Annotated in this window: 54 protein-coding genes (2 of these 54 cut by a window edge); 30 read left to right on the top strand and 24 right to left on the bottom strand. The window is 70.1% G+C overall.

The window, feature by feature from the left end; translation table 11 throughout:
• Window positions 1-936 carry the 3' portion of a proline dehydrogenase family protein gene (locus tag ABIA36_RS07000; RefSeq protein WP_369961562.1) on the top strand. It extends 2817 nt beyond the left edge of the window, so the window shows 936 of its 3753 coding nt (coding positions 2818-3753); its start codon lies beyond the left edge, outside the window; it ends in the stop codon at window positions 934-936.
• 26 nt (window positions 937-962) lie between these two features.
• Here the strand turns inward: ABIA36_RS07000 and ABIA36_RS06995 are convergent, their stop codons facing one another.
• Window positions 963-1310, bottom strand: a complete 348-nt coding sequence (locus ABIA36_RS06995; protein ID WP_369961561.1) for a hypothetical protein — start codon at window positions 1308-1310, stop codon at window positions 963-965.
• Between the two features lie 49 nt (window positions 1311-1359).
• Between ABIA36_RS06995 and ABIA36_RS06990 the strand changes: the two genes are divergently transcribed.
• The gene (locus ABIA36_RS06990; RefSeq protein WP_369961560.1) at window positions 1360-2208 is read left to right on the top strand and encodes an aldo/keto reductase; all 849 of its coding nucleotides are present in this window, start codon (window positions 1360-1362) and stop codon (window positions 2206-2208) included.
• A gap of 83 nt (window positions 2209-2291) precedes the next feature.
• Here ABIA36_RS06990 and ABIA36_RS06985 read toward each other — a convergent pair whose 3' ends face one another.
• From ABIA36_RS06985 to ABIA36_RS06975, 3 genes are all read right to left on the bottom strand, one after another.
• Window positions 2292-3821, bottom strand: coding sequence for a sensor histidine kinase (locus ABIA36_RS06985; protein WP_369961559.1), 1530 nt, complete (start codon window positions 3819-3821; stop codon window positions 2292-2294).
• The gene (locus ABIA36_RS06980) at window positions 3818-4552 is read right to left on the bottom strand and encodes a response regulator transcription factor (protein WP_369961558.1); all 735 of its coding nucleotides are present in this window, start codon (window positions 4550-4552) and stop codon (window positions 3818-3820) included. Before ABIA36_RS06980 ends, ABIA36_RS06985 begins: the two co-directional genes overlap by 4 nt.
• Window positions 4553-4686: 134 nt before the next feature.
• Window positions 4687-5124: an Lrp/AsnC family transcriptional regulator gene (locus ABIA36_RS06975; RefSeq protein ID WP_055921605.1), complete on the bottom strand. Its 438-nt coding sequence runs from the start codon at window positions 5122-5124 to the stop codon at window positions 4687-4689.
• Window positions 5125-5286: 162 nt separating this feature from the next.
• On the opposite strand from ABIA36_RS06975, the gene ABIA36_RS06970 reads away from it, so the two are divergent.
• On the top strand, window positions 5287-6795 hold the full coding sequence (locus ABIA36_RS06970) for a peptide MFS transporter (protein ID WP_369961557.1): 1509 nt from the start codon (window positions 5287-5289) through the stop codon (window positions 6793-6795).
• Between the two features lie 31 nt (window positions 6796-6826).
• Window positions 6827-7489 carry an MOSC domain-containing protein gene (locus ABIA36_RS06965; protein WP_369961556.1) on the top strand — a complete coding sequence of 221 codons (663 nt, stop codon included), beginning with the start codon at window positions 6827-6829 and terminating at the stop codon, window positions 7487-7489.
• A gap of 6 nt (window positions 7490-7495) precedes the next feature.
• Here ABIA36_RS06965 and ABIA36_RS06960 read toward each other — a convergent pair whose 3' ends face one another.
• Window positions 7496-8380 carry a hypothetical protein gene (locus tag ABIA36_RS06960; protein ID WP_369961555.1) on the bottom strand — a complete coding sequence of 295 codons (885 nt, stop codon included), beginning with the start codon at window positions 8378-8380 and terminating at the stop codon, window positions 7496-7498.
• Window positions 8381-8470: 90 nt separating this feature from the next.
• Here ABIA36_RS06960 and panD point away from each other — a divergent pair, with 90 nt between their 5' ends.
• The 3 genes from panD to ABIA36_RS06945 all read left to right on the top strand — a co-directional run bounded on the left by panD (window position 8471) and on the right by ABIA36_RS06945 (window position 10467).
• Window positions 8471-8908 carry an aspartate 1-decarboxylase gene (gene panD / locus ABIA36_RS06955; RefSeq protein WP_369961554.1) on the top strand — a complete coding sequence of 146 codons (438 nt, stop codon included), beginning with the start codon at window positions 8471-8473 and terminating at the stop codon, window positions 8906-8908.
• Window positions 8905-9435, top strand: coding sequence for a hypothetical protein (locus ABIA36_RS06950; protein ID WP_369961553.1), 531 nt, complete (start codon window positions 8905-8907; stop codon window positions 9433-9435). The genes panD and ABIA36_RS06950 overlap by 4 nt, the downstream gene beginning before the upstream one ends.
• Window positions 9436-9534: 99 nt before the next feature.
• Window positions 9535-10467 carry a LysR family transcriptional regulator gene (locus ABIA36_RS06945; protein WP_369961552.1) on the top strand — a complete coding sequence of 311 codons (933 nt, stop codon included), beginning with the start codon at window positions 9535-9537 and terminating at the stop codon, window positions 10465-10467.
• Between the two features lie 34 nt (window positions 10468-10501).
• On the opposite strand, the gene ABIA36_RS06940 is transcribed toward ABIA36_RS06945, so the two are convergent.
• Together ABIA36_RS06940 and ABIA36_RS06935 are read right to left on the bottom strand one after the other, a co-directional pair.
• Entirely contained in the window at window positions 10502-11362 is an 861-nt protein-coding gene (locus ABIA36_RS06940) for an aldo/keto reductase (protein WP_369961551.1), read from the bottom strand.
• A 46-nt stretch (window positions 11363-11408) separates the two neighbouring features.
• Window positions 11409-12380, bottom strand: a complete 972-nt coding sequence (locus ABIA36_RS06935) for an aldo/keto reductase (RefSeq protein ID WP_369962090.1) — start codon at window positions 12378-12380, stop codon at window positions 11409-11411.
• A gap of 191 nt (window positions 12381-12571) precedes the next feature.
• Between ABIA36_RS06935 and ABIA36_RS06930 the strand changes: the two genes are divergently transcribed.
• Complete coding sequence (locus ABIA36_RS06930; protein WP_369961550.1) at window positions 12572-13096, top strand: hypothetical protein; 525 nt, start codon at window positions 12572-12574, stop codon at window positions 13094-13096.
• Between the two features lie 93 nt (window positions 13097-13189).
• Window positions 13190-15259, top strand: coding sequence for an RNA polymerase recycling motor ATPase HelR (gene helR / locus ABIA36_RS06925; RefSeq protein WP_369961549.1), 2070 nt, complete (start codon window positions 13190-13192; stop codon window positions 15257-15259).
• Between the two features lie 84 nt (window positions 15260-15343).
• Here the strand turns inward: helR and ABIA36_RS06920 are convergent, their stop codons facing one another.
• From ABIA36_RS06920 to ABIA36_RS06910, 3 genes are all read right to left on the bottom strand, one after another.
• Window positions 15344-15592, bottom strand: a complete 249-nt coding sequence (locus ABIA36_RS06920) for a glutaredoxin family protein (protein ID WP_369961548.1) — start codon at window positions 15590-15592, stop codon at window positions 15344-15346.
• Between the two features lie 9 nt (window positions 15593-15601).
• On the bottom strand, window positions 15602-16270 hold the full coding sequence (locus ABIA36_RS06915) for a nucleoside/nucleotide kinase family protein (RefSeq protein WP_369961547.1): 669 nt from the start codon (window positions 16268-16270) through the stop codon (window positions 15602-15604).
• A 117-nt stretch (window positions 16271-16387) separates the two neighbouring features.
• Window positions 16388-17398, bottom strand: coding sequence for a LacI family DNA-binding transcriptional regulator (locus ABIA36_RS06910; protein ID WP_369961546.1), 1011 nt, complete (start codon window positions 17396-17398; stop codon window positions 16388-16390).
• Window positions 17399-17713: 315 nt separating this feature from the next.
• Here ABIA36_RS06910 and ABIA36_RS06905 point away from each other — a divergent pair, with 315 nt between their 5' ends.
• From ABIA36_RS06905 to ABIA36_RS06855, 11 genes are all read left to right on the top strand, one after another.
• Window positions 17714-19036, top strand: coding sequence for an ABC transporter substrate-binding protein (locus tag ABIA36_RS06905; protein WP_369961544.1), 1323 nt, complete (start codon window positions 17714-17716; stop codon window positions 19034-19036).
• A gap of 71 nt (window positions 19037-19107) precedes the next feature.
• Window positions 19108-20055 (top strand): carbohydrate ABC transporter permease, encoded by a 948-nt coding sequence (locus ABIA36_RS06900; RefSeq protein WP_369961543.1) that lies wholly within the window; start codon window positions 19108-19110, stop codon window positions 20053-20055.
• Entirely contained in the window at window positions 20052-20885 is an 834-nt protein-coding gene (locus ABIA36_RS06895) for a carbohydrate ABC transporter permease (protein WP_369961542.1), read from the top strand. Before ABIA36_RS06900 ends, ABIA36_RS06895 begins: the two co-directional genes overlap by 4 nt.
• 61 nt (window positions 20886-20946) lie before the next feature.
• Window positions 20947-23232, top strand: a complete 2286-nt coding sequence (locus tag ABIA36_RS06890; protein ID WP_369961541.1) for a family 78 glycoside hydrolase catalytic domain — start codon at window positions 20947-20949, stop codon at window positions 23230-23232.
• A 251-nt stretch (window positions 23233-23483) separates the two neighbouring features.
• Window positions 23484-23801: an L-rhamnose mutarotase gene (locus ABIA36_RS06885; RefSeq protein ID WP_369961540.1), complete on the top strand. Its 318-nt coding sequence runs from the start codon at window positions 23484-23486 to the stop codon at window positions 23799-23801.
• A gap of 81 nt (window positions 23802-23882) precedes the next feature.
• Window positions 23883-25166: an MFS transporter gene (locus tag ABIA36_RS06880; RefSeq protein ID WP_369961539.1), complete on the top strand. Its 1284-nt coding sequence runs from the start codon at window positions 23883-23885 to the stop codon at window positions 25164-25166.
• A 23-nt stretch (window positions 25167-25189) separates the two neighbouring features.
• Window positions 25190-26353, top strand: a complete 1164-nt coding sequence (gene rhaI, locus ABIA36_RS06875) for an L-rhamnose isomerase (RefSeq protein WP_369961538.1) — start codon at window positions 25190-25192, stop codon at window positions 26351-26353.
• Between the two features lie 57 nt (window positions 26354-26410).
• A complete protein-coding gene (locus ABIA36_RS06870; RefSeq protein ID WP_369961537.1) occupies window positions 26411-28447 on the top strand; it encodes a bifunctional aldolase/short-chain dehydrogenase in 2037 nt (678 codons plus the stop codon).
• 30 nt (window positions 28448-28477) lie between these two features.
• A complete protein-coding gene (locus ABIA36_RS06865) occupies window positions 28478-29923 on the top strand; it encodes a rhamnulokinase family protein (protein ID WP_369961536.1) in 1446 nt (481 codons plus the stop codon).
• Window positions 29923-30708 carry a nucleotidyltransferase domain-containing protein gene (locus ABIA36_RS06860; RefSeq protein WP_369961535.1) on the top strand — a complete coding sequence of 262 codons (786 nt, stop codon included), beginning with the start codon at window positions 29923-29925 and terminating at the stop codon, window positions 30706-30708. Before ABIA36_RS06865 ends, ABIA36_RS06860 begins: the two co-directional genes overlap by 1 nt.
• Window positions 30709-30868: 160 nt before the next feature.
• Complete coding sequence (locus ABIA36_RS06855; RefSeq protein ID WP_369961534.1) at window positions 30869-31483, top strand: GNAT family N-acetyltransferase; 615 nt, start codon at window positions 30869-30871, stop codon at window positions 31481-31483.
• Between the two features lie 95 nt (window positions 31484-31578).
• On the opposite strand, the gene ABIA36_RS06850 is transcribed toward ABIA36_RS06855, so the two are convergent.
• Complete coding sequence (locus ABIA36_RS06850) at window positions 31579-32877, bottom strand: MFS transporter (protein WP_369961533.1); 1299 nt, start codon at window positions 32875-32877, stop codon at window positions 31579-31581.
• A gap of 5 nt (window positions 32878-32882) precedes the next feature.
• Window positions 32883-33311, bottom strand: coding sequence for a MarR family winged helix-turn-helix transcriptional regulator (locus ABIA36_RS06845; RefSeq protein WP_369961532.1), 429 nt, complete (start codon window positions 33309-33311; stop codon window positions 32883-32885).
• Between the two features lie 58 nt (window positions 33312-33369).
• Between ABIA36_RS06845 and ABIA36_RS06840 the strand changes: the two genes are divergently transcribed.
• Genes ABIA36_RS06840 through ABIA36_RS06830 form a run of 3 tightly spaced genes read left to right on the top strand, consistent with a single transcriptional unit; the run spans window position 33370 to window position 35763 of the window.
• On the top strand, window positions 33370-34221 hold the full coding sequence (locus ABIA36_RS06840; protein ID WP_369961531.1) for an alpha/beta fold hydrolase: 852 nt from the start codon (window positions 33370-33372) through the stop codon (window positions 34219-34221).
• Between the two features lie 29 nt (window positions 34222-34250).
• Window positions 34251-35300, top strand: coding sequence for a biotin/lipoate A/B protein ligase family protein (locus ABIA36_RS06835; RefSeq protein WP_369961530.1), 1050 nt, complete (start codon window positions 34251-34253; stop codon window positions 35298-35300).
• 49 nt (window positions 35301-35349) lie between these two features.
• Window positions 35350-35763, top strand: a complete 414-nt coding sequence (locus ABIA36_RS06830; protein ID WP_369961529.1) for a hypothetical protein — start codon at window positions 35350-35352, stop codon at window positions 35761-35763.
• 166 nt (window positions 35764-35929) lie between these two features.
• Here ABIA36_RS06830 and ABIA36_RS06825 read toward each other — a convergent pair whose 3' ends face one another.
• The 4 genes from ABIA36_RS06825 to ABIA36_RS06810 form a co-directional block, all read right to left on the bottom strand.
• Entirely contained in the window at window positions 35930-36847 is a 918-nt protein-coding gene (locus tag ABIA36_RS06825) for a hypothetical protein (protein ID WP_369961528.1), read from the bottom strand.
• 169 nt (window positions 36848-37016) lie between these two features.
• Entirely contained in the window at window positions 37017-38057 is a 1041-nt protein-coding gene (locus ABIA36_RS06820; RefSeq protein WP_369961527.1) for an ABC transporter permease, read from the bottom strand.
• Window positions 38054-38986: an ABC transporter ATP-binding protein gene (locus tag ABIA36_RS06815; protein ID WP_369961526.1), complete on the bottom strand. Its 933-nt coding sequence runs from the start codon at window positions 38984-38986 to the stop codon at window positions 38054-38056. The genes ABIA36_RS06820 and ABIA36_RS06815 overlap by 4 nt, the downstream gene beginning before the upstream one ends.
• A gap of 85 nt (window positions 38987-39071) precedes the next feature.
• Window positions 39072-39356: a GNAT family N-acetyltransferase gene (locus ABIA36_RS06810; RefSeq protein WP_369961525.1), complete on the bottom strand. Its 285-nt coding sequence runs from the start codon at window positions 39354-39356 to the stop codon at window positions 39072-39074.
• Between the two features lie 57 nt (window positions 39357-39413).
• On the opposite strand from ABIA36_RS06810, the gene ABIA36_RS06805 reads away from it, so the two are divergent.
• Window positions 39414-40298: a site-specific DNA-methyltransferase gene (locus ABIA36_RS06805; RefSeq protein ID WP_369961524.1), complete on the top strand. Its 885-nt coding sequence runs from the start codon at window positions 39414-39416 to the stop codon at window positions 40296-40298.
• Between the two features lie 6 nt (window positions 40299-40304).
• Here ABIA36_RS06805 and ABIA36_RS06800 read toward each other — a convergent pair whose 3' ends face one another.
• Window positions 40305-40766 (bottom strand): SRPBCC family protein, encoded by a 462-nt coding sequence (locus ABIA36_RS06800; RefSeq protein ID WP_369961523.1) that lies wholly within the window; start codon window positions 40764-40766, stop codon window positions 40305-40307.
• A gap of 108 nt (window positions 40767-40874) precedes the next feature.
• Between ABIA36_RS06800 and ABIA36_RS06795 the strand changes: the two genes are divergently transcribed.
• On the top strand, window positions 40875-41702 hold the full coding sequence (locus ABIA36_RS06795) for a phosphatase PAP2 family protein (RefSeq protein WP_369961522.1): 828 nt from the start codon (window positions 40875-40877) through the stop codon (window positions 41700-41702).
• Between the two features lie 80 nt (window positions 41703-41782).
• Here ABIA36_RS06795 and ABIA36_RS06790 read toward each other — a convergent pair whose 3' ends face one another.
• The 5 genes from ABIA36_RS06790 to ABIA36_RS06770 all read right to left on the bottom strand — a co-directional run bounded on the left by ABIA36_RS06790 (window position 41783) and on the right by ABIA36_RS06770 (window position 47770).
• Window positions 41783-42805: a LacI family DNA-binding transcriptional regulator gene (locus tag ABIA36_RS06790; RefSeq protein ID WP_369961521.1), complete on the bottom strand. Its 1023-nt coding sequence runs from the start codon at window positions 42803-42805 to the stop codon at window positions 41783-41785.
• A gap of 54 nt (window positions 42806-42859) precedes the next feature.
• Complete coding sequence (locus ABIA36_RS06785; RefSeq protein ID WP_369961520.1) at window positions 42860-44374, bottom strand: GH1 family beta-glucosidase; 1515 nt, start codon at window positions 44372-44374, stop codon at window positions 42860-42862.
• A gap of 3 nt (window positions 44375-44377) precedes the next feature.
• Window positions 44378-45268: a carbohydrate ABC transporter permease gene (locus ABIA36_RS06780; protein ID WP_369961519.1), complete on the bottom strand. Its 891-nt coding sequence runs from the start codon at window positions 45266-45268 to the stop codon at window positions 44378-44380.
• On the bottom strand, window positions 45265-46350 hold the full coding sequence (locus ABIA36_RS06775) for a carbohydrate ABC transporter permease (RefSeq protein WP_369961518.1): 1086 nt from the start codon (window positions 46348-46350) through the stop codon (window positions 45265-45267). Before ABIA36_RS06775 ends, ABIA36_RS06780 begins: the two co-directional genes overlap by 4 nt.
• 94 nt (window positions 46351-46444) lie before the next feature.
• Window positions 46445-47770, bottom strand: a complete 1326-nt coding sequence (locus ABIA36_RS06770) for an ABC transporter substrate-binding protein (RefSeq protein WP_369961517.1) — start codon at window positions 47768-47770, stop codon at window positions 46445-46447.
• Window positions 47771-48062: 292 nt separating this feature from the next.
• Between ABIA36_RS06770 and ABIA36_RS06765 the strand changes: the two genes are divergently transcribed.
• Complete coding sequence (locus ABIA36_RS06765) at window positions 48063-48656, top strand: TetR/AcrR family transcriptional regulator (protein ID WP_369961516.1); 594 nt, start codon at window positions 48063-48065, stop codon at window positions 48654-48656.
• Between the two features lie 85 nt (window positions 48657-48741).
• Entirely contained in the window at window positions 48742-50088 is a 1347-nt protein-coding gene (locus tag ABIA36_RS06760) for a cation:proton antiporter (RefSeq protein ID WP_369961515.1), read from the top strand.
• 12 nt (window positions 50089-50100) lie between these two features.
• Here ABIA36_RS06760 and ABIA36_RS06755 read toward each other — a convergent pair whose 3' ends face one another.
• Window positions 50101-52251 carry an MDR family MFS transporter gene (locus ABIA36_RS06755; RefSeq protein ID WP_369961514.1) on the bottom strand — a complete coding sequence of 717 codons (2151 nt, stop codon included), beginning with the start codon at window positions 52249-52251 and terminating at the stop codon, window positions 50101-50103.
• A 457-nt stretch (window positions 52252-52708) separates the two neighbouring features.
• On the opposite strand from ABIA36_RS06755, the gene ABIA36_RS06750 reads away from it, so the two are divergent.
• Together ABIA36_RS06750 and ABIA36_RS06745 are read left to right on the top strand one after the other, a co-directional pair.
• Window positions 52709-53503: an amidase domain-containing protein gene (locus tag ABIA36_RS06750; protein WP_369962089.1), complete on the top strand. Its 795-nt coding sequence runs from the start codon at window positions 52709-52711 to the stop codon at window positions 53501-53503.
• A gap of 68 nt (window positions 53504-53571) precedes the next feature.
• The gene (locus ABIA36_RS06745) at window positions 53572-54372 is read left to right on the top strand and encodes a M15 family metallopeptidase (RefSeq protein WP_369961513.1); all 801 of its coding nucleotides are present in this window, start codon (window positions 53572-53574) and stop codon (window positions 54370-54372) included.
• Window positions 54373-54381: 9 nt separating this feature from the next.
• Here the strand turns inward: ABIA36_RS06745 and ABIA36_RS06740 are convergent, their stop codons facing one another.
• The gene (locus ABIA36_RS06740; protein ID WP_369961512.1) at window positions 54382-55626 is read right to left on the bottom strand and encodes an LCP family protein; all 1245 of its coding nucleotides are present in this window, start codon (window positions 55624-55626) and stop codon (window positions 54382-54384) included.
• 103 nt (window positions 55627-55729) lie between these two features.
• Here ABIA36_RS06740 and ABIA36_RS06735 point away from each other — a divergent pair, with 103 nt between their 5' ends.
• Window positions 55730-56066: the beginning of a PP2C family protein-serine/threonine phosphatase gene (locus ABIA36_RS06735; protein ID WP_369961511.1), read on the top strand. The gene runs 839 nt beyond the window's last position; the window shows 337 of its 1176 coding nt (coding positions 1-337); its start codon is at window positions 55730-55732; its stop codon lies off the right edge, out of view.

Below are 56066 nucleotides of genomic sequence, written 5' to 3'. Positions count from 1 at the left end.
TACTTCCACCTCACCGAGTTCTTCGGGCCGGTGCTCGGCATCATGACCGCGCGGAACCTCGAAGAGGCCATCCGGTTCCAGAACGCGATCGACTACGGGCTCACCGCCGGCCTCCACTCGCTCGACTCGGACGAGCTGGCGCAGTGGCTCGACACGGTCGAGGCCGGCAACCTCTACGTCAACCGCGGCATCACAGGAGCCATCGTGCGGCGGCAGCCGTTCGGCGGCTGGAAGCGCTCGTCGGTCGGCGCCGGCACCAAGGCGGGCGGCCCGAACTACCTGCTCGGCCTCGGCTCCTGGCAGCCGGAGTCGGGTTCGTCCAGCTCCAGCCTCCACCTGCGCGGCCTGGAGCCTCGGGTCCAGGACCTGATCGAGTCGGGCCAGTCGGCCATGGACTACCCGGCGTTCGACCTCGTCCGCCGGTCGGCGCTCAGCGACGCGATCGCGGTGGCCACCGAGTACCACCAGGCGAAGGACGTCTCCGGCCTCGGCGTGGAGCGGAACATCTTCCGCTACCGGCCGGTCCCGGTCGCCATCCGGCTCTCAGAGGGCAGCGGCCTCCCCGAACTGCTCCGCGTCATGGCGGCGGCGACGGTCGCCCGATCCGCGTTCACCGTGAGCACGAGCATCGCGCTGCCCCGCGCCACGCAGCAGCTCCTGAAGGCCCGCGAGGTGGAGGTCGTGGTCGAGAGCGACGAGCACTGGCTGTCGCGCGTGCGCAGCCGCCGCATCGCGGCCCACCGCATCCGCCTCATCGGCGGCGACCCGGTGGCGCTCGCGGCCGCCCTCGGCGGGACGCCGGACGTCGCCGTCTACAGCGGTGCGGTCACGCCGTCCGGGCGGATCGAGGTGCTGCCGTTCCTCCACGAGCAGGCCATCTCGATCACCAACCATCGCTTCGGCAACCCGACGACGTTCTCGGAAGGGGTGATCTAGGGGGGGCGAGGAGGCCGTCCAGGCGGCTACTCCTCTTCCTCCTCGAGCTCCAGGAGTTCGTCGGCGGCGTCCGTGTTGCCGAGGGCGGCGAGGCGGCGAAGTTCGGCGATGTCGCCGCGTTCGGCGGCGGACTCGACCAGGGCGTCCTCGGCGTCCGAGTTGCCGGCGTCGGCGAGGCGGCGCAACTCGGCGGTGTCGCCGCGCTCGGCGGCTGACTCGACCAGGGCGTCCTCTGCGTCCGAACTGCCGGCGTCCGCGAGGCGGCGCAGTTCTGGAAGGTCATCGCGCTCGATCGCGGCCTCCACGGCGAGGGCGACGGCATCGGGGTCCGACGGGATCGACGGCTCCGACGGGTCCGGGGGTGTGGCGGGCATGGCACTCCTTCCGATGAGCGCCACCTTACCCGGGGCTACGCTGTGACGCATGACCGAGAACCCGCCCACCGCCGCCGTGCCCGCGATCGCTCTCAACTCCGGGACGAGCATCCCACAGCTCGGCCTCGGGACCTGGCCGCTCGACGACGCCGAGGTCGAACGGGCCGTCGTCGCCGCGGCGGAACTCGGCTACCGCCACGTCGACACCGCAGCCAAGTACGGCAACGAGACCGGCGTCGGCCGTGGCCTCCACGGCAGCGGACTCGCCCGCGAGGACTGGTTCGTCACGACGAAGCTCGACGGCGGCTACCAGGGCGACGACCGTGCCGTCGCCGGGCTCGACGCCAGCCTCGAACGGCTCGGGCTCGACTATGTCGACCTCCTGCTCATCCACTGGCCGCTGCCCGGGCGCGACCAGTACGTCTCCACCTGGGAGACCTTCATCCGCCTCCAGCAGAGCGGCAAGACGCGTGCGATCGGCGTCTCCAACTTCAAGCCGGCCCACATCGACCGCCTGATCGCCGAGACCGGAGTGACGCCGGCGGTCAACCAGATCCAGCTCAGCCCGGCCATCCAGCGCCGCGAACAGCGTGCCTACGGGGCCGAGCACGGCATCGTCACCGAGTCGTGGAGCCCGATCGGCGGCTCGGGCGACCTGCTCGCGGCGCCGGTGCTCGCGGAGGTCGCGGCGAAGTACGGGCGCAGTGTGGGGCAGATCGTGCTCCGCTGGCACGTTCAGAACGGCCTCGTCGCCATCCCGAAGTCGCGCAACCCCGAGCGGATGGCGGAGAACCTCGCGGTCTTCGACTTCGAGCTCGACGCGGACGACCTCGCCGCGATCGACAGTCTGGACGAGGGGCCCGACGCGGGAGTGGACTCCGACCACACCGGGCATTGACCGCGCTGAGCACTGACACGCCGGGGCACGGACGGCGCCGCCCACTGACCGCGCCGAGCACTGACACGCAGCGTCGGGCGGCGTCACACCCGCACGAGCGGCAGCCGAACCGTCACCACGAGGCCGCCGGTCGGCGCGTTCGCGAGGTGGACCGAGCCTCCCGCCGCGCCCGCCAGCGCCGCCACGATCGCCAGGCCGAGGCCGCCGCCACCTCCGGCGCGCGAGGTGGTGCGAGCACCATCCGCGCGGGTAAAGCGGTCCAGGGCCACCGGGATAAACTCCTCCGGCATCCCCGGGCCCGAGTCGTGCACGGTGAGCACCACCCACTCCTGCTCGACGCGCAGTGCGGCGCTCACGACGTCCTCCACCGCCGCCGCGCGACCGTCGATCGGTTCGGACTCGACCGGCGCCGTCTCCACCGGGGCGCCCTCCACCGCGTCGCCCAGCCGAGGCACCGGCCCGGTGCTGGTACCCGCTGCCCGGCTGCGGATCGCCGTGATCGCATTGCCGAGGAGGTTGTCGAGGATACGTCCGAAGTCCGTCGGCGAGAGCGCCACGCGGGCGTCCGCGCTCGGGCGCCGCTTGGGGTCGTACTCGAAGTCCACCGAGATCGAACCGTCGTCCTCGGCGCTGCTGACCAGGAGGCGGGCGCGGTCGATCGCGTCGGTCAGCTCGTCCACCAGTGTGCGCCAGTCGATCCGGCCGCCGGACGGGCCGGCCTCGATCCGCGAGAGCTCCAGCAGGTTGTTGGCGAGCGTGCCCAGCCGCAGGGCCGTCGAGTGGGAGGAGCGGATGTCGTCGAGCAACGCGTCCGCATCGCCCGCGTCCAGTTCTGCCAGTTCCAGCTGTCCACGCAGCACGGCCAGTGGCGTGCGCAGCTCGTGGCTGGCGTCCGACACCATCTGCCGCTCGCGGTCCGCGGACGCCCTGAGCCGGCGGATCAGGTCGTTGAGCGTCGTCGCCAGCTCGGAGAGCTCGTCCTGGGCAGGGCCGACGGTCAGCAGCCCCGCGGCTTCGTCGGTCCCTGTCGGCTCCCCGCCGGCGATCCGGTCGGCCTGCTCGCGCATCCGGCTGACCGGTCTCAGCGCCGTGCGCGCCAGCAGCCACGACGCCGCGCCGAAGCCGAAGATGAGCACACCGGCGCCGATCAGCAACGCGAGGGTGAGGCGGTCGAGGATGAGCGAGGTCGTCTCGTCGTTGCGGGCGGCGACCACGTGCATCGTGCCGCGCTTGGTGACCACGGGCTTCACGAGCACCTCGTAGGTGTCGTCCGCGATCTGCACGGTCGTCGCCGAGGGCGGCAAGGACAGCAGGTGGTCGATCCGGTTCTCGAGCGCCGTCGGCAGCGTGGAGTCGAGGATGACACCGTTCGTGTCGACGATGGCGAGCTCCTGGCCGCCGCCGGGCAGGTCGAACGGACCGGACGGGTTCGCCAGCACCGACGCTGCGGGTGCGGTGACGTCGTTGTTGAGGAGCGTGACGGTGGCGTTGTGGAGGATGGAGGACACCCCCACCCGGATGACCACCACCGCGACCAGGCCGAACAGGGTGGCGACGATGAGGCTGCCGATCGTGATGCGCGCGGTGATCGACAGGCGCCGCAGCCAGGTCACGGCGCCGGCGTCTCCGTCGCCGTCTTCGCGTCGGCCTTGTCGGCCTTCGACTCCAGCGCGTTCTTCGCGTCCAGCCGGTAGCCGCGGCCGCGCTCGGTCACGATGGACAGGCCGGCCCCGGCGAGGTCGAGCTTCTTGCGCAGGTAGGAGACGTACTGGTCGATCACGTTGGTGCCGATATTGTCGGTCGTGCCCCACACCGACTCGAGGATGTCGGCACGCGACAGCGTCTTGTCGGGGTTGGTGGCGAACAGCCGCAGCAGGGTGAACTCCCGGCGGCTGAGCGGCATCTCGTGCCCGGACACCAGCGCCTGGTGCTCGTGCGAGTCGATGGTGAGCCGGCCGACGCTGACCTGCGGCCGCATCCCGCTCGGCTCCCGGCGCAGCAGCGCACGCACGCGGGCGGCGAGCTCGGCGAACGCGAACGGCTTGGTCAGGTAGTCGTCGGCGCCGGAGTCGAGGCCGTGCACGCGGTCCTCGATGGCGTCGCGCGCGGTGAGCAGCAGGATCGGCATCGGGTTGGCGGCCTCCCGGATGTGCCGGCACAGCTCGAAGCCGCTCATCCCGGGCAGCATGACATCGATCGCGGCGGCGGAGAACGAGTCCCCGCGCAGGGCGATGAGGGCGTCGACGCCGTTGGTGACCAGGGTGACGTCGTATCCTTCGGCGGCGAGGCCCCGCTCGACGAGGCCTCCCATGTCCGGATCGTCTTCGACAACGAGCAGCTTCATGCGCCCATCGTGCCACTGATCGCCGTGGTCGCGCTCGGATCGGCGGCCCGGCGGCTTGGCGTCCGCTGAACGTTCTCGCAGAACGGTCGTCAGGTATGCTCCATCACCGGCACGCGGGTCGGGGATCCGCGACGTCAGTTGTTGCCGCGGTTGATGAGCCGCGAGAGCACGATCGCGCTGCGCGTGTGGTCGACGTTCGGCGCCAGGCGCACCTTCTCGAGCGCGGCCTCCAGGCTCGGGATGTCGCGCGACCGGATGTGGACGATCGCGTCGGCGCTGCCCGTGACGGTGCCCGCGTCGACGACCTCGGGGACGGCGGAGAGGATGCGCAGCAGTTCCTCGGGCGAGACGGTGCCGCGACAGAACAGCTCCACGTACGCCTCGGTGCTCATCCCGTCGATGGCCGGGTCCACCTGGATGGTGAAGCCGCGGATGACGCCGTCGGCGACCAGCTTGTCGACACGGCGCTTGACCGCGGAAGCGGACAGACCGACGACGCCGCCGATGTCGCCGTAGCCGGCGCGCGCGTTCTGACGAAGCAGGTCGAGGATGCTGCGATCGAGGTTGTCCACGGCGCAAGCATACGGTGGATCGTTGCGCGGAGGTGAACGTGACGCGGGAATCGTGCGCGCGGGCGCAAAGGATTAGCGTGGCGGCGGGGCGCGTTGTGGCCGCGGGACGGTCGGGAATTTCTGTTTCAGATACTGTTCACCTCCGCCGTCGAAAGTGGCACCATGGTCGCCATGAGTGACACCGGCAGCTCCAACGGTCCTGAAGGCGAAGCGGTGACCACGGCCGCCCCCACCGACGCGAGCCACGGGTTCTTCGGGCAGCCGCGCTCGCTCGCCAACATCTTCGGGGTGGAGATGTGGGAGCGGTTCTCGTTCTACGGGATGCAGGGCATCCTCCTCATCTACCTGTACTACAGCGCGGAGAAGGGCGGCCTCGGCGTCGACCAGGCGACCGCGGCGGGCATCGTTGGCGCGTACGGCGGCGCGGTGTACCTGTCCACGATCCTCGGCGCGTGGCTGGCGGACCGGCTGTTCGGGTCGGAGCGGGTGCTGTTCTGGAGCGCGGTCGTCATCATGGCGGGGCACATCTCGCTCGCCGTGCTGCCGAATTTCGCGGGCGTGATCGTCGGCCTCCTGTTCGTGGCCGTCGGCAGTGGTGGTCTGAAGGCGAACGCCACCCGCATCGTCGGGACGCTCTACGACGAGCACGACTCGCGGCGCGACGCGGGGTTCTCGCTGTTCTACCTCGGCATCAACCTGGGTGCGTTCTTCGGGCCCCTGCTGACCGGGCTGCTGCAGTCCACGCTCGGCTTCCACTGGGGTTTCGGGCTGGCGGCGGTCGGGATGGCGATCGGCCTCATCCAGTACTCGCTCGGCCGCAAGCGCCTCCCCGATCTGGCGCGAGAGGTGCCGCACCCGCTGCCGCGCACGCGCCTCCCGCTCGTGATCGGGATCGCCGTGGTCGGGGTGATCGTCGTTGTGGCCCTCGTCCTCACCGGGCTCATCAACGCGATCAACCTCGCGCTCTGGGTGATCGGCGTCACCATCGTCGCGGCGGTCGCGTACTTCGTCGTCATCCTCAGCTCGAAGCTGCTCAGCGGCGTCGAGCGCAGTCGCATCCTCGCCTTCATCCCGCTCTTCATCACGAACGCGGCGTTCTGGTCGCTCTACCAGCAGCAGTTCACGGTGGTGACGATCTACTCCGACAAGCGGCTCGACCGGATGCTGTTCGGGTGGGAGTTCCCGGTGTCGTGGGTGCAGTCCATCAACCCGATCTTCATCATCATCCTGTCCGGCGTGTTCGCGGCGATCTGGACCAAGTGGGGCGACAAGCAGCCGTCGACACCGCTGAAGTTCGCGGCAGGGACCGTGGTGATGGGGCTGGCGTTCTTCCTCTTCTTGTTCTGGGTCGGGGGTGGAGCGAACAGCACGCCCCTGCTGGCCATGGTGGGCATCCTGCTGGTGTTCACGATCGCGGAGCTGCTGATCTCGCCGGTGGGGCTGTCCGCGTCGACGAAGCTGGCGCCGCACGCGTTCCAGGCGCAGATGGTCGCCCTGTACTTCCTGTCGGTGGCGCTCGGGACCGCCATGTCCGGGCAGCTCGCGAAGCTGTACTCGCCGGCGACGGAGGGCGTGTACTTCGGGGTGATCGGCGCCGTCGCGGTGGTGATCGGGGTGGTGCTGGCGGTGCTGAGTCCGTGGGTGCTGCGGATGATGCGCGGGGTGCGGTAGGCCGGCCGCGCGGCCCGGCATACTGGAGGGCATGACGGTTGGGGATGAGGGTGCGCGGGTTCTCGCGGTGTGCCGGGTCGCGGAGCTGCGGCCGGACGCGGGCAACGTCGGCGTGACGGCGATCGACAAGCAGCCGGTGGACTCGCGGCTGAAGGTGCGCACGCTGGGCCTCTACGGCGACGTGCAGGTCGACCGCACGCACCACGGCGGCTCCACGAAGGCTCTCTACGCGTACGCCGATGAGGCCGCGGAATGGTGGGCGGCGGAACTCGGCCGCCCCATCCCGCCGGGGCTCTTCGGCGAGAACCTGCGGACCGCGGGACTCGACGTCGACGGTGCGGAGATCGGCGAGCGCTGGCGGATCGGCCACAAGCTCGTGGTCGAGGTGACCCGCCCGCGCACGCCGTGCGCGACCTTCCAGCGCCGGATGGGCGAGCCGCAGTGGGTGCGCCGGTTCACCGAGGCGGGGCGTGTCGGCGCGTACCTGGCCGTCGTTCACGCCGGGACGGTCGGCGCGGGCGACGCGGTGGAGGTCGTCCGGAAGCCGGGGCACGGTGTCACGATCGCGTCGTGGTTCACGGCACGGGACTTCGACCAGGCCGACGCGCTCGTGGCGGCGGAGGAGGCCGGTGCGCTGGAGCTCGCGCGCGAGATGCGCGAGTCCATCGCGTCGGTACGCGGCCGGGCGGCTTAGGCCGCCCTACTCCTCGTCCAGCCGCAGCTCCCGCCGCCAGTGCGCCAGGAACTCCGCGCCGGCGGTGTCGTGCACCGCGTCGCCGATCGTGATCACGTCGTACGGCCGCTCCAGCACGCCGTCGGCCGGCCGCACGTCCACGTGGGCGACCTCCCGTCCCGTGCTGTGGACGTAGTCGGCCATCTTGTAGTCGCTGCGCGAGTCCCCGACCGAGCGCCAGCGGTGCGGCAGCGGACCGCGCTCGGCGAAGTAGTCGAACGCGCGCTGGGCGCCGCGGTCCTTGTCGAGCAGCACGGACTCGATGTCGGTGGAGATGATCGTCGTGTCGATCCGGAACGGGACATTCCCTGCCGCGTCCGGGGCGACGCGCTCGCCGTAGCGCAGGCCCAGGCCGAGGCCGGTCAGGAGGTCGAACGCCGCGTCCTCGAAACGTGCCTGGGCCTCCCGGTACGTCTCCGAGTCCACGTCGGTGCGCTGCTCGACGGAGATCATCGCGCGCTTGGTCTCGTCGAAGAACATCGTGTCGGCGAACCGCTCACGGACCAGCGACCGGATCCCGTCGACCGCCGCGTCCGGCAGCGCGACCGACGCGTCGACCGCGACCTCACCCATCCCCTCACCCGTGATCGGCGCCCACGCGCCGCCCTTCTCGAACACGCCGAACATTCGAGTGCCGTGCGACTCCAGCGCGTCGCCGAGGCCGGCGTCGCAGAGCGGGGCGACCACCTGGTGGCGGATGAAGTCGCCCGACCGACCGGTGATGAACGCGATCGGCACGCCGGCGGCGGTCATCGCGACCAGGTCGGTGACGATGCTGCGGATGGCGATGGTCCGGGTGACGGGGCTGGCGATCGGGCCGTCGACGTCGAAGAGGAGTCCGAGGTTGTGCACGCCCCATTCTCCCGCGCCCGTTCTCGGCTGTGCGACCCGACCGCCCGCGAACCGCGGGACAATGGAGTCAGGCCACGAAAGGAACGTCCCGTGCTCCGCACCATGTTCAAGTCGAAGATCCACCGCGCCACCGTCACCCACGCCGACCTCCACTACGTCGGCTCGCTCACGGTCGACCTCGACCTGATGGAGGCCGCCGACCTGCTGCCCGGCGAGCAGGTCGCGGTCGTCGACGTGACCAACGGCGCCCGCTTCGAGACCTACCTGATCGCGGGTGAGCGCGGCAGCGGCGTCATCGGGGTGAACGGGGCGGCGGCGCACCTGGCTCAGGTGGGCGACATCGTCATCGTCATCTCCTACGCGCAGCTCGAGAGCGCCGAGGCGCGGACCTTCGTCCCGGCGGTCGTGCACGTGGACGGCGACAATCGCATCCTCGCGGTCGGCGCCGACCCGGCCGAGGCGCTGAGCGAGGGCGTGAGCGTGCCGCCGTTCGCAGTGCCGTCCGCGGCCGGCACCGTCGTCGCGTGACGTACCGGGCGACCGAGCGCATCCACACCGTCGAGGCCCGGCGGATCGAGCTGGAGGCGGAGGTGCCGTTCGCGCAGCTCCGGCGCGCGTTCGAGGAGCAGGTTCCGGAGCTCGACCAGCGACTGCAGCGCGGCCTCCTCGACCAGGGCGCCGACTGGTCGACGCTGACGCGCATGCTGGAGGGGCCGGCGATGCACGGCCTTGTGCGGTTCTGGACGAGCGACCCGCGGCAGGTCATGCGGGTGGGCGGCGTCGACACGGCGAGCGTGAGCTACCTCGTCGGCGACTACGCGACGGCGGCGCGGATGTACCGTCACGACGCGGGAGCGATGCTGTACACGCCGATGCGCGTCGAGCTGCACGACGCGGGCGGAGGGCGCACGGTGCTCAGCGTGGAGCAGCCGAGCGCGCCGCTGCGCGGGTTCGGCAGCAACAAGATCACGCAGGCCGGGTACGAACTGGATCGGAAGCTGGGCGACCTCCTCGAAGACCTCGGGCTCCCGCGGCCCAGCGTGTTGCGGCTGTAGCGGGCGCGGCTGCGGGTTCACGCTGAGCAGAGTTGGTGCGACCGCTGCGCCTCTCGCCGCGTCGATGGAACGCGCGCGATTGACCAGTATCCTTGCTGAATGGAACTTCGCCAGCTCGAGCACTTCGTCACCGTCGCCGAGGAGCGGCACTTCACGCGCGCGGCGGAGCTGCTGCAGATCTCACAGTCCGGGCTCTCGGCCTCCATCCGCTCGCTCGAGCAGGAGTTGGGCACGTCGCTCTTCATCCGCAGCACCCGCCGCGTCGAACTGACGACGGCCGGTCAGGCGCTGCTGGCGGACTCGGTGCGGACGCTGGCCAGCGCCGCCGCGGCACGCAACGCGGTGGCCGCCGTCCGCGGCCTGTTGCGCGGCCGCCTGACGATCGGCGCCGAGCCGTGCCTCGGGTCGGTCGACCTCCCGGCCGAGCTCGCGGCGTTCCGCACGGCGAACCCCGGCGTGGAGGTGCGGCTGCGGTACTCGGGCTCGGAGGAGCTGGTGGAGGCCGTGGCAGGCGGTCGGGCCGACGTGGCCGTGGTCGTCGACACCGGCCACGCCCCGAGCGGTGTGCGGCTGCGTCCGCTGAGCACCCAGTCGCTGCTGGTGCTCTGCCATCCGGAGCACCGCTTCGCTGCGGAGGACAGCATCCCCATCGAGGCGCTGCGCGGCGAGCCGCTGGTCGGCTTCCAGGAGGGCTGGGCCGCGCAGACGCTGGCCCGGCGGGCGTTCGCGGCGGCCGGCTTCGACTACCGGGCGGCGATGGAGGTCAACGACGTCCACCCCCTCCTCGACCTGGTCGGCTACAACCTCGGCATCGCCGTGGTCCCGGAGAGCTTCGCGCGCAAACGGCCGGAGCAGTTGCGCGCGGTCGCGCTCAGCGGCGACGTGCCGGAGTGGAGCGTCGCGGTGGCCGTGTCCGACGAGCCGAGCCCGGCGGCGGCGGCGTTCCTGCGGCAGTTGGCGCGGGTGGAGGCGCCGACACCCGTCGACGCCCCCACGCCCGCCGCCGAGCGGTCAGCGGAGCAGCCCGCCTGACGATCCTCGAGAGGCCCGCGGCGGACCGCGAGGATCACGCCGCGTTCAGCGCCGCCAGCTCCTCGGCCGTGAGCTCCACGTCCACCGCGGTGAGGGAGTCCAGGATGGTCTCCGGCCGCGACGAGCCCGGGATCGGGATGACGTGCGGGCTCTGCGCGAGGTGCCAGGCCAGCGCGACCACCTGCGGGCTGATGCCGCGTGCGGAGGCGATGTCGGCGAACGGCGCGAACCGGTCGCCCAGGCCGCCCGCGTTCGAGATGCCGCCCAAGGGGCTCCACGGCAGGAACGCGATCCCCAGCTCGTCGGCCAGCCGCAGTTCCGGCTCGCTGGAGCGGAACGCAGGCGAGAACTGGTTCTGCACCGACACCAGACGGCCGCCCAGGATGTCCCGCGCCTGACGGATCTGGTCGGGGTTCGCGTTCGAAATGCCGGCGTAACGGATCAGGCCCTCGTCGAGGAGGTCGCGGACGGCGCCCACCGAGTCCGCATAGGGGACCTCCGGGTCCGGACGGTGGAACTGGTACAGGCCGAGAGCGTCGCCGCCGAGCCGGCGCAGCGACTCCAGCGCGGCCTCCCGGATGTGCTCAGGACGGCCGTCGACCGTCCAACTCCCGTCGCCGGGGCGCAGGTGGCCGCCCTTCGTCGCGACGAGGACGGTGGAGGCGTCGCCGCTCCAGGTGCGCAGCGCCTCCGCGATGAGCTCCTCGTTGTGGCCGACCTCGTCGGCGTGCACGTGGTAGGCGTCGGCGGTGTCGATCAGCGTGACGCCGGCGTCCAGCGCGGCGTGCACGGTCGCGATCGAGCGGGCCCGGTCGGGGCGGCCCTCGATCGACATGGGCATTCCGCCGAGGCCGATCGCGGACACCTGCAGGTCGGCCAGTGCGCGGTACTTCATTCGTTCTCCTTGCTTTTTCGAAACGGGGGCGGGGAGGGAGCCGGGGCTACCAGGCGTAGTCCTCCGGCGCGGTCTTGTGCCCGGGGAAGATCTCGTCCAGCCGGGCCAGCGCCGCGTCGTCCAGGTGCACGTCGAGCGCACGGATACCGGCGTCCAGCTGCTCGCGGGTGCGCGGGCCGATGATCGGCCCGGTCACGCCCGGACGGGTGAGCAGCCAGGCGAGCGCGACGTCGCCGGGCTCGTGGCCGAGCTCGGCGGCGAACGACTCGTAGGCTTCGATCGCGTCGCGGTGGGTGGCGAGCGTCTCCGCCGCGCGACCCTCCAGGCGGCGGCGCCCCTCGTTCTGCTTGCGGATCACGCCGCCGAGCAGGCCGCCGTGCAGCGGCGACCAGGCGATCACTCCGACACCGTTGGCCTGGGCGGCGGGCAGCACCTCCAGCTCCACCTGGCGGGTGAGGAGGTTGTAGATGGACTGCTCGCTCACCAGGCCGAGCGCGTCCCGCTTCCGAGCCTCCGCCTGCGCGGTCGCGATGTGCCAGCCGGCGAAGTTGCTGGAGCCGGCGTACAGGATCTTGCCCTGCGCAATGGCGACGTCGATCGCCTGCCAGATCTCGTCCCACGGGGTGTCCCTGTCCACGTGGTGGAACTGGTAGATGTCGATGTAGTCGGTCTGCAGCCGCTTCAGGCTGGCGTCGAGGGCGCGCCGGATGTTCAGGGCGGACAGTTTGCCCTCGTTGGGCCAGTCGCCCATCGCGCCGTAGAGCTTGGTGGCGAGGACCGTCCGCTCCCGCCGGCCGTCGCCCTGCGCGAACCAATCGCCGATGATCGTCTCGGTCGCGCCGTGGCCCTTGCTGCGGCCGTAGACGTTCGCGGTGTCGAAGTAGTTGACGCCGGCCGCGTGGGCGGCGTCCATGATCCCGTACGAGTCCTCGGGTGTCGTCTCCGGGCCGAAGTTCATCGTGCCGAGCACGAGGCGCGACACCTTCAGGCCGGAGCGGCCGAGCTGGGTGTACTGCATGTCTGTCATGGCGCCAGCCTCCGCCGGAAGCGACGAGAAGTCCAACAGGCGGCGTGGATGGGATTGTGCGGTCTGACTTGTGGATTGCCCGGGCGCTCAGAAGCCGTGGAGCCCGGGGCGTGGCGGTCGCGTCCGCGGTGGCGCGGAGGTCGGGTCTGGTCTTCTCGCCACTGCCGAGTACCGTTCACAACATGAGAGATGCTCGCGTGGCGGTCGTCGTGTTCACCTGCGTGGCGTTCGCCGGGGGAGCGGCGCTGCTCCTCTGGGGCGGGATCTCAGCAGCCCGGGGTGTTCGCGCGGCATTGCCGGTGCTGGTCTTCGGCGTCGGGCTCATCGGAATGGCGATCTTCTTGCTGGTGGCCCTCTCGAAGGACCCCTCACGGCACCCGCGTGCCGCGCCGCGACCGGGGCGCGTGGCGACGGCGCACACCGTGCGGTTCACCGTCGGTGACCGCGAGAAGCACGATGTGGTCTACACCTTCGACCAGATGTGGGGCTGGCTGACCGTCTGGGTCGACGGACGGCTGATCGTCAAGAGATTCGTCACCGTGAGCTTCCGACTGAGCTCGGTGATCGAATTCGAGGTGGGCGAGCAGGAGCGCCACCTGGTCCGCATCGAGAAGACCCGGCCGCTGATGTTCGCGTTCGCCCAACCTCAGCCGATTCGCGCCTTCTCGGACGGAGCCCTGGTCGCGCACAACGACGGCGTCTCCTGACGGCCCACGTCCCTGAGCGTCCCTGCATTTCCAGGATACGTGAGCACAGGGGGCTTGCGGCAAGGCCCCGGTCAGGGCGCAGAATCGTCGATCGTGACTGCCTCCTCGCCTGCCTTCGCCCTGCCCGACAACCTCCGCGCCAAATCCGTTCCCGCCCTCATCGCCGACGACCAGCGGCACTTCGCCGCGATCGGCGACACCCTCCGGAGGACTGTCGCCGAACTGTCCGATCAGCTCGCCGCCGAGTTGCGCGCACCGGGCGGTCACGGTCAGAAGGCGCTCGACCGGGACACGGAGGTGCGCCGCCTGAGCGCCCGGCTGCGGGCGCTGGGACGGTTCGGGATCGACGTGTGCCTCGGCCGGATGGTCACCGATGCCGGGGAGACCGTCTACATCGGCCGTTTCGGGCTCAGCGGCGACGACGGCGAGAAGCTGCTCGTCGACTGGCGGTCGCCCGCGGCCGAGCCGTTCTTCGGGGCAACCCTCGGGCACCCGATGGGCCTGGTCAGCCGGCGGCGTTACCGGTGGGCGAAGGGGCGGGTGACCGATTACTGGGATGAGGTGTTCGCGGCCGACGCGCTCGACGACGCCACCGAGCGGGCGGCGCTGGACGACCAGTCCGCCTTCATCGCGAGCCTCGGCGCGAGCCGGTCGCCGCGGATGCGGGACGTGCTGGCGACCATCCAGGCCGACCAGGACGCGATCATTCGCGACGGCTCGCGCGGTGCGCTCGTGGTCGACGGCGGTCCGGGCACCGGGAAGACGGTGGTCGCGCTGCACCGCGCGGCCTACCTGCTGTACTCCGACCCTCGGCTGTCGCAGGGGCACGGCGGCGTGCTGTTCGTGGGGCCGAGCCCGGCCTACCTCGCCTACGTCTCGGACGTGCTGCCGAGCCTCGGCGAGGAGGGCGTGCAGCTCTGCACGCTGCGCGACCTGCTGCCGGAGGGCGCGACCGCCGAGCCCGAGACCGACGAGACGGTCGCCCGGCTCAAGGCGTCGGGGGCGATGGTGACGGCGGTCGAGCGGGCCGTGCGCTACCACGAGGTCCCGCCGCCGCGCGGGATGGTCGTGGAGACCGAGTGGGCCGACCTCCCGCTGACGCCCGACGACTGGGCGGACGCGTTCGACGCGGCCGGCGTCGGAGTCCCGCACGACGAGGCGCGCGACGAGGTGTGGGAGGAGCTGCTGACGATCCTGGAGGCGAAGGCGGGCGATGCGATCCCGGCCGTCGCGCTGCGCCGCCAACTCACGCAGAACGAGGCGCTGCGGGCGGCCTTCACCCGCGCCTGGCCGCTGCTCGACCCGGAGGGGGTGCTCGGCGACCTGTTCTCGGTGCCCGCCTACCTGCGCGCGTGCGCGCCGTGGCTGACCGACGAGGAGGTGCGCGCGCTGCAGCGGGAGGAGCCCCGGGCGTGGACGCTGTCCGACCTCCCGCTGCTGGACGCCGCCCGGCAGCGGATCGGCGACCCGGCCGCGAACCGGGTGGCGCGCGAGCGGGAGGCCGTGCTCGCCTTCGAACGGGAGGGCCGCAACCGGGTGGTGGACGACCTGATCGCCGCCGACGACGGTGAGGGACTCGTCACGATGCTGAAGGTGGAGGACGCGCAGCGCTCCCTGATCGACGAGGCCGCCCTCCCCAGCCTCGACCCGGACCTCCTCGCCGGGCCGTTCGCGCACATCGTCGTGGACGAGGCGCAGGAGCTCACCGACGCCGAGTGGCGGATGCTGCTGCGGCGCTGCCCGTCGCGCAGCTTCACCATCGTGGGCGACCGGGCGCAGGCGCGGCACGGGTTCACGGACTCGTGGGCCGCGCGGCTGGCGGCGGCGGGCATCCCGGACGTGCGGGTGTCCACGCTGACCGTCAACTACCGCACCCCGGAGGAGATCATGGCGGAGGCCGCGCCGGTGATCCGGGCGGCCATCTCGGACGCGAACGTGCCGACGTCGGTCCGCAGCAGCGGGCTGCCGGTGGTGCGGGGAAGGCGGCAGGAGCTGGACGGGATCGTGGCGCGCTGGCTCGACGAGAACCCGGTCGGGATCGGGTGCGTGATCGCGGCCGAGGGCGGCGTGCGCTGGACCTCGCCCTCCGACCGCATCCGCGCGCTCACGCCGGCGCAGTCGAAGGGGCTGGAGTTCGACCTGGTGGTGCTGCTCGACCCCTGACCGCTTCGGCGACGGGATCGAGGGGACCGTCGACCGGTACGTCGCGATGACGCGGTCGACGCGGGAGTTGGTGGTGCTGGCGGGCTAGACCGCCAGCGCCGCCTGCAGCTCCGCGTCGCTCGGCTCCACCAGGTGCCGCCCGTCCGGGAACACGATCACCGGGATGTTCGTGCGCCCGCTGATCGCCTGGGCGCGGTCGGCCTGCTCGGGCTGGGCGACGAGGTCGATGTACTCGTAGTCGGCGCCGAGGCGGTCGAGGAGGGCCTTGGAGCGGATGCAGTCGCGGCACCAGTCCGCGCCGAACATCGTGACGGTGTCGAAAGTGTCGGTCATGGCCCCAGCCTAAGCAGCGCCGACTGGGAGTCCGCCGTCCAGGACCAGTGTCGCGCTCGCCGCGGTCGGCTCGATGAGGCGGGCGTTCGCGCCGTCGACGTCGCGCGCCCAGGCGAGGGCGGCCTCCGGGGTGCGGCCGTGGCGGGTGTGCCGGTCGACCAGCCGGCGCATCCGCTCCTCCTCGGGGGTCGCGACGAACCAGGACTCGGCGAGCAGGGCCGGGATGCGCGACCACGGGTCGGCGGGTGCGAGCAGGTAGTTGCCCTCCACGACCACCAGGCGCGTGCCTGGCAGGACGGCCAGGCTCCCGGCGATGGGCTCGCCGACCGCGCGGTCGAAGGCGGACGCGTAGACCGGGTGGTCGCGCTCGGCGAGCACCCGCTCCAGCAGCGCCACGAAGCCCCAGCCGTCGAAGGTGTCGATCGCGCCCTTGCGGTCGTGGCGGCCGAGCGACTCCAGGGTGGCGTCGGCGAGGTGGAAGCCGTCCATCGGGAGGTAGGCCGCGACAGGCTCGCCGGCCTCCTCGTTCGCGGCGTCGACCACCGCACGCGCGAGCGTCGTCTTGCCGTAGCCGGGGCTGCCGACGATCCCCACCAGCGCGCGCCCGCCGCCCGCGGCCAGCCGGAGGCCGCGTCGGGCGAGGGTGCGCGGATCGGCGCGCAGAGTGTCGGGATCCATGCCGCCATTGTGCACGCGTCGCCGCAGGATTCGTCCCGAATTCGGCGTATGGCAGCGCGTTTCACGACATTCGTGACGAATGCGGCGGGGGCGGGGCGGGGGCGGGTCGGGGCGGGATCAGCGGGGCTCGGTGCTCGCCCGGACCACGAGCTCCGGCTGGTACAGCACGCGGCGTGGCTCGAGCTCGGGGTTCTCGGCCTCCTCGAGCAGGATCCGCACCGCGGTCTCGCCGATCAGGTGACTCGGCTGGCGGATGGAGGTGAGGGGCACGACCGAGGCGCCGGCGAACTGGATGTCGTCGTAGCCGATCAGCGCGATGTCGCGCGGGACCGCGAGCGAGCCGTCGATGAACAGCGTCTGCAGGAGGCCGATGGCGAGGAGGTCGTTCGCGGCGAAGACCGCGTCGGGCCGGTCCGCGGGTGCCCGGTCGGCGATGGCCTGGCCGGCGCGGCGGCCCTCCAGGACGTCGAGCGCCGCGACGTCCACGACCTCCAGGGTCACGCCGGGGTGGCGCTCGACGACCGAGCGGGCGCCGGCGAGGCGATCGGCGACCTGCTGGATCGCGAGAGGGCCTCCGACGAAGGCGATGCGGGTGCGGCCCGTCTCGATCAGGTGGGTCGCGGCCAGCGCGCCGCCGGCGACGTCGTCCACCGAGACCGAGCTGAAGGTGCTGTCGCTGCTGACCCGGTCGACCAGCACGGCGGGGATGCCGCGGTCGCGCATCCGCCGCAGCCGCGCGGACGGGTCGCCGACGGGGGAGAGCAGCACGCCGCGCACCCGGAGCTCCTCGAAGAGGTTGAGGTAGCCGGACTCCCTGTCCTGGCGCTCGGTGCTGTTGCCGACGATCACCGAGTAGCCGGCGTCGGCGGCGGCGTTCTCGGCGGCGGTGGCCACGTCGGTGAAGAACGGGTTGGCGCCGCTCAGACTGATCAGCCCGATCGCCTGGCTGTGCCCCAGGCGGAGCTGGCGGGCGGCCTCGTTGCGCACGTAGGAGAGCTTCTCCATCGCCAGGTGGACCCGTTCGACCGTCTCGGCGGACACGATCTCGGGACGGTTCAGCACGTTGGACACGGTCCCCACCGACACCTGGGCCAGTGCTGCGACGTCTTTGACGCTTGCGGAAGCCATAGCGATTCCCCTCTCGTCGGTCATCGTAACGGATGCTCGTATTGAATCGAAACAATTTTCAAGTCGGCGCAGAACGGCAGCAATTCCGACCTTCGACCCCACGGATGAAAGCCCAGATCAAGACCAGTTTATCGGAACAATGGATCGTACGGCGCGACTTGAACGCACGATTCAGAGCTGAAATCCGTCGCCGTTACTGAATCGACACAATTGGTTCTTGACGTAATCCGCCGCAGGACTTATCTTCATGTGAAGCGTTTCAAAACACCCCGAACACCCAGGGGCGGAAGCGTCCCGAATACAAGGAGGTATTTGATGTTCTCTCGCAGGACGACGACCAGGGTCGTCGCCACGCTCGGCGGCATCGCCATCGCGGCGCTCGCCCTCGCCGGCTGCAGCTCGTCCGGGTCGTCCGGCTCAGGCGGCCCCACCACCATCTCGCTGCTCGCCAGCGGCAACGACCCCGCGAGCACCAAGTTCGCCAACGATCTGGCGACCGCGTTCCACAAGGCCAACCCCTCGATCACGGTGAAGGTGGAGACGCGCCCCGGCGGCACGGACGGGGACAACCTGGTCAAGACCCGCCTGTCGACCGGCGAGATGAACGATGTCTTCCTCTACAACTCCGGCTCGCTCTTCCAGGCTCTCCACCCCGACACCCAGCTCCAGCCGCTCACCGACGAATCCTGGGTGAAGGACCTCACGAGCGACTTCAAGAAGACCGTCGGCACCAGCAAGGGCGTCTACGGCGCGCCCTGGAGCACCACCTTCAACGGCGGCATCATGTACAACAAGAAGGTCTACGAGAAGCTCGGACTGCAGGTGCCCACCACCTGGAGCGAGTTCATCAGCAACAGCGAGAAGATCAAGGCCGCCGGCATCGTCCCGGTCATCCAGTCCTACGGAGACACCTGGACCAGCCAGCTGTTCGTGCTCGGCGACTTCGCCAACGTCAACGCGGCCGACCCGAAGTGGGCGGACGAGTACACGGCGAACAAGCCGAACGCGAAGTACTCCAAGGCTCCGGCGCTCGAAGGGTTCACGCACACGCAGGAGGTCTTCGACAAGGGCCTGATGAACAAGGACTACGCGTCCCTCACCAACGTCAACGCCCTCAAGATGCTGGCGACCGGCGAAGGTGCGCAGTACCCGATGATCACGGCCGTCATCAGCAACGTGCTGCAGTCCAACCCCGCCAACATCAACGACATCGGCTACTTCGCGATTCCGACCGACAAGGGCGCCCCGCACGCCACCGTCTGGGAGCCGGGTGGCTCCTACATCCCGAAGACCACCACCGGCGACAAGCTGACGGCCGCGAAGAAGCTGGTCGCGTTCATCAACTCGCCCACCGGCTGCGACATCCAGAACAGCGCGGGCACCCCCGCCGGCCCGTTCGCGATCAGCACCTGCAAGGTCCCGGACAGCGCCCCCGCGCTGGTCAAGGACGAGCTGAAGTACCAGGACGACAAGAAGACCGGCCTCGCGCTCGAGTTCCTGTCGCCGATCAAGGGCCCGAACCTGGAGAAGATCCTGATCCAGGTCGGCTCCGGCATCTCCACCGCTCAGCAGGGTGCGGCCCTGTACGACCAGGATGTGAAGGCCCAGGCCCAGCAGCTCGGCATCAAGGGCTGGTGAGCCCGTCCGGGCCGGCGCTGCGGCGCCGGCCCGGACACCACACCCCCAGAAGACTCGACGAGGAGCAGACAATGTCGACGGCAAGCCCCGTGACCGCCACCCAAGCGGCCGACATCATCACCGAGGTGGGGGCCTCGGCGAAGAACAGACCCCAGAAGAGCCGGATGCGGTCGGCCTACCCGACCTGGTTCTTCATCCCAGCGCTCGTCCTATACGCGATCTTCTTCGCGATCCCGACGATCTCCTCCTTCTACTTCTCGCTCACTCGGTGGTCGCTGTTCGACTCGCAGTTCATCGGGTTCGCGAACTACGTGCAGTTCTTCCAGGACCCGCAGCTCTACACGAGCTTCATCCACACCCTCATCTACGCGGTGCTCACCTCGGGGGTGAAGGTGATCCTCGGCTTCCTGCTCGCGCTGCTGCTGACCTCCCCGGTCGTGGGCCGCGGCTATCTGCGGGCGGTGGTGTTCTTCCCGGTGCTGCTGTCGACGATCGGCGTCGGCATCCTCTGGAAGTCGCTGCTCGACCCGTTCCACGGCATGGTCAACGCGGTGCTCGGCTTCTTCGGCCTCCCGCAGCCGGGCTGGTTCACCGACCCGAACCTGGCGCTTTACACGATCGCCGGCGTCGACATCTGGAAGGGCGTCGGCATCGCGACTCTGATCTTCATGGCCGGCATGGTCGCCATCCCCAATGAGTACTACGAGGCGGCCAGGATCGACGGCGCCGGCGGCTGGAACATCCTGCGCCGCATCACGATCCCGCTCTCGCGCGGCGCGACGGCGACGGTCATCATCTTGTCGCTGATCGGCGGGCTGCGCTCCTTCGACATCATCTGGGCGACCACGGGAGGCGGCCCCGGCTTCACCAGTGACGTGCTCGCGTCGGTGATCTACAAGCAGTACCAGGCGGGGTTCTACGGCCTGTCGACGGCGGGCAACGTCGTCCTCTTCCTCGTGGTGACGCTGATCATGGTGCCGCTGTCGTACGTCCTGAACAGAAAGCAGGTGGAGCTGTGACCCGCACGAAGGTCCGCGCCTGGATCGTGGGCGTCGTCGCGATCCTCGTCTCCGTCGTCGTCTTCCTCGTGCCGTTCGCCTTCGTGGTGCTGCAGGCGTCGAAGACCCCGGACGACGCCTCCAGCCTGGCCTTCACCTGGCCGAAGGAGTGGTCGTTCTTCCCGAACCTGATCGCGGTGCTGCAGAGCAACGACGGACTCATCTGGCGGGCATTCCTCAACTCGTTCGTCCTCACCGTCGGATCGGTCGCGCTCATGGTGATCCTGTCGGCGATGGCCGGCTACGTCCTCGCTCGCAAGCGCAGCAAGTGGGGGCCGGTGGTCAACTTCTTCGTGCTCGCCGGTCTGATCGTGCCGCCCGCCGTGGTGCCGACGATCTGGGTGCTGCAGGGGACGGGCCTCTACAAGACCATGCCGGGCATGATCCTGATCGAGACCACCTTCGGGCTGTCGTTCTGCATCCTGCTGTTCCGCGCGTTCTTCAACACCGTGCCGAGGGAGCTCGACGAGGCGGCGGTGCTGGACGGCGCCGGCCGGGTGCGGTTGTTCTTCCAGGTCATCCTGCCGCTGCTGAAGCCGGTGATCGTGACCGTGATCGTGGTGCAGTCGGTGTTCGTCTTCAACGACTTCGCCGGGCCGCTGTACTTCCTGCCCGGGTCGGACAACGCGACCGTCCAGACCACGCTCTACACGTTCGCCGGGCAGAACCTGAGCTTCTACAACCTGCTCTTCATGGACATCCTGCTCATCACCATCCCGCCGCTGGTCGCCTACATCTTCTTCAACCGGCAGATCGTCGCCGGCATGACCAGCGGCGCGATCAAGGGCTGAGCGCCTCCACGCACCGACAACGAACACCGAAACCGAACACGAAACGGAAAGACGCGAAAACATGACTTGGCACGCCCAGATGATCGCCGCCGACCAGGCCTTCGACGGAGCCCCGCTGCTGCGCAGGGAGTTCGCGCTGGAGGGCGGCCACGGCGCCGTCGCCCGCGCGACGCTCACCCTCACCGCGCAGGGGGTGGTGGAGGCCTGGCTGAACGGCCGGCCCGTCTCGGACGACCTGCTCACGCCCGGTTGGAGCAGCTACGAGTGGCGCCTCCGCTACGCGACCTACGACGTGACGGCGCTGGTGGAGGCGAGCTCTTCGGAGGAGGGGACCGTGCTCGGTCTCGCGCTCGGCAAGGGCTGGTTCGGCGGACGTCTCGGCTGGACGGGCGGCGGCTCCTGGTACGGGGACGCGCAGGGCGCGTTCGCGCAGCTCGAGGTCGAGTTCGCCGACGGCAGCACGCAACTCGTCGTCACCGACGGCGCATGGGCCAGCGGGCCGAGCGCGGTGCTGGCCAACGACCTCTACGACGGCGAGACCATCGACGCCCGGCTGCGCGACGACGCCTGGAAGCTGCAGGGTTTCGCCGGCGAGGGCTGGACCGGCACGCACGCGATCGAGTTCGACACCGCCAAGCTGCAGCCGTACATCGGCCCGGCCGTGAAGCGCTGGGCGGCCCTCCCGGTGCAGGAGATCAGCACCTCCCCGTCGGGCAAGACGCTGATCGACTTCGGCCAGAACCTGGTCGGCTGGATCAAGGTGCGCGTGCAGGGACCGGCGGGCGCCGAGGTGACCATCCGGCACGCGGAGGTGCTGGAGCACGGCGAGCTCGGCGTGCGCCCGCTGCGCAGCGCGCAGGCGACCGACCGCTACATCCTCTCGGGTGGCGTGGACGAGTTCGAGCCGACCTTCACCTTCCACGGCTTCCGCTACGCCGAGGTCACCGGCTGGCCGGGCGAGTTGAAGGCGGAGGACCTGACGGCGATCGCGATCGGCTCCGAGCTGACCCGGATCGGCGAGTTCTCCAGCTCCGACCCGCTGCTCAACCAGTTCCACGAGAACGTGGTGTGGGGGATGCGCGGCAACTTCGTCGACGTGCCCACCGACTGCCCGCAGCGCGACGAGCGCCTGGGCTGGACCGGCGACATCGCCGCGTTCGCGCCGACCGCCGCGTACCTCTACGACGTGGACGCGTTCCTCTCCGACTGGCTGGTCGACCTCGACCTGGAGCAGCGGCACAACGACGGGATCGTCGGCTTCGTCATCCCGGACGTGCTCAAGTACATGCCGCACCCGGAGTCCTTCGGCAAGCCGGACACGACCGCGCTGTGGAGCGACGCCGCTGTCTGGGTGCCGTGGGATCTCTACGAGGCGTACGGCGACACCGCGGTGCTGGAGCGGCAGTTCGACTCGATGGCCTCGCACGTGCGCCGGGTGAAGTCGCTGCTCTCGCCGGCCGGCGTCTGGGACGGCAACTTCCAGTTCGGCGACTGGCTCGACCCGGACGCCCCGCCGGAGGACCCGGCGAAGGCGAAGGCCGACAAGGGCGTCGTCGCGACCGCGTGCGCGTACCGGTCGGCGCAGATCCTGGCCCACACCGCCGCGCTGCTCGGCCGCACGGCGGAGCACGCGGAGTTCGAGGCGCACGCCGCCGACCTCCGCGCCGCCTTCAACCGGGAGTACGTCTCGGGCGGCGTCGTGCTGAGCGACTGCACCACGGTGTACTCGCTGGCGATCGTGTTCGGCCTGCTCGACCCGGCCGACGAGCAGTTCGCAGGCGACCGGCTCGCCGAGCTCGCGGCGGACGCCGGCTACCGCATCTCCACCGGCTTCGCCGGCACGCCGTTCATCGCGGACGCGCTGACGCAGACCGGCCACACCGACGTCGCCTACCGCCTGCTGCTGGAGAAGGAATGCCCGTCGTGGCTCTACCCGGTCACGATGGGCGCGACCACGGTGTGGGAGCGCTGGGACTCGATGCTGCCGGACGGCACCATCAACCCGGGCGAGATGACCTCCTTCAACCACTACGCCCTCGGCGCGGTGGCGGACTGGATGCACCGGGTGGTCGGCGGCCTCGCTCCGCTGACGCCGGGCTACGCGTCGGTGCTGGTGGCGCCGCAGCCGGGTGGAGGCCTCACCGAGGCGTCCACCTCGCTGGAGACCCGGCACGGCCGGGTGTCGGTGCGCTGGAGCCTCGACGGCGACCTCCTGACGGTCGACGCCGAGCTCCCGGAGGGCGTCGACGGCATCCTGCGGCTCCCGGGCCGTGAGGACCAGCGGCTGAGCGGCGGGCCGGTCTCGGTCACCGCGGAGCTTCCCGCGTCCGTGGGCGCTGTGCGCTGACCGGCGGGGAGTGATCGACCATGCGGCGCGGCTGCCTCTGCTCGGCGTCGCGCCGCGTGGGCGGTGGAGCTCAAGGGCAGCGCGGAGCGATGCCGCGACCCCAGCCCCGAGGGAGCCTGCGACCGAGGTTTCGACAAGCGCTGACGCGCCCGGGGTTGCGGCTCTTCCGGGACGTGCTATTCTTTGAATCGATTCAACTTGAATCGATTCACAACCATCAATGACGAGAACACAGCGACGAAGGAGTTGACGTGGAACGGGTGTGCTTCACGATGCGGCTGAAGCCGGAGCGGGTCGCCGACTACCTGGCCGCGCACGAGACCGTCTGGCCGGAGATGCTCGACGCACTGCGCGAGACCGGCTGGTCGGACTACTCCCTCTTCGTCGACCGGGAGGAAGCGCTCGTCGTCGGTGTCCTGGAGACCGACGACTTCGAGGGCGCGATCGCCGCGATGAACCAGCGCGAGGTCAACGCGCGCTGGCAGGCCACGATGGCCGAGTTCTTCGCGGAGGAGACCGCTCCGGACAGCGCGATGAAGCGGCTGGACGAGTACTTCCACCTCGACTGAACAGAGAAGCAAGGGATAGACAGAGACGTGAGAGTCGGAAGCAGCAGCACCACCGGATGGCGGGCCACCAGCTCGGTCGCCATGAGCAACTACATCGAGTCGGGGTCGATCATCGCGATCGCCACCAGCCTCGGGTTCTGGCAGGCCGAGTTCCACCTGACCGACGGGTTCGTCGGCATCCTCGCCGCCTTCAGCGCGAACGCGTTCGGCGCGGCGATCGGCGCCATCCTGGGCGGACCGCTCACCGACCGGCTCGGCCGCAAGTTCATCTACACCTACGACCTGCTGCTCTACATGCTCGGCGTCCTGCTCGCGGTGTTCGCCGTCAACGAGGGGATGCTGTTCGCCGCGTTCCTCATCACCGGCATCGCGGTCGGCGCGGGAGTCCCGGCCTCCTGGACCTACATCGCCGAGCAGGCGCCCGACCACGCCCGCGCCAAGCACGTCGGCATGGCGCAGCTCGCCTGGTCCATCGGCCCGCTGATCGGCTTCGCCCTGGCCGCCGCGCTCGCCCCGCTCGGGCTGCTCGGCAGCCGGATCATCTTCTTCCACCTGTTCGTGGTGGCCGGCATCGTCTGGTGGGTCCGCCAGGGCCTGCCCGAGTCGAAGCTGTGGACGGACGTCCAGACCGGCGCCGTCTCCACGGCCGCCTCGGGCCGCGGGATGCGCTCCCTGTTCTCCAAGCGCGTGAACATCACCGCGCTGCTGTTCCTCTTCGGCGTCTACGGGTTCTGGAACCTGGTCGCCGGCCAGGCGGGCATCTTCATGCCGCGCGTCTACGCGGCCGCGGGCGTGCACAGCGCGGTCGAGCAGGACCTGCTGCAGGTGCTGGTCTGGGGCTGCACGGTGGCCGCCACCTACTTCGGCTTCATGCGGCTGGCCGACCGGATGTCGCGCCGCATCCTCTACGGGATCGGCGCGGTGCTCGGGATCGTGGCGTGGTTCGTCCTCGTGTTCGCGCCTCCCGGCCTCCCGACCCTGCTGACCTTCGCGATCACCTGGGGCATCGCCTCCGGCATCGGCGCACAGGCCTTCTACGGGGTGTGGACGGCCGAGCTGTTCGCGACGCCGTACCGGGCGAGCGCGCAGGGCGTCCTGTTCTTCGCGGCCCGCATCGCCGTCGGCCTGCTCAGCTCGGTGTTCCCGGTGCTGCTCGCCAGCAGCGGCGTGCCGACCGTCGGCCTGATCCTCATCGGCTTCCTCGCTGTCGCGCTGCTGATCGGCGTGATCTGGGCTCCGGCCACTCAGGGGAAGTCGCTGCGGCAGATCGAAGGGGAGCGCTATGCGCGGTGGAGCTCAGGGGCAGCGCGGAGCGATGCCGCGACCCCAGCGCCGAGGGAGCCTGCGACCGAGGTCCACGAATGAACAGCCCGACCGAAAGGGAGACCATGACCCTCACCGACGACATCCGCTCGCAGCTCGCGCTGCAGGCGATCGAGCTGCCCTCCTGGGCGTTCGGCAACTCGGGGACGCGCTTCCGGGTGTTCGGCACTCCGGGCACGGCGCGCGACCCGTTCGAGAAGATCTCGGACGCGGCGCAGGTGCACAAGCACACCGGTCTCGCCCCGACGGTCGCCCTGCACATCCCGTGGGACAAGGTGGACTCCTACGCCGACCTCCGGAAGCACGCGCAGGACAACGGCGTGGAGCTCGGCACGGTCAACTCGAACACGTTCCAGGACGACGACTACAAGTTCGGATCGGTCACCCACTGGGACGACCGGATCCGCCAGAAGGCGATCGACCACCACTTCGAGTGCATCGACATCATGAACGAGACCGGCTCGCGCGACCTGAAGATCTGGCTCGCGGACGGCACCAACTACCCGGGCCAGGACTCGATGCGCGCCCGGCAGGACCGTCTGGCCGACTCGCTCGCGAAGATCTACGAGCGCATCGGCGAGGGCCAGCGGCTGGTGCTGGAGTACAAGTTCTTCGAGCCGTCGTTCTATCACACGGACGTTCCGGACTGGGGGACCAGCTACGTGCAGACCGCCGCGCTGGGAGAGCGGGCGATGGTGTGCCTGGACACCGGCCACCACGCGCCGGGCACGAACATCGAGTTCATCGTGATGCAGCTCCTGCGCCTCGGGAAGCTCGGCTCGTTCGACTTCAACAGCCGCTTCTACGCCGACGACGACCTGATCGTGGGCGCCGCCGACCCGTTCCAGCTGTTCCGGATCGTGTTCGAGGTCATCCGCGGCGGCGGGTACGCCAACCCGGAAGTCGCCTTCATGCTCGACCAGTGCCACAATCTGGAGGCGAAGATCCCGGGCCAGATCCGCTCGGTGCTGAACGTGCAGGAGGCGACCGCCAAGGCACTCCTGGTCGACACGGAGGCGCTCGCCGCCGCGCAGGCCGCCGGCGACGTGCTCGCCGCCAACACGGTGTTCATGGACGCGTTCAACACGGACGTGCGCGCCGACCTGGCCGCCTGGCGCGAGTCGCGCGGCCTCCCCGCCGACCCGATGGCCGCTTACAAGGCCTCCGGCTACCAGCAGAAGATCGAGACCGAGCGCGTCGGCGGCACCCAGGCCGGCTGGGGCGCCTGAGCCGGCAGCCTCCCGCAGCATCCACTCGCAGACCTCCCACCGAAGGAACCACGCAGAATGACGAACGAGACCGTCGCGGCCCTCCTGGCCCGGTCGAACCGCCTCGGCGCCGACCCGAAGAACACCAACTACGCCGGCGGCAACACCTCCGCCAAGGGCACGGAGACCGACCCGGTGACCGGCGAGCCCGTCGAGCTGCTGTGGGTGAAGGGCTCGGGCGGCGACCTCGGCACACTGAAGGAGGCGGGGCTGGCGGTGCTGCGCCTCGACCGGCTGCGGGCGCTGCAGAACGTCTACCCGGGCGTGGAGCGCGAGGACGAGATGGTCGCAGCGTTCGACTACACCCTGCACGGCAAAGGCGGCGCGGCGCCGTCGATCGACACGGCGATGCACGGCCTGGTGGATGCGGCGCACGTCGACCACCTGCACCCGGACTCCGGCATCGCGATCGCGACCGCGGCTGATGGGGAGGCCCTGACCGAGACGATCTTCGGCGGCCGCGTCGTGTGGGTGCCGTGGCGCCGGCCCGGCTTCCAGCTCGGCCTCGACATCGCCGCGATCAAGGCGGCGAACCCCGAGGCGATCGGCACCGTCCTCGGCGGCCACGGCATCACGGCGTGGGGCGACACCAGCGAGGAGGCCGAGGCGAACTCGCTGTGGATCATCCAGACCGCGGCCGACTACATCGAAGCCAACGGTCGCCCGGAGCCGTTCGGTGCGCCGCCCGCCGGCTACGAGCCGCTGCCGGAGGCCGAGCGCCGCGCAAAGGCGGCCGCGCTCGCGCCGTACGTGCGCGCCATCGCCTCCACCGATCGCGTGCAGGTCGGGCACTTCACGGACGCCGACGTGGTGCTCGACTTCCTCGCCTCCGCCGAGCACCCGCGGCTCGCGGCGCTCGGCACCTCCTGCCCGGACCACTTCCTGCGCACCAAGGTCAAGCCGCTGGTGCTCGACCTCCCGTCGGACGCGTCCATCGAGGACTCGGTCGCCCGGCTGGAGGAGCTGCACGAGCAGTACCGTGCCGACTACCAGGCCTACTACGACCGGCACGCGACGCCCGAGTCTCCCGCGATCCGCGGCGCGGACCCGGCGATCGTCCTCATCCCGGGCGTCGGGATGTTCTCGTACGGCAAGGACAAGCAGACCGCGCGCGTCGCGGGCGAGTTCTACGTCAACGCGATCAACGTCATGCGCGGCGCCGAGGCGCTCTCCACGTACGCGCCCATCGACGAGGCGGAGAAGTTCCGCATCGAGTACTGGGCGCTGGAGGAGGCCAAGCTGGCCCGCCTCCCGAAGCCCAAGCCGCTCGCGGGCCGGATCGCGCTCGTCACGGGCGCGGCCTCCGGGATCGGGAAGGCCATCGCCACCCGGCTGGCGGCGGAGGGCGCGTGCGTCGTCATCGCCGACCTCGACCGGGAGAAGGCGCAGGCGGCGGCGGCCGAGATCGGCAACGCTGATGTGGCGCTCGGCGTCGCCGCGAACGTCACCGACGAGAAGGCGATCGACGCGGCGATCCAGGATGCGCTGCTCGCGTTCGGCGGCCTCGACCTCGTCGTCAACAACGCCGGTCTTTCCATCTCGAAGCCGCTGCTCGAGACCACGACCGCCGACTGGGACCTCCAGCACGACGTCATGGCGAAGGGCTCGTTCCTCGTCTCGCGTGCCGCCGCGAAGGTGCTGATCGACCAGAAGCTCGGCGGCGACATCGTCTACATCTCCTCCAAGAACTCGATCTTCGCCGGCCCGAACAACATCGCCTACTCAGCGACGAAGGCCGACCAGGCCCACCAGGTACGCCTGCTGGCCGCCGAGCTCGGCGACCACGGCATCCGCGTCAACGGCATCAACCCCGACGGCGTCGTGCGCGGCTCCGGCATCTTCGCCGGCGGCTGGGGCGCCAAGCGCGCCGCGGTCTACGGCGTGCCGGAGGAGGAGCTGGGCCAGTACTACGCCCAGCGCACCCTGCTGAAGCGCGAGGTGCTCCCGGAGCACGTCGCCAACGCCGTGTTCGTGCTCTGCACGAGCGACCTCGACCACACCACCGGACTCCACATCCCCGTCGATGCGGGCGTCGCGGCGGCGTTCCTTCGATGAACAGGGCCGTGCGATGAACAGGGCCGTGCGATGACCGCGGGGGCAGGCGGCGTCGCCGCGGTGGACCTCGGCGCCACCAGCGGTCGGGTCATGCACGCCCGCGTCGGCGCGAACACGCTGGAGCTGACCGAGGCGGCACGCTTCCCGAACACACCCGTGCATGTGCAGGAGGGCGGCCGCGCGGCGCTGCACTGGGACCTGACCGGCCTCTACTCCCGTGTGCTGGAGGGGCTCGGCGCGGTCGCGCGTGCGGATCCCGGCCTCCGGAGCGTCGGCGTGGACGCGTGGGCGGTCGACTACGGGCTGCTGCGCGACGGCCGGCTGCTGGGCGAGCCGTACCACTACCGCGACGAGCGAACCGCGGCGGGCGTGGAGCTCGTGCACGCACGCGTCGCGCCCGAGGAGCTGTACCGCGAGGGCGGCCTCCAGTTCCTCCCGTTCAACTCGCTCTACCAGTTGGCGCTCGACCAGGAGTCGGGGGCGCTGGACGCCGCGGACGGCTTCCTGCTCGTGCCCGACCTGATCACCTACTGGCTGAGCGGGCGGGCCGTCGCCGAGCGCACCGACGCCTCCACGACCGGGCTGCTCACCGCGGACGGCCGGTGGAACGACGCGCTCCTGGCCCGGCTGGGGCTGCGCCGATCGCTGTTCCCGTCGCTCGTGGACGCCGGAACGACCGTCGGCCCGCTGCTGCCGTCGCTCGGCCTCCCGTTCGCCGGCGGCGGCCCCGCGGTCACCGCGATCGGCTCGCACGACACCGCGTCGGCGGTCGTCGCGGTACCGATGGACCCGTCCCGCGCCGCGTACATCTCCTGCGGCACCTGGGGCCTGGTCGGCGTCGAGCTGGAGGGCCGCGTCGTGAGCGACGCGGGTCGCGCCGCCAACTTCACCAACGAGGGCGGCGTGGACGGCCGCGTCCGCTACCTCCACAACGTGATGGGCCTGTGGCTGCTGAGCGAGTCGATCCGGGAGTGGCAGCGCCGGGGCCTCCCGGTGAGCTTGGAGAGCCTGCTCGCCGAGGCGGCCGAACTGCCGCGCCCGACCGTCCTGTTCGACGCCGACGACCCGCGCTTCCTGGCGCCAGGCGACCTCCCGTCGCGCATCGCCGACTGGTTCGCCGAACGCGGCCTCCGCGCCCCGGCGAGCCCGGCCGGGATGGTGCGCGTCATCGTCGAGAGCCTGGCGGAGGCGTTCGCGGGCTCGGTGCGCACGGCCGCCGAGTTGTCCGGCGTGCCCGTGGACAGGGTGCACATTGTCGGCGGGGGAGCGCGCAATGCGCTGCTCTGCCAGGCGACCGCCGACCGGGTGGGCATGCCCGTGCTCGCCGGGCCGGTGGAGGCGACGGCGCTCGGCAACGCGCTCGTCCAGGCGCGTGCGGTCGGGCTGGTCACGGGGGACCTGGAGACGCTGCGCGCGCTGGTCGCCAGCAACTACGCGCCCGTCCGGTACGAGCCGGCGCGCGTGACCGTGCGCTGATGGAGCACCACGAGCGGGCCATCGCCCGGTATGTGGAGGACGCGTCGGCCGATCCCTCGGTGCTGGCCGTCATCGTGAGCGGCTCGGTCGCCCGCGGAGCCGAGCGTCCGGACTCCGACGTCGACCTGTACCTCGTGGTGACCGAGGCGCGCTGGGATGAGGCGTTCGCCGCCCGCCGCCTGATGTTCACGAGGACGGACGGCATCGACTACGACGGCGGCTACTTCGACATCAAGCTGGCGACGCTGTCCTACCTGGACGACGCCGCCGAGCACGGCGACGACCCGGTGCGCGACTCCTTCGCATCCGCTCGCGTGGCGTTCAGCCGGGTGCCGGACCTGGACGAGCGGCTGGCGCGCGTGGTGCGGGTGTCGGCTGCCGAGTGGGAGGACCGCGTCGCAGGCTTCGTGGCGCAGTGCCGGTTGCACGGCGGCTACTTCCTGCCGCAGGCATACGAGCACGGCGACCCGCTGCTGCTCGCCCACTCGTCCGTCCACCTGGCGACGTCGGCCGCGCGGGCGCTGCTGGCCCGCAACGGGGTGTTCTTCCCCGGGCCGAAGTATCTGCGAGCGCGCGTCGCGGAGCTGGAGGATGCGCCCGACGGGTTCGGCACGCTGCTGGACGCGGTGATCGCGACCCCGACGCCCGCGACGGCCGCGGCGCTGCTGGAGGCGGTGGAGGCCACGGTCGGGGACGCGCTGCCGCGCGGCGAGACCCTGTCCCGCTTCGTGCTCGACAACGAGCTCGCGTGGCGGTACCGCACGGCGCCGCCGGAGTACTCCTAACCGGGCCACCGCACATTCGTGCCGAATGTCGCCTCTGGCGCGACCAAACACGACATTCGGCACGAGGGTGCGCGAAGCAGCTCGGCATGTTACTCCGGCACATCCCGCTTGCCGCGCCGGGCGGGGCGGCGTAGGTTCACGCGGCAGAGGGGAGGCCGCCGTGACCGACACCGACACCGACACCGACACCACTTTCGTGATCCGCCCGCTCGACACCACCACCTGGGACGCCTTCGTCGCGCTCTGCGACAGGCACGGCGGCGGCGGGTTCGGCGGCTGCTACTGCACCTGGTTCCATCGCGTGTCCCACTCCGCCCCGGGGTCGCAGCCCGAGCGGCCGGCGGACTTCACCAAGGAGTTCAAGCACGACCTCGTCGCCGCGGGTGAGGCCCACGCCGCCCTCGTCTTCGACGGCGACCGAGCCGTCGGCTGGGCGCAGTTCGGGAGTCCGGAGGAACTGCCCGGCATCTATCACCGCAAGGAGTACCTGGAGACGACGACCAGCCTCCCGGATTACCGCATCACCTGCGTCTTCGTGGACCGGCAGTACCGCGGCCGCGGCGTCGCCCGCGTCGCGATCGCCGGCGCGCTCGACCTGATCGCGGAGGCCGGGGCCGGTGTGGTCGAGAGCTACCCGCGGGAGACCGATAAGCGCATCTCGCCCTCGTTCCTCTACAGCATGACGCGCCGCGTGTTCGAAGACGCGGGCTTCGAATACGACCGCCCGAAGGGCACCGTGAACTGCGTCATGCGCACCACCGTCGCCCCGCGCTGACCTCCCACACTCGCGACATTCGCGGGGCGTACATTCGTGACGAATCGCGGGATTGGTGCGGCGAATCGCGACATTCGGCACGAATTGTGGCGGGCTCAGCTCGCGCGCGTCGCGGTGGTCTCGGTCTCCTCCAGCTCCTCGCGGGCCTCCTCGCGCGGGGTCAGCACGACGCGCGGGCGGAGGCCGCTGAACCGCACCCGGAGGCCGCGGTACTTCACCAGGTAGAACACCCCGACCAGCGCCGCCGCGAAGCCGCTCGCCCCGCCGACGCCCATCGCCCAGCGCGGGCCGAAGGTGTCGGCCACCCAGCCGACGATCGGCGCGCCGACCGGGGTGCCGCCCATGAAGATCGCCATGTAGATCGCCATCACCCGGCCGCGCAGCAGCGGGTCGGTCGTCATCTGCACGGTCCCGTTCGCGGTCGTCATCAGCGTCTGCGACGAGATGCCGATGATGATCAGCGCGACCGCGAACAGCCAGTACGTCGGCATGACCGCGGCGATCGTGCACCCCGCGCCGAAGAACGCGGCGCCGGCGAACAGCAGTGACACCCGTGGCCGCTCGCGCCGGGCGGCCAGCAGGGCGCCGATCACCGAGCCGATGGCCATGATGGACGACAGGAGGCCGTACTCGCCCGCGCCCTGATGGAACACGCTCACCGACATGGTCGAGATGAAGATCGGGAAGTTGAGGCCGAACGTCCCGATCAGGAACACCATCACCAGGATGACGAGGATGTCGGGACGCTTCCGCACGTACCGGAAGCCGTCGACCAGCCCGCCGCGGGAGCGCTTGGCGCGCGGAGAGCGATACAGCTTCTCCTTGCGCAGCAGCATCAGCGACAGCAGGACCGCGCCGAACGTCGCCGCGTTGATGAGGAACACCCAGCCCGCGCCGACCGCGGCGGTCAGCAGGCCGGCGACGGCGGGGCCGAGGAGGCGGGCCGAGTTGAACGACGCCGAGTTGAGGGCGACGGCGTTGGAGAGGTTGGGGCCGGCCACGAGCTCCGACACGAAGGTCTGCCGGGCCGGGGCGTCGAACGCGGCCACCACTCCGACGCCGAGCGCGAAGAGGTAGACGTGCCACAACTGCACGACCCCGGTGACGGTGAGGAGGCCGAGCCCCAGCCCCAGCAGTCCCATCAGGCCCTGCGTCAGCATCAGCAGACGGCGACGGTCGAGGTGGTCCGCCGCCCAGCCTGTCACCGGCAACAGGATGAGCTGCGGCCCGAACTGCAGCGCCATCACGAAGCCGACCGCGGCCGCGTTGTTGTGGGTGAGCTGGGTGAGGACGATCCAGTCCTGCGCCGTCCGCTGCATCCACGTGCCGACGTTGGAGACGAGCGCGCCGCCCGCCCAGATGCGGTAGTTGACCCCGGAGAGGGAACGGAACATTGCGCTCACGAGTCGGCGATCTCCCGCATGATCGCGGCGGCCTCGGCGAGGGTCTCGCGCTGCTCTGGGGTGAGCGTGCGGAGGCGCTGGTTGAGCCACGCGTCGCGGCGGCGGCGGGTCTCGGCGACGAGCTGGAGGCCGGACTCGGTGGGGACGACGATCACCTTGCGCCCGTCGACGGCGTCGGCGGTGCGCTGCACGTAGCCCGCCTGCTCGAGGTGATTGACCGTGCGGTTCATGGAGGGCGGGGTGACGCGCTCGTGCTCGCTGAGCCTCCCGATCGTCCCGGAGCCCTCACGGACGAGGAACGCGAGCGTGGAGGTCTGGGTGTCGCTCAGCTCGTCGTCCTCCTTTTCGGCCCGCAGCCGGCGGGACAGGCGCGCGACGGCGACGCGCAGTGCGCTGCTGAGGTCGTGCGTCGAGAGGCGTCCCATAGATAGTTAGCCTATCAAATTAGGCTGGCTAAATAAAACCGTGTGCCAGAATGAGCCCGTGCAGCGAGAGTTCAACGCCGACGACGGCCTCCGCATCTTCTTCGACGTCTACCCGGCCGAGCGCCCGCGGGCCGCTGTGCAGGTCGCACACGGGGTGGGGGAGCACGCCGGCCGCTACCGCGCGCTCGCCGAGCACCTCGTCGCCGAGGGGTACACCGTCTACGCCGACGACCACCGCGGCCACGGCCGCACCGGGATGGAGCAGTGGCACGGCGACGCGTCCAAGCTCGGGAGGCTCGGTCCGGGCGGCCTGCGCGGCGCCCTCCGCGACCTGCGCGCGTTCAGCCGGCTCATCCGCGACGAGAACCCCGACCTCCCGCTGGTGCTGGTCGCCCACAGCTGGGGCTCGCTGATGGGGCAGATGACCCTCAACCACCACGCCGACGACTACGACGCCGCCGTGCTCACCGGCACCGCGTACCGGATGATCGGCTCCATGAACAGCGGTGACCTGAACAAGCGCCACGCCCACCTCGGCACCACGGGCGCCGAATGGCTCAGCCGCGACCCGGCGGTGGCGCAGGCGTTCATCGACGACCCGCTGTGCACGCTGGTGCCGCTGCAGAAGCTGTTCGGGATGGCGGACGCCGCCCGCCTCCTCGGCCGGCCCGCGCGCCACCTGGCCCGCGACCTCCCGCTGCTGATCGCGGTCGGCGACGACGACCCGTTGGGCGGCCCGGCCTCAGCCCGCAAGCTGGAGCGCTCCTACCGCACCCGCTCCGGCCTCTCCGACGTGACGACGATCGTCTACCCCGGCGCGCGCCACGAGGTCTTCAACGAGACCAACAAAGAGGAGGTCTACGCCGACCTCACCGCGTGGCTGGACCCCCGCATCCCCGACCGGGCGTGACGACGCGGCGCGGGTCTTAGGCTGGTCCCATGCATGGTGAGTACAAGGTGCCGGGTGGCAAGCTCGTCGTCGTCGACCTGGAGGTCGTGGACGGTCTGATCTCCGGGTTCCGGCTGGCGGGCGACTTCTTCCTCGAGCCCGACACCGCGCTGGAGGCCATCGACGCCGCAGTCAACGGCCTCCCCGCCGAGGCCGACTCCAAGACCATCGCCGCCGCCGTGAAGGAGGCCCTCCCCGAGGGCGCCTCGCTGCTCGGCTTCTCGCCGGAGGCCGTCGCCGTCGCGGTGCGCCGCGCGCTCGCCCGCGCCACGAGCTGGCGCGACTACGACTGGGAGATCGTGCACTCCAAGGCCGTCACCCCGCTCATGCACCTCGCTCTGGACGAGGTGCTGACGACCGAGGTCGGCGAGGGGCGCCGCGGCCCCACCCTCCGGATCTGGGAGTGGGACGAGCCCGCGGTCGTCATCGGCAGCTTCCAGTCGGTCAAGAACGAGGTCGACCCGGTCAACGCCGAGAAGTACGGCGTGCAGGTCGTCCGCCGCATCACCGGCGGCGGCGCGATGTTCATGGAGGCGGGCTCCGTCGTCACCTACTCGATCTACGCGCCCGCCGACCTGGTGCAGGGGATGAGCTTCGCCGACAGCTACGCGTTCCTGGACGAGTGGGCCATCATCGCGCTCAAGTCGCTCGGCATCGACGCCAGCTACGTGCCGCTCAACGACATCACCAGCCCGACGGGCAAGATCGGCGGAGCCGCCCAGAAGCGTCTCGGCTCCGGCGCGGTGCTGCACCACGTGACCATGAGCTACGACATGGACGGCCAGAAGATGACGGAGGTCCTCCGCATCGGCCGCGAGAAGATCAGCGACAAGGGCATCACCAGCGCCGCCAAGCGCGTCGACCCGCTGCGCAGCCAGACCGGCCTCAGCCGCGCGGAGATCATCGAGCAGATGAAGATGACGTTCCGCAGCCTGTACGGCGCGATCGACGGCGACCTCACCGACGCCGAGTACGCCGAGGCCGAGCGGCTCGTGGCGTCGAAGTTCGCGACGGAGGAGTGGCTCTACCGGGTGCCCTGACCGCCCGCCTCGCGCTCAGCCCGCCGGCCCGGCGACCTTGGTTGTTCCTGTGCGTCCGCAGAGCGTCCAGGACGTCTCGGGTACCCTGGACGGCGTGAACTGGTGGGCCGTGATCGTGGTGGGCGTCATCCTCGTGACGATCGTGACGGGCGTGAAGCTCGGCTGGATCGACCTCTCCAACAAGGCCGCCCGCGGCTCCGGCAGCATGAGCGGCGCGGTCGGCGGCTCGTTCGACGAGATCTTCGCGCCGACCCGGCACGAGGCCCAGCAGGAGCTGGATCGCCAGTCGTTCCTCCCCGCTCCGGCCCCGCTCCCGGGCGACGGCGGCGCCGCGGATGTGCTGGACGGGGGCAAGGTCACGATCGACGTCGGCGCAGCCGGCCGTGGCCAGCGCGCCGAAGGGCGGGCGCCGTCCGAGGAGGGGCGCGCGACCACCAGGACCACGGCGTCGCACCGCGGCTGATGCGGCCTACAGGTCGCCCTGATCCCAGCGGAAGAGACGCGCGGCGACGAGCCCCGTCGCCACGGTAGCCGCGGCCATCAGGACCCACAGCCAGTACACCGGCAGGAACGGTTCCGTGCCGGCGATGTCCGCGCTCGCCTGACGCTTAAGGCGTTTCGGCGCGGGCCTAACCTCGCGGCCGAGTCAGATGAACCCAAAAGCGCCGAAACCCGAAGAGGGCGAGCATCAGCATCACCGCCAGCCAGCCCACTGAACCAAGTCCGTGCATGCTGAGTTCTGCGAGAGCTTGCTCACGGGTGTAGGGCGCGTAGCCCGTGGCAGGAGCCCAGTAGTTCAAGACGTTGAGATATAGGGCCTCAAAAGACAGGAGGGGGATTCCTTCTGTCACATAGTGTGCGGTGAAGCAGAGAAACCCGAGGGTGCCGAGCGTCCGGAACGTTGCCGGAAGCGAGCCCAACAGGTCTTCAAGGACTCGCACGCATTCGTAAGCGACGATGAAAACGAGAGCGAAGAGCCCTAATCCGAGCTGTACCTTCGCGATTTCTTCGGGGACGGAGTATCCACCGCCACTTGGGCCCCAGGCGGCGTTGGGGAACACTGCGACGACTGAAATGTAGCCGACAAGTAAGCAAATGGCGACAAATCCGAACTTGTTGGCAATCCGGCGGATCGAAGCAAGGGCCGCACGTCCCAGCCTTCGAACAGAACCCCTCTCGTGGGGATTGCTCTCGTACATGTTGAGTTTGAAGGCTACGTGGAGGACTGTGCACGTTGCCGCACTCAGGAAGAGCACCGCAAAGCTCTGAGTCAGCCAAGCCAACACGTTTGCGCCAAGCCAGGGACCAGCTGCTGGGATCGGCGCCACAACATGCAGCGCCAGGGTACCCGCGACCGCGCAAACAAGAAGAAGGGCGCCGCCGACCGCAGCCAGATACATGCCACCCATCCCGGTCGCCTCGCGTTGAGGCGGGCTGGCAACGAACGCTGCTTCGCGCTGCCGAGCTGTCTCAATGTCCGCGAGAACTCCCCTCACGAACCGGTTCTCGACAAGACGGCCCAGCCAGCCTGGAGTGTTATCAGTCATATCTAAAACATATGGACGAGCACTGACAGCAAGCGTTCGAGGGCCAATGTAATCGCGGGCTTCACACACGGGTGCGGTGAGGCAGTGGTTGACCCGAATCCGCCACTGGCTCGCCATCGAAGCAGACTCGGGGCCGCCGAGCGTAGGTCTCGCCCCCTATCCATGCGGCCTACAGGTCGCCCTGATCCCAGCGGAAGAGACGCGCGGCGACGAGCCCCGTCGCCACGGTAGTCGCGGCCATCAGGACCCACAGCCAGTACACCGGCAGGCACGGTTCCGTGCCGGCGATGTCCGCGCTCGCCGCCTGCATGAACCACGCGGTCGGGGAGGCGTTGAGCACGGCGCGGACCGCCTCCGGCGTGAGTTCGGCGGGGAAGATGGTCCCGGCCGTCAGCATGCCGATCACGGGGATGAGACCCGTGAGGTTCATCGTCAGCTCGGGATTCGAGGACCGGCTGGCGAACAGATAGGCGAAGGCCAAGAACATCGCGAGCCCGAGCAGCAGCGTCACGGACAGCCGGACGACGCCGAACGCCTCCGCGTAACCCTGCCACCACGCCACGCCGACGATGATGGCCGCCTCGGCGATCCCGATCACCGCCCGTACGGGAGTCTGCGCCACGATGAACGACAGTCTCCGGACCGGCGTGGTGCCGAGCAAACGTAGCGTTCCCCGTTTCCGGAGGGCGACGAGCGGGACCGTGGTGCCGGTGAACGCGATCGCCATGAAGCCCAGCGCGAGCGTCGTCGACAGGTTGATGCGGAGGAGGTCGGTCTCGGACTCGCCGGAAGCCTGCGTGACGAGGATCTGCGAGGACGGGACCCCCACCGCATGCACAGCGCTCAACAGCTGCTTCCATGTGGGGGTGTCATCCGTGGCGAGCACGATCCGCGCCCGGTCGCCCTCCACGGTGATGTGGGCCGTTGCGGTCGAGTCGTCCGCCAGGCGGACACCGCGTCGGTCCAGTTCCTTCTCGACCGCGGCGGCCTGGGGTCCGGCGGTCACGGCTGCGACCGGGGCGGGCCGCGCGCCGTTGATCGCGAGGTCGATGACGAAGATGAGGATCAGGAAGAAGAAGAACATGAACGCCATCGAGAACATGGTCTTCGAATTCCGGAGCAGCTCTCGCGAGCTCAGCAGCGTCAGCTGTCGGAACTCCCGCGTCCGTTGCGACGGCCGTCGCCTGTCCTTCACGGTGGTGGATGTCATCCCTCGCCCTCCGCGGACAGTTCGAGGAAGACGTCCTCCAGCGTGTCGGCACGCACGGCGAACTCGCCGGCCCGGAACGAACGCGCGAAAGTGAGCCTCCGGATCACGCGGTCGGGATCGTCGGTGCGCAGGCGGACGCGAATTCCGCCGACCGCCTGCTCCGCAGTGAACGCGGCATCGCCGAGCTCCGCCGCGATAGCGGCCTCTGAAACCCCGGAGGCGACCGTGAACGCCACATCGCTCGTCCTCGTGTGCTGGCGGATCAACTCGTCGGGGCTGTCGAGCGCGGCCAGCCGGCCGCGCACGACGATCGCCACCCGATCGCAGACGGTGGTCGCCTCGTCCATGTGATGTGTGGACAGCACGACCGTCGTCCCGCCCGCACGCAGTCGTTCGATGACCCGCCACAGCGCCTGCCGTGCCGCCGGATCGAGCCCGGCGGACGGCTCATCCAGCACGAGGACCTCCGGATCGGCGACGAGGGCCATCCCGAGCAGCAGTCGCCGCGTCTGGCCGCCAGACAGTTGGCTGCTCCGCCGATCCGCCTGGTCACCGAGTCCGACGCGATCGACGACGTCGGCCGCCGAAAGCGGCTCATCGTGGAAGGACGCGAAGAGCTCCAGTGTCTCCCGGACGGTCAGCGTGTCGAAGAGGCTCGCGGACTGCGGCTGGACGGCGACCCTCCTGGTGATCGCAGCGCGATCGCCGAACGGGTCCAGGCCGAGCACCCGGATCGTGCCGGCGGTCGGCCGGCGGAGTCCGACCAGGCATTCGAGCGTGGTCGTCTTACCCGCGCCGTTCGGGCCGAGGAGGCCGAACACCTCGCCGCGCGCGACCGAGAAGTCGAGCCCGGCGACCGCCGTGACGTCGCCGTACGACTTCCGGAATCCGCAGAGTGTTATGACGGGGTCCGTGTTCTCGTGGCGCATCGCTCACGAGCGTATCCAGAGGAATGACCCTGTGCAAGGTTAGATTGAAATATTCATCCTCTAACGTGCGGAAGGTGACCCGCTCTCACCGCCGCTGCAACTCCTGATACTCCGGGTGGTCCGCCAGCCACCGCCGCACGTACGGGCAGGTCGCGATCACCCGCAGGTCGGTCCGGTCCCGCACGTCGTCGAGCGCGGTTTGGACCAGTTGGGAGGCCATCCCGCGTTCGCGTTTCTCGGGGTCGACCTCGGTGTGCACGAACACGATCGCGTCGTCGCGGAGCTCGTATTCGGCGACCCCGATGACCTCGCCGTCCTTCAGCAGGGCGTAGCGGGACTGGTCGTGCTGGTTCTCGACGGTCAGCGTCATGCCGCCAGGGTACCCGTCCGGCCGCCCCGCGCCCGTGCATACGGGAGAATGGTGGACATGTCCGAGCCCGTCGCCGCCACGCCACCGCTGTGGCTTCCCGACGGGCCGAGCACGGTCGTCCACGGCGACAACCTGGAGGTGGTCGCCGGGCTGCCGTCCGGAGCGTTCCAGCTCATCTACCTCGACCCGCCGTTCAACACCGGCCGGTCGCAGGCGCGGCAGAGCACCACCGCCAAGCGTGCGGTGGCCGGAGCGGGCAGCGTCGTCGGGTTCAAGGGCCGCAGCTACGAGCGCATCAAGGGCGACATCCTCAGCTACGACGACCGCTTCGAGGACTACTGGGGCTTCCTCGAGCCGCGGCTGATCGAGGCTTGGCGGCTGCTCGCCGACAGCGGCACCCTCTACCTGCACCTCGACTACCGGGAGTCGCACTACGCCAAGGTGCTGCTGGACGCGCTGTTCGGGCGGGAGTCGTTCCTCAACGAGATCGTCTGGGCGTACGACTACGGCGCCAAGGCCAAGAACCGCTGGCCGGCGAAGCACGACACCATCCTCGTGTACGTGAAGAACCCCGGCGACTACTTCTTCGACTCCTCCGCCGTCGACCGGGAGCCCTACATGGCGCCCGGCCTGGTCACGCCGGAGAAGGCCGAGCTCGGCAAGCTGCCCACCGACGTCTGGTGGCACACCATCGTGTCCCCGACCGGCCGGGAGAAGACCGGGTACCCGACGCAGAAGCCGGAGGGTGTCCTCCGGCGCATCGTCCAGGCCTCCAGCCGGGAGGGCGACTGGGTGCTCGACTTCTTCGCCGGGAGCGGGACAACGGGCGCGGTCGCGGCGGCGCTCGGCCGCCGGTTCGTGCTCGTCGACCGCAGCCCGGACGCGGTCGCGGTGATGCGGGCGCGGTTCAGCGAGCGGCCGGAGGTGCGGTTCGTCGGCTGACGGCGCTCAGTCGCCCGGGCCGGGTGCGGCCTCGGCGTGCGCCTTCAGGGCCTGCATCGTGCGCCGGCTCTCCCTCGCCGCCATCCGCGCGACCACCGGCTCCACGGCGCGGTACATGCCGTGCGTTGTGAGCCGGCCGAGGCGGGTGACGCGGGTGCGGCCTCCCGAGTCCTCGACTCCGTACACGATGAGGGCGTCGACGCGTCCGGAGGGCTTGGCCTGGTGGAAGCGCAGCTCGTGGTCGGGGACGTCGTCGATCAGCTCGCCGCGCATCCGCCCGAGCGCGGTCGAGTCGACGTAGGTCTGGGAGCCCGGCTCCGGCGCGGCCGCGGTGGCCGGCGGCACGCGCGTCCCGCGGTAGACCAGCGAGTGGCCGAGCCACGCAGGGTAGGCGTCGACCGCCCGCAACGTCGCGTAGACGTCGTGCACGGGCGCGTCGATCTCGATGGTGTCGGTGAAGCTCTTCATGGCGCCTGTCCTACACCGTGCGGGGCGGGTTGCGCACCGGGGACGTTCCGCGGACGCCCCGGTTCCTTCATGGAAGTTCCCGGGGAGGGTGTGGAAGGGTTGTCTACTATGCGAACCGCACCCCTCCGTCTGCTCCCGTTCGTCTGGGGTGCGCTCGGGGCGGCGGTGGCGTTCGTCGCGATCTACCTGTTCTTCGTGCAGAGCTACATCGGCCAGGTGATCGACGAGCGGTCCTTCGCGGGCGCCGAGAAGTGGAAGGGCGACCTGATCGACTTCGCCCACGCGCTGCTCAACGCGCTGCCGGTCGCGGCGGTCGTGATCGGCGCGATCATCGCCGTGATCATCGTGCTGGTGCGCCGCAACTGGCTGGTGTTCGCGGTCGCGGTCGGGGCCGCCATCGCGGCCAATGTGAGCACGCAGGTGCTGAAGTACTCGGTGCTGTCTCGCCCCGCGAAGGGCGTGGACACCGGCCTCGCGAACTCGCTGCCGTCCGGCCACACCGCCGTCGCGGCCTCCGCGGCGCTCCTCGTCTTCCTGGTCTCCTCGCCGCGGACGCGGCCGCTCGCCGCGGTGGTCGGCTCGGTGTTCACCATCGCGGCCGGCGCCTCCACGCTGGTGGAGCAGTGGCACCGGCCGAGCGACGTCATCGCCGGGATGCTCGTCGTGGCGTTCTGGGCCTGCGTCGCCGGGATCGTGCTCGCCGCGCTGCGGCTGCGCCCGGCCGACCCGCCGGTGCGCTCGAAACTGTGGGCGCTCGTCTGGATCGCCGCAGCCACCGGAGTCGTCGCGACCGTCGCGCTCGTGGTCACCTACAACTCCACTCAGAACGGCACCGAGCACCTCTTGGTCGCGTACGCCGGCGGCGTCGCCGCGATAGCCACCGCCGGCCTCTTCCTTGCCGTCATCGGCAACCGCCTCTACCGCGCCCTCGCCTGAGCCTCCGCCACCGGCGAGTACGCGAATAGTCTGCCGAAAACGGTCGAGTACGCAGATTGTTCGCGTACTCGGCAGGTGCTTCAGGAGCTCTGGCGGATGACGAGTTCGGTGGGGAGGAGGGTGACGCGGTCGACGGGCTCGCCCGCGAGGCGGCGCACGAGGACGCGGGCCATCGCCTGGCCGAGGCCGATGGACGGCTGGTGCACGGTGGTCAGCGGCGGCGTCGCGGTCAGTCCGAAGTTGTCGTCGTCGAAGCCGACCACCGCGATGTCGCCCGGGATGCTGAGGCCCGCCTCGTGGATGGCCGAGTACGCGCCCGCCGCCATCTGGTCGTTCGCGGCGAACAGGCCGTCGATCGGGCGCCCGGTCGCCAGCAGCCGCCGCATCGCCTCCGTGCCGGAGGACGGCGAGAAGTCGCCGTATTCGACCAGCGTGTGGTCCAGCCCGTGCGCCTCCAGCGTCCGGCGCCAGCCGGTGTAGCGGTCGAGGCCGGCGGGCATGTCCTGCGGTCCGGTGATGAGCGCGATGTTCCTGCGGCCGCGTGCGATCAGGTGCTCCGCTGCCGCCGCCGAGCCCGCGACATTGTCCACGTCCACGAAGTACGACTCGTGCTGCGCCTCGCTCACCGGGCGGCCGCCGAACACGATCGGCAGCGTCGAGCCGAGCTGGGCGTAGGAGTGGTCGCCGGAGTGGTGGGAGACCACGAGCGCCCCGTCCACGTTGCCGCCCATCAGGTAGCGGCGGGTCTTGTCGGGGTTGGTCTCCGACGAGATGACCATGTTGAGCGTGTACTCCGTGTCGGCCAGGCTGAGCGCCACGCCCTGCACGATGGACGCGAAGAACGGGTCGGCGAACACCTTGGCGGTCGACTCGGGCACCACCAGCGCGATCACCTGCGTGCGGCGGGAGGCCAGCGAGCGGGCGGCGCGGTTCGGCACGTAGTTGAGGTCGGAGATCGCACGCGTCACGGCCTCGACGACCTCCGGCGTCACCCGGGTGGACCCGTTCACGACGCGGGACACGGTCGCCCGGGAGACGCCCGCGCGCGCGGCCACGGCCTCCAGAGTCGGCACGCTGCGGCCGTCCACCTGCTCCGTCGTCATGGGGGTCCTCCTGGGCCGCTCGGGCGTCGGGTGTCGGGCGCCGCCCGACCTATGTTAGGCGCGCGCGGCCGATCCAGTGGGCACGTCCACGACCTCGGCGGCGCGCGCCGCCTCCGCAATGCCGGCCTCCGTGATGACGCGTGCGTACGCCCGTCCGGAGTCCTTCACCGTGCGCTCCAGCGTCTCGTAGTCGACGTGCACGATGCCGAACCGCTTGGCGTACCCCCAGGCCCACTCGAAGTTGTCGAGCAGCGACCAGACGAAGTAGCCGCGCACGTCGGCGCCCTCCGCGATCGCCTCCCGGACCGCGTCCAGGTGGTCGAGGATGTACGCCTCCCGCTCCAGGTCGCGGATGCGGCCGTCGTCGTCCACGACGTCGTCGTACGCCGCGCCGTTCTCCGTGATGTAGAGCGGAGGCAGTGCGGGGTACTCGGCTGTCAGCCGCACCAGCAGGTCCCGGAGGCCATTCGGGTTGACCTCCCAGCCCATCGCGGTGGTCGGCAGGTCGCGCGACGGGAAGGTCACGAACTCGCTGCCGACGAACGGCGACGCTTTGGGGCGGTCGGTCGGCACCGGAGCGGACACCGCGTCTGCGCGCAGCGGCCGGCCGCTCACGTTGTCGTCGTGGTAGTGGTTCACGCCCAGGAAGTCGATCGGCTGCCGGATGACACCCAGGTCGCCGTCGTGCACCAGCTCTTCGAAGCGGTAGTCGTGGAGGTCCTCCAGCACGTCGGCGGGATAGGTGCCGTCGAGCAGCGGGTCGAGGTACATGCGGTTCCACAGGCCGTCGATGCGGCGTGCGGCGTCCCGGTCGCGGGCATCCTCCGGGTCGGCGGGGATCGCGTTGGTCAGGTTGAGCGTGATGCCGACGCGCAGCTCCTCGGCACGGCCCTCGTGCTCGCTCGCCAGGTCGCGGATCGCCGCGCTCGCGAGACCGTGCGCCAGGTGCTGGTGGTGCAGGGCGGCCAGCGCGGCGCGCGGCTCCCGGCGGCCCGGCGCGTGCTCGCCCGCCGCGTACGCGATGAGGGAGGAGCAGAGCGGCTCGTTGAACGTCGTCCAGTGCGACACCCGGTCGCCGAGCGCGTCGTACACGGCGACGGCGTAGTCGCGGAAGCGGTACGCCGTCTCGCGGGTGGCCCAGCCGCCGCGCTCCTCCAGAGCCTGGGGCAGATCCCAGTGGTACAGCGTCAGCCAGGGCAGGATCCCCGCGCCGAGCAGCTCGTCGACCAGCCGGCTGTAGAAGTCCAGCCCGGCCCGGTTGACCTCGCGGTCGCCGGGCTTCACCCGCGCCCAGGAGGTGGAGAACCGGTACGACTGGAGGCCGAGCTCCCGCATCAGGGCGACGTCCTGCGGCATCCGGTGATAGTGGTCGATCGCGCGCTCGGGGGTGTCCCCGCCGGCGATCGCTCCGGGCACGCGGGCGAAGGCGTCCCAGATCGAGTCCTCCTTGCCGTCCTCGTGGGCGGCGCCCTCGATCTGGGCGGCCGCGGTCGCGGAGCCCCACAAGAAGCCGGTGGGCCACGGTGCGGGCTCCAGCGGGGGGAGGGCGGCCATGCGGTCGTCGGTCATTCGTTAGCCTTTCACCGCGCCGGCCATGATGCCGGAGACAAGCTGCCGGCCGGCGAGCACGAAGAGGATGAGCAGGGGGATGGTGGCGAGCACCGCGCCGGCGAGCACGATCGAGTAGTCCACGTACTTGGCCGACTGGAGCTGGCTGAGGGCGACCTGCAGGGTCGGGTTCTGCGGGGCGACGAGCAGCGGCCAGAGGTAGTCGGTCCACGCGGTCATGAAGGTGAACAGGCCGAGGATCGCCATCGCCGGCCGCGCCGCAGGGACGCCGACGTGCCAGAAGGTGCGGATCATGGTGGCGCCGTCCACCCGCGCGGCCTCGATGAGCTCCTCGGGGATGACGTCCACCAGGTATTGCCGCATGAAGAACACGCCGAACGCCGTGACCAGGGTCGGCACGATGACCGCGCCGAGCGTCCCGGTCCAGCCGAACTGCTTCATCACCATGAACAGCGGGATGATGCCGAGCTGGGTCGGCACAGCGAGTGTGCCGACGACGAACACCAGCAGCCCTTCGCGGCCGCGGAACCGCAGTTTGGCGAACGCGTACCCGGCGAGCGTCGAAAAGGTGACGACCGACACCGTGATGACCGTGGAGACGATGATCGAGTTGCCGAGCGCCTGCCAGAACGGCACGGTGTCGAGCACGGCGCCGACGTTCTTCCAGAACTGGCCGCCGGGCAGCAGCGGAGGCCATGTCGAGGTGAGCACGGTGCTGTTGCTCGAGCCGGCGACGAACGACCACCACAGCGGGTAGGCGCCGCCGATGAAGATCGCGAGCAGGATACCGTAGGTGAGGAAGCCGGGGCGGCGGTCGATGCCGAGGGCGCGGCGGCGCGGGGCGCGCGGCTTCGCGGACGCGGTGCGGGTCGCGGTGCGGGTCGCGGTGCTCATACGTTCTTCTCCTCGCTCGCCGAGACCAGGGCCAGGGCGCCGTCGGCGGTTGCGGCGCGGCTGCGCGCCAGCCTGCGGGCCGTCCGCGACCGGTGCACGCGCGCCTCGGTGGAGGCGATCCGGCGCGAGATCAGGAAGTTCAGCACGCCGAACAGCACGATGATGAGGAACAGCATCCACGCGATCGCGGACGCCCTCCCGAAGTTCTGGCGGTTGAACGCCATGTCCCACAGGTAGAGCACGGTCGTCTGGTACTGCCGTTGCGGGCCTCCCGGCACCGCGCTCGACGGGTTGAACAGCTTGGGCTCAGTGAAGATCTGCAGTCCGCCGATGGTGGCGGTGATGATCACGAAGATCATGGTCGGCCGGATGCTCGGCAGAGTGATCGAGAAGAAGCGGCGGAACGAGCCGGCCCCGTCGAGGGCGGCGGACTCGTGGATGTCACGCGGCACCGCCTGCATCGCGGCGAGCAGGATCAGTGCGTTGTAGCCGGTCCAGCGCCAGTTGACCATCGTCGCGATGGCGATGTGCGAGGGGAAGGTCTCGGTCTTCCACATGACGGGGTGGAGCCCGACCGCCTGCAGGATGTTGTTGATCAGGCCGTACTTCTCGTCGAACGCGCTTGAGAAGATGAGCGTCACGGCGACGGGGGTGACCACGTAGGGGAGGAGCACGCTCATCCGCCAGAAGGTCTTCGCCCGGATGTTCTGGTCGAGCATCGCGGCGATGAACACCGCGGCGATGAGCTGCGGGATCGCGGAGAGCAGGAAGATGCTGACCGTGTTGAAGAGCGAGTTCCAGAAGAACGGGTCCTTCAGCTCGGTGAGGTAGTTCGTGAAGCCGACCCACTCTCCCGGACCGGTGAGCAGGTTCCAGTTGTTGAGCGAGACGACGAACGTGTAGATCAGCGGGAACAGGCCGACGAGGGCGAAGAGCACGAAGAACGGCGCGATGTAGAAGTACGGCGACGCCTTGACGTCGAAGCGGTTGAGCTTCTGCTTGAAGGTGAGTGCCCGGCGGTCGTCGCGGTCGCGCGGGGCCGCGGCGGGCGCGGCCTCCGGTGTGCGGGTGACGGTGGTCATGCGGTTCTCCATGGGGGAGCGGAGGGGAGCGGATGGTTCGGCGAGGGTTCGGGCCCCGCCGCCGACAGCAGCGGGGCCCGACTGGTGAGGTGCGTTACTTGTTGACGACGAGCTGGTTCAGCAGCGTCATCGCGTTGGCCCAGGCCTGATCGCCGTTCGCCTTGCCCGAGTCGAGCTGCTGGACGGACGGGCCGAACACCTGGGACTGGATGACCGAGTCGTCCGGTCCCTTGTACTGGGCGACGACGCCCTTCGCGCGCTCCGCCAGGATCTGGCCGACGGGGGCGTTGTTGAAGAACTTCGTCAGGTCGCTCGCGCCGGTGACGCCGGGGTCGGACTGCGCCGCGGTCACCGACGGGAACGTGCCGGCCGCCTGGAACGTCGCGACCTGCGACTTCGCGGTGGTCAGCCAGGCCGCGAGAGCGGCCGCCTCCTTCGGGTGCTTGGACTGCGTCGGCACGGTCAGGAACGAGCCGCCCCAGTTGGCCGCGCCGCCCGGGAAGACGTTCGCGAAGTCCCAGCCGGTGGAGGCGTCGCCGCCCCCGGCCTTGACCTGGCCCTGCACGACGCCGAGCATCCAGCCCGGGCAGACGAACGTGGCGAACGAGCCGTCGGTGAAGGCCTTGCCCTTGCCCCAGTCCCACTGGGTCTGGTTGGAGGAGAGACCGGCCGCCGCGCCACCCGCGAGCTGAGCCCACAGCGCCTTGAGGTCGCTGTTGTTCTGGATGTTGAGCTTGCCGTCCTTGGTGTAGTAGCCCTCCGGCTGCTGGTTCACCATGGCGTTCCAGAGGAAGCCGGACTGGTCGTAGAACGCCTTGCCGGTCGCCGCCTTGTACTGCTCGCCGACCTTGAAGAAGTCCGCCCAGGTGGCGTTGGCGCCCCCGAACAGCTTGGCGACGGAGTCGCGGTCGCTGGGCAGGCCGGCCGCGGCGAACAGCTTGCCGTTGTAGCAGAGGCCCTCCGGTCCGATGTCGGTGCCGTAGCCGATGATGCGGCCGTTCTTGTCGGTGGCCTGCTTCAGCTTCCAGTCGACCCAGCGGCTCTTGATGTCGTTGGCGCCGTAGTCCTTGAGGTCGTTGAACTGGCTGGAGACCTGCATGACCTTGGAGAGCCAGCCCTCCTCGACGGCCTGGACGTCGGGGAGCCCGCTGCCGGCGGCCTCCTTGGTCTGCCAGTCGGTCAGGGCGTTGTCACCGGTGTCGATGTTGGTCGCCTTGATCTTGATCCCCGGGTGCTCCTTCTCGTACTGCGAGTAGAGCTTGTCGAAGCCCATCGTGCCGAACGTCGTGACGGTCAGCGTGATGGGGTTCGAGCTGGTTCCTGCGTCGCTGCCGCTCGCTGAGCAGCCAGTCGCGAGGAGGGCGAACGAGGCCGTGGCGGCGACTGCCGCAGCGACCTTGGTGCGTCGTGAAAGCTTCACGGATCACTCCCTTGTGCGTGTGTGTGCGTTTGGTCTGGTGAGACCGGTGAGAGCGCTCTCTTTTTAGGCCGTGAGAGCGCTCTCACGGGTTGGATGAGAATGTAGATCGGTCGCAAATGTGTTGTCAAGTGGGGGTGTGATCGCGCTCTCATCGTTGAAACGATGGGATTTGTTGCTGGTGCGACGAAAGGCGCGGAATTACGCGGCGGGTGAGCGCCGACGTGATCCAACCGTGACCTTCGTCGGGCCTCTTTTAGATAGACTGACCTACCTAGATAACGGAGGGCCTGCGATGGCGGAGTCTGCGCGCAACACCGGTGCGCGCACCGGCGGGGCCCGTCGGCGCCTCCTCGAAGCGGCCGCGCGGAGGTTCTACTCCGAGGGCATCGCGGCCACCGGCGTCGACACGATCACCGCGGACGCGGGCGTCGCCAAGATGAGCCTCTACAACAACTTCGCGTCGAAGTCGGCGCTGGTCGCGGCCTCCCTCGAAGCGCGCCACGCCGAATGGCTCGCCCTCTACGCCCGCCGCGCACGCCGGGCGCCGGACGCGTTCACGCGTGTGCTCGCGGTCTTCGACGCGTACCTCGACGAGGCCGCGCTCGCCCCCGAGCCGGGGTACCGCGGCAGCGGACTGCTCAACGCAGCCGCCGAGCTGCCCGTCGGCGATCCCGGCCGGGAGATCGTGCGCCGCCACATCGCCGAGGTCGAGGGCATCCTGGCCGCCGGCCTCCGCGAGCTGACCGACCGCGCCAGAGCGGAGCGCACGGCCCAGCACCTCTCGTACGTGCTGAACGGCGCGCTCGTCCGCGCGGGTCTGGAGGCCGACCGCCGCCGCCTCCGCGACGCCAGAGCCCTCGCGCTCAACCTCCTCGCGGCCCTCTAGCCACGACATTCGCCCCGAATGTCGCGGCCTGGCGCTCGGCGGGTTGTGGGTCCAGACTGGCGGCGAGCAGAGGGAGGGCGTGCGGATGCCGGTCATCATCCTCGTCGGCTTCGCCGCCGTGGCGCTCTGGTCGCTCGTCTCGCACCGATTCGAGCGGTTCGGGATTGCCGGCCCGGCCGCTCTCGCAGTGCTCGGCTCGCTCGTCGTGCTCGTGGACGTGAAGGGCTTCACCGAGGCGATCGACAGCGATGTCGCCCAGCATGTCGTGGAGCTGATCCTCGCCGTGCTGCTCTTCGTGGACGCGTGCGAGGTGCGCGGCGGCATCTTCGGCGGGCAGGGCCGCAGCCTCGCGCGGCTCGTGCTGATCGCCCTCCCGCTGTCGCTCGCGCTCGTCGTGCTGACCGGACTCTGGCTGCTGCCCGCGCTCAACGTCTTCGTGCTGATCGTCATCGCCTGCATCGTGATGCCCACCGACTTCGCGCCGGCGACCGCGTTGCTGCGGTCCTCGCGGGTCCCCGCCCGGGTGCGCCAGATCCTCAACGTGGAGAGCGGCTACAACGACGGCCTCATCTCGCCGCTGTTCGCCATGTCGGTCGCGATCGCCGTCGCCCTCCCGAGCATCCTGAAGGTCGCGAACACCGGCGCGCAGCTCTCGGGCGCCGGCGAGAAGGAGGTCGAGAAGAACCTGTCGGAGGCCGTCTACGCCTTCTTCGGCGCGATCCCCGCCACGGTCGTCGCGATCGTCGTCGGCGTCCTCATCGGCGGCGTGCTCGGCCTGCTCACGCGCTGGGCGTCCGGCCGCGGCTGGGCGAACGCGTCCGGGATCCGCTTCGTGATGCTGATCGCGCCGTTGCTGACCTACGGGATCGCGACGCTCCACGACCTGGCGGCCAACGGCTTCGTCGCCGCGTTCGTCGCCGGCGTGATGTTCCGCGTCACGCGCACGCGCCGCGGCGAGCTCGACGCTGTCCCGGAGGACGAGCTCCTGCTGGTGGAGGAGGCCAGCAAGGTCGCCTCCGACTTCGTCTGGTTCATCCTCGGCGGGATGACGACGGCGGTGATCGTGGAGGGCATCGACTGGCGGGTGCTGGTGATCGCGGTGCTCGCGCTGACGCTGTTCCGCGCCGTGCCGGTCTACGCCTCGATGCTCGGCTCGCCGGTGACCTGGCGGGAACGCACCTACATCGGGTTGATCGGGCCGCGCGGCACGGCCTCCATCGTGTTCGGCCTGCTCGCCTACAACCATCTCCCGGACAGCGACAGTGGGGACGTGCTGAGCGTAACCGTGCTGACCGTGGTGGGCAGCATCGTGCTGCACGGCGTGGTGACGCCGCTCGTGCTCCGGCGCGTTCCGCCGCAGCCCGCGGGCGCGGACAGCGGAACGGCCGCCGCCCGGATGGGCGACGGCCGTCCCGTCGGTGAGGTGGACTAGCCGGTACGGGCGTCAGTCGGTCGCCGGCCGCGGCCGCTGCGCGGCGACGGAGGCGGTGTCGATCACCGGCTCGATGAGCGCGCCCGTCTCGCCGGCCACGCGGCTCGCGATCAGACCGAGGTCGGTCTCCTCGAGCTCCTCGCGCGAGCGGGAGTCGGACGCCATCGCGCCGGCCGGAACGGGCTCGCGCTCGCCGGCCGCTTCCGCCGCCTCGGCCTCGGCCTCGGCCTCGGACCGGGCGTCCGCGGCCTCCTGCAGCGCCGACTTGGCACGCAGCGGCGGGGTCTTGAAGAACAGCGACAGCACGAACGCGACCAGAACCACGATCATCGCCACCCAGTAGACCTGGACGGCCGAGGTGTTGAACGCGACCAGGAACGGCTTCGAGAGGCGCGGGTCGGCCGTGTTCAGGAACGACGTGTCGTTGATGTCGGAGCTGTTGTTCGCGTTGTTCGACTTCTTGAGCTGGGTCTGCATCACCGGCACGAGCGTGTCGACGTACGTCGAGCGCGCCGAGGCGTCCGTGAAGTTCAGCGTCACGGTGCCGTCGCTCGCGACGGAGGCGTAGGGCGCCTGCGCCTCGATCTTGGCCGCTGCGGCCTGGATCGCCTGCTGCTGAGCGGCCGCCTCCGCCTGGGCCTGAGCCTGCGGCGGGATGTGGCCGGCGGCGACCTGCCCGGCGACGGCCTGCGTTGCCGCGGCCTTGGCGCCGTCCACGGCCTTCTGCAACGCCTGCTGCGTGGCCGCGGTCGCCTTGCTGGTGATCGGCGTGTAGATCTTCTCCATGATCTGCTTGTTCTCCGGCGCGGACGCGACCGACGGGGTCAGCGCGGCGTCGAGGGCGCTGGTCAGCGTGGGCTTGTCCGTGAGCGCCGTCTGGATGTTCGTCGGGAACACCGTGAACAGCAGCGACAGCAGCACGGCCGTGCCGAGCGTTCCACCGATCTGCCGGAAGAACGTGGAGGCGCTGGTCGCCACACCCATGTCGCGGAGGCCGACCGAGTTCTGGCTGGCGATGGTCAGCGTCTGCATGAGCTGGCCGAGGCCGAGGCCGATCAGCAGCATCGCGCCGGCGATGAACCAGTACGAGTCGCCGAACTTGAGGAACGTCAGGTAGAAGAATCCGCCCGCGAGCATCGCGGTGCCGATGATCGGGAACTGCCGGTAGCGGCCGGTGCGCGCGATGATCTGGCCGGAGGCGATCGAGGAGATCATCAGGCCGAGGATCATCGGGAGGAGCTGCAGGCCCGACTCGGTCGGGGTGGAGCCGAGCACGATCTGCAGGTAGAGCGGGAGCGTCAGCATCGCGCCGAACATGCCGAAGCCGACGAGCACGCCGATGACGGTCGCCATCGAGAAGGTGCTGGAGCGGAACAGCTTGAGCGGGATGAGCGCGTCGTCCTTCATCGCGCGCTCGATGAGGATGAAGGCGATGATGCCGATGGCGCCGATCACGTAGCAGGAGATCGAGGCGGCGCTGCCCCAGCCCCAGTCGCGGCCCTGCTCGGCCACGAGCAGGAGCGGGACGAGGGCGACGATGACGCCCGCGGCGCCGAACCAGTCGATGCGCGCGGAGCCGCGGTCGTGCTTCGGCAGGTGCAGGAAGCGCAGGACCATGATCAGCGCGGCGATGCCGATCGGCACGTTGATGAGGAACACCCAGCGCCAGCCGGCGATCCACAGGATCTGGTTCGCGCCGGCGAACAGGCCGCCGATCAGCGGGCCGATGAGGCTGGAGATGCCGAAGACGGCCAGGAAGTAGCCCTGGTACTTGGCGCGCTCGCGCGGGGCGAGCATGTCGCCCATGATCGCGAGCGGCATCGACATCAGACCGCCGGCGCCGAGGCCCTGGATGGCGCGGAACGCCGCCAGCTCGAGCATGGAGGTCGAGAACGACGCGGCGATCGAGCCGGCGATGAAGATGCCGATGGCGATGATGAAGAGCGGCCGGCGTCCGAAGATGTCGGAGAGCTTGCCGTAGATCGGCGTCGAGATCGTCGAGAGGATGAGGTAGCCCGTCGTGACCCACGCCTGCTGGCTGAGGCCGTGCAGGTCGTCGCCGATCGTGCGGATCGCCGTTCCGACGACCGTCTGATCGAGGGCCGAGAGGAACATGCCGGCCATGAGGCCGAAGATCACGAAGAGGATCTGGCGATGCGACATGATCGGTTTGGGTGCGGACACTGCCGCGCTGGTCTGACTGGACATCTGTCTCCGGGTCGAGAGTCGAATGAGGGGACGCCCAGGACTCGGAGCGTCACACCGGTGTGGGCAAAAGAATTTTGCGGAGACTGCAAAGTTACACCCAGTGCGAGTCTTTCAGCAACGCGAGACTACGCCTCAGGGGCCCTCGTTCGCCATGGGCGAACGTCCGGGTGACCCGTGGGTCGACCCGGCCTGCTGCGGTTTTCCGCAGCATTCACAGACCCGCCGTACCCCATCCAGGTGCCGCATAGCTCTGCGGTCTAGCGTCGAAGAGGTGCTTGCCGTCACCCTCTGAATACTCCCCTAAGGTCGTATGAGTTCTCACAGTCGTTCCCGTCGCTTGTTCGCCGTTGCCGCGGCGGTTGCCGCCGCCACCCTCCTTTTCACGGGATGCGCGGGTGAGCCGTCCCCGGTGATGAAGGCGATCGCGAAGGCGGTGCCGGCGGTGCAGCCCAAGAACCCGACCGTCTCCGCTCTCCAGCCGGCCGTTGGCAGCCTCTCGGGTGGCACGGCGACCATCACCGGCACGGACCTCGACAAGGTCGCCTCGGTGCAGATCGGCGGCCAGCCCGCTCCGGTCACCCAGCCCGGCAGCGACAAGATCGTCGTGGCCGTCCCGCAGGCGGCGAACTGGGCCGCCGGCCCCGTGCCGATCGTCGTCACCGCGGCTGACGGAAAGGTGATCCCGACCACCGGCAAGACGTACACCTACCAGGCGCAGACCCCGGTGGATCAGCAGCTCGCGTACGCGCTCGCGCACTGGAACGACTACAACACGACCCAGTACGGCGACCTCAACCCGGTCGGCGGCGACTGCGCCAACTTCGTCAGCCAGACCCTGATCGCGCGCGGCTGGCAGATGAACTCCGACTGGTACAACCACGACGCCGCGGCCGACTGGAGCCCGGCCTGGGGTTACGTGCCCGCGATGGACGACTACTTCCGCGAGAATGCGGCGCAGCTCGGGCTCACGGAATACTCGTTCGACCAGCGCGACAAGATCAAGGTCGGCGACATCGTGATGTTCGACTGGAACAACAATGGCTCGCTCGACCATGTCCAGATCGTCTCGGCGGTGAACACTGTGAACGGCAAGATCACCATCGAGATGGCCGGCCACAACACCGACACCGACTACCGCGACCTCGACCACACGATCACAGTCGACCACCCCGGGGCGACCGGTCACTTCTGGAGTCTCTCGAAGTAAGAGCCCCATTCGGGCGAGACCGGGAGTCCGCTGACAGCTGACGCTCTTCGGGCACGTATGCTCGGTGCGTGAAACCGACCGGTCCCCGTCGCCGCGTCGCGCTCGTGGCTGCCGCCGCACTCGTGCTGCTCGCCGCCACGGCGTGCTCCGCCGCCGACCAGCCGCCCCGCAAGCCGTCCCCCTCGAAGGCCGCCGCGCACGCCTCCGTGCCCGTCCCCACGCCGACGCCGACGCCGACGCCGACCGCGACGGCCGCCGGCTTCGACAAGCACGCCATGTCGATCGACGATCCTGCGAGCATCTGGGTGGCCGTGAACAAGCCGCGCCCGCTGAACCCGCTGAACTACGCGCCGCCTTCGCTGGTCTATCCGGACGTCACCTACGTCAACCGCCAGCCGATGCGGCCGGAGGTGGCCGAGGCGCTGGTCGCGATGTTCCACGCGGGCAAGGCGGAGGCCGGGCTCGACTTCTCGGTGCAGAGCGCCTACCGGTCGTTCGAGTCGCAGACCCGTGTCTACGACGACGACGCCGCGCGCCACGGCGTCGCCGGCGCCGACACCGACACGGCCCGCCCTGGCCACAGTGAGCACCAGACCGGGCTCGCGGTCGACATCAGCGCGGTCCCGGCCAAGTGCTCCCTCGACGCGTGCTTCGCCCACACGCCGCAGGGGGAGTGGCTGGCCGCGAACGCCTGGCGCTTCGGCTTCCTGCTGCGCTACCCGGCCGACAAGGTCGCGGTCACCGGCTTCACCTTCGAGCCGTGGCACTTCCGCTACATCGGCGTCCCGCTGGCCACCCAGCTCAAGCAGGCGAACGTCACGACCCTGGAGGAGTTCTTCGGCGTGCCGGGCGGGACCGAGTACCACTAGGAAACGCGGCTAGAACCCGTACGGCTTCGAACAGGTGACCTGCGCGGCCGTCTGCCCGTGCACGTTCGCCGGCAGCTCGACGGAGCCTGCGTCCGCCGCCTCGGGCTGAGCCTCGACCGGGGCGGCAGCCTCGTCCGACGTCTCCGAGCCGAGGCCCGTGTCGCCGGTCAGGGCGACCGGGCGGTCTTCGCGGAGGGCGGACATCAGCAGCTCGGCCTCCTCGCGGTCCGGGGCGACCCCGTCGCCCTCCAGGTGGTTCGGGTACTGCACGAAGACGACCTTCGCGGGGTCGACGTCCTTCAGGGCCACGCCGAGCGACGCGATCGTGGTGATGTTCTTCAGGCTTTCGGAGGGCAGGATGTTGTCGGCCGCCGCCTTCGCCAGCCCGTAGACCTTCAGCGGATTGGCCAACGTGTCCGCGCTCTTGATCGTGCGGACCAGCGACGACAGGAACACCTGCTGGTTGCTGATCCGCGCGAGGTCGGAGCCGTCGCCCACGCCGTGCCGGGTGCGGAGGAAGGCGAGCGCCTGCGGGCCCTGGAGAGTGTTGTCGCCGGCTTTCACGTCCAGTCCGCTGTACGGGTCGACGATGTCATCCGACACGCAGACGGGCACGCCGCCGACCGCGTTGGACATCTCGATGACCCCGTCGAACTCGATCACCCCGGCGTAGTCGATCTCGAGCCCGGTGAGCTTCTTCACGGTCAGCACCGTGCAGGCGAGGCCGCCGTAGCTGAGGGTGGTGTTGAGCTTCTGGCGGCTCATCGTGCTGAAGCTGCCACCGTCGGGCTTCGGGCACGACGGGATCGGCACGTACATGTCGCGCGGCAGGCTCACGATCGTCGCGTCCTTGTGGTCGGCCGAGACGTGCAGCAGCATCGTCACATCGTTGAGGGCGGCGTCGCGGGTGTCGTACGCGGGGTTGCCGCCCCCGCTGTCGCTGCCGGCCAAGAGCACGTTGAAGGCGCCGTCGACCGCTCCGACCTTCGGCGGCAGCGCCTTGCCGGTGTCGTCGACGAGCTGCACGCCCTCCTTGGCGTTCACGGTCGCGAACACGTCGAAGGCGGCGAAGCCGACCAGCGCCGCCGCGCTGACCGCGACGACGGCGAGCGAGCGGAGGGCCAGGGCGCCGACGGAGGAACGGAAGGTGCGGGGCGCCAGGCGCCCGTGCCGCGCGACGGCCGCGCCCGGCGACCTCTCGCCGGCTCGCAGCTCCGCGCGGGTCGGGCTGTCGTGTTTCGGGTCGGACTGCATCGAATCAGGCTAGCCGTCGATCCTGAATGTAACACCTGAGCAGTGGTGTATGGATTTCACCCCGTCATCGAATTCCGGTAGACGGATCTGTACAGTGGGAGGCATGGTCGTCGACGCGCAGGCGGTGCAGCGGACAGAGAGCGCGCGGCAACGCGCATTGGCCGGCCTCCGCATCCTCGACAGCGGGCCGGAAGCCCGGTTCGACCGGATCACGCGGCTGGCGAAGCAGCTCTTCGGCGTGCCGATGGTGAGCATCACGCTGCTCGACGGCGACCGGCAATGGCGCAAATCCCACATCGGGCTGAGCACCGAGGCACCGCGCGAGAAGGCGTTCTGCGACGTGACCGCCGGCCAGGACGCCGCGCTGATCGTCGCCGACGCGGCCCGGGACGAGCGCTTCGCCGACAATCCGTTCGTCGTCGGCGACCCCCACCTCCGGT

The organism is Leifsonia sp. EB34, assembly GCF_041260585.1.
Taxonomy (GTDB): domain Bacteria; phylum Actinomycetota; class Actinomycetes; order Actinomycetales; family Microbacteriaceae; genus Leifsonia.
The sequence above is the reverse complement of the archived record's forward strand: the minus strand, read 5'-3'. Positions and strand labels throughout refer to the sequence as shown.

What these genes read in the sequence shown, in the direction of transcription:
- ABIA36_RS06995 (WP_369961561.1), bottom strand. Translation starts at nt 1,310, where the DNA reads ATGCCCGCCACACCCCCGGACCCGTCGGAGCCGTCGATCCCGTCGGAC.
- ABIA36_RS06990 (WP_369961560.1), top strand. Translation starts at nt 1,360, where the DNA reads ATGACCGAGAACCCGCCCACCGCCGCCGTGCCCGCGATCGCTCTCAAC.
- ABIA36_RS06980 (WP_369961558.1), bottom strand. Translation starts at nt 4,552, where the DNA reads ATGAAGCTGCTCGTTGTCGAAGACGATCCGGACATGGGAGGCCTCGTC.
- ABIA36_RS06970 (WP_369961557.1), top strand. Translation starts at nt 5,287, where the DNA reads ATGGTCGCCATGAGTGACACCGGCAGCTCCAACGGTCCTGAAGGCGAA.
- ABIA36_RS06965 (WP_369961556.1), top strand. Translation starts at nt 6,827, where the DNA reads ATGACGGTTGGGGATGAGGGTGCGCGGGTTCTCGCGGTGTGCCGGGTC.
- ABIA36_RS06945 (WP_369961552.1), top strand. Translation starts at nt 9,535, where the DNA reads ATGGAACTTCGCCAGCTCGAGCACTTCGTCACCGTCGCCGAGGAGCGG.
- ABIA36_RS06940 (WP_369961551.1), bottom strand. Translation starts at nt 11,362, where the DNA reads ATGAAGTACCGCGCACTGGCCGACCTGCAGGTGTCCGCGATCGGCCTC.
- ABIA36_RS06935 (WP_369962090.1), bottom strand. Translation starts at nt 12,380, where the DNA reads ATGCAGTACACCCAGCTCGGCCGCTCCGGCCTGAAGGTGTCGCGCCTC.
- ABIA36_RS06930 (WP_369961550.1), top strand. Translation starts at nt 12,572, where the DNA reads ATGAGAGATGCTCGCGTGGCGGTCGTCGTGTTCACCTGCGTGGCGTTC.
- ABIA36_RS06920 (WP_369961548.1), bottom strand. Translation starts at nt 15,592, where the DNA reads ATGACCGACACTTTCGACACCGTCACGATGTTCGGCGCGGACTGGTGC.
- ABIA36_RS06915 (WP_369961547.1), bottom strand. Translation starts at nt 16,270, where the DNA reads ATGGATCCCGACACTCTGCGCGCCGATCCGCGCACCCTCGCCCGACGC.
- ABIA36_RS06910 (WP_369961546.1), bottom strand. Translation starts at nt 17,398, where the DNA reads ATGGCTTCCGCAAGCGTCAAAGACGTCGCAGCACTGGCCCAGGTGTCG.
- ABIA36_RS06905 (WP_369961544.1), top strand. Translation starts at nt 17,714, where the DNA reads ATGTTCTCTCGCAGGACGACGACCAGGGTCGTCGCCACGCTCGGCGGC.
- ABIA36_RS06900 (WP_369961543.1), top strand. Translation starts at nt 19,108, where the DNA reads ATGTCGACGGCAAGCCCCGTGACCGCCACCCAAGCGGCCGACATCATC.
- ABIA36_RS06890 (WP_369961541.1), top strand. Translation starts at nt 20,947, where the DNA reads ATGACTTGGCACGCCCAGATGATCGCCGCCGACCAGGCCTTCGACGGA.
- ABIA36_RS06880 (WP_369961539.1), top strand. Translation starts at nt 23,883, where the DNA reads ATGAGCAACTACATCGAGTCGGGGTCGATCATCGCGATCGCCACCAGC.
- rhaI (WP_369961538.1), top strand. Translation starts at nt 25,190, where the DNA reads ATGACCCTCACCGACGACATCCGCTCGCAGCTCGCGCTGCAGGCGATC.
- ABIA36_RS06870 (WP_369961537.1), top strand. Translation starts at nt 26,411, where the DNA reads ATGACGAACGAGACCGTCGCGGCCCTCCTGGCCCGGTCGAACCGCCTC.
- ABIA36_RS06865 (WP_369961536.1), top strand. Translation starts at nt 28,478, where the DNA reads ATGACCGCGGGGGCAGGCGGCGTCGCCGCGGTGGACCTCGGCGCCACC.
- ABIA36_RS06860 (WP_369961535.1), top strand. Translation starts at nt 29,923, where the DNA reads ATGGAGCACCACGAGCGGGCCATCGCCCGGTATGTGGAGGACGCGTCG.
- ABIA36_RS06850 (WP_369961533.1), bottom strand. Translation starts at nt 32,877, where the DNA reads ATGTTCCGTTCCCTCTCCGGGGTCAACTACCGCATCTGGGCGGGCGGC.
- ABIA36_RS06845 (WP_369961532.1), bottom strand. Translation starts at nt 33,311, where the DNA reads ATGGGACGCCTCTCGACGCACGACCTCAGCAGCGCACTGCGCGTCGCC.
- ABIA36_RS06835 (WP_369961530.1), top strand. Translation starts at nt 34,251, where the DNA reads ATGCATGGTGAGTACAAGGTGCCGGGTGGCAAGCTCGTCGTCGTCGAC.
- ABIA36_RS06825 (WP_369961528.1), bottom strand. Translation starts at nt 36,847, where the DNA reads ATGACTGATAACACTCCAGGCTGGCTGGGCCGTCTTGTCGAGAACCGG.
- ABIA36_RS06820 (WP_369961527.1), bottom strand. Translation starts at nt 38,057, where the DNA reads ATGACATCCACCACCGTGAAGGACAGGCGACGGCCGTCGCAACGGACG.
- ABIA36_RS06815 (WP_369961526.1), bottom strand. Translation starts at nt 38,986, where the DNA reads ATGCGCCACGAGAACACGGACCCCGTCATAACACTCTGCGGATTCCGG.
- ABIA36_RS06810 (WP_369961525.1), bottom strand. Translation starts at nt 39,356, where the DNA reads ATGACGCTGACCGTCGAGAACCAGCACGACCAGTCCCGCTACGCCCTG.
- ABIA36_RS06805 (WP_369961524.1), top strand. Translation starts at nt 39,414, where the DNA reads ATGTCCGAGCCCGTCGCCGCCACGCCACCGCTGTGGCTTCCCGACGGG.
- ABIA36_RS06800 (WP_369961523.1), bottom strand. Translation starts at nt 40,766, where the DNA reads ATGAAGAGCTTCACCGACACCATCGAGATCGACGCGCCCGTGCACGAC.
- ABIA36_RS06795 (WP_369961522.1), top strand. Translation starts at nt 40,875, where the DNA reads ATGCGAACCGCACCCCTCCGTCTGCTCCCGTTCGTCTGGGGTGCGCTC.
- ABIA36_RS06790 (WP_369961521.1), bottom strand. Translation starts at nt 42,805, where the DNA reads ATGACGACGGAGCAGGTGGACGGCCGCAGCGTGCCGACTCTGGAGGCC.
- ABIA36_RS06785 (WP_369961520.1), bottom strand. Translation starts at nt 44,374, where the DNA reads ATGACCGACGACCGCATGGCCGCCCTCCCCCCGCTGGAGCCCGCACCG.
- ABIA36_RS06780 (WP_369961519.1), bottom strand. Translation starts at nt 45,268, where the DNA reads ATGAGCACCGCGACCCGCACCGCGACCCGCACCGCGTCCGCGAAGCCG.
- ABIA36_RS06775 (WP_369961518.1), bottom strand. Translation starts at nt 46,350, where the DNA reads ATGACCACCGTCACCCGCACACCGGAGGCCGCGCCCGCCGCGGCCCCG.
- ABIA36_RS06765 (WP_369961516.1), top strand. Translation starts at nt 48,063, where the DNA reads ATGGCGGAGTCTGCGCGCAACACCGGTGCGCGCACCGGCGGGGCCCGT.
- ABIA36_RS06760 (WP_369961515.1), top strand. Translation starts at nt 48,742, where the DNA reads ATGCCGGTCATCATCCTCGTCGGCTTCGCCGCCGTGGCGCTCTGGTCG.
- ABIA36_RS06755 (WP_369961514.1), bottom strand. Translation starts at nt 52,251, where the DNA reads ATGTCGCATCGCCAGATCCTCTTCGTGATCTTCGGCCTCATGGCCGGC.
- ABIA36_RS06750 (WP_369962089.1), top strand. Translation starts at nt 52,709, where the DNA reads ATGAAGGCGATCGCGAAGGCGGTGCCGGCGGTGCAGCCCAAGAACCCG.
- ABIA36_RS06740 (WP_369961512.1), bottom strand. Translation starts at nt 55,626, where the DNA reads ATGCAGTCCGACCCGAAACACGACAGCCCGACCCGCGCGGAGCTGCGA.